This window comes from Bacillus sp. FJAT-26390 (assembly GCF_001682865.1).
Classification (GTDB): Bacteria; Bacillota; Bacilli; order Paenibacillales; family Paenibacillaceae; genus Pristimantibacillus.
In genome coordinates, this window is the sequence record NZ_MAQX01000022.1 from 1 (window position 1) to 57,671 (window position 57,671).

A 57,671-nucleotide genomic window follows, 5' to 3' on the forward strand; every position below is an offset into this window, starting at 1 on the left:
GCTTTATGACAAAGGCAATAAGTAAACCAACGATTTCATAGTGAACTTAAATAACGAATAGCTAGTGCGAGGATGTGTACGCATGAAAAAAAGTAAACCTAGTTATATCCGCAAAGAATACGCATGGGCCTACTTGTTTGTAGCGCCCCCTGCGCTTGGCTTTCTCATTTTTGGAGTGGCACCGCTTCTCTACTCGGTTTGGCTTAGCTTCACGTCATGGGATTTGGTTACCCCGCCTAAATTTGTAGGCTTTGAAAACTATGTAGAGGTATTTCACGATGAGAAGGTATACAAATCTTTGTATAACACCGTATTTATGATGCTCGGGATCCCAATCGGGATGGTCGTGGCACTGCTGCTTGCGATTATGATGAACCGTCCGCTCAAAGGCATATCGTTCCTTCGGACGATTTATTACTTGCCCGTTATATCACCGATCATAGCGGTATCCTTGCTGTGGCAATGGATTTTGAACCAAGACTTTGGCCTTTTCAATCAAACGCTTTGGAGTTGGTTTGGCATTCAGGGGCCAAACTGGCTTGGCGACGCGAATTGGATTAAGCCTTCCATGATTTTGATGGGGGTATGGGGCGGCGTTGGCGGCACGATGGTTCTTTACTTAGCAGGGCTACAATCGATTTCGTCTACTTACTACGAAGCCGCGGAAGTAGATGGCGCGAACGCGTTTCAAAAGATGTGGCTGATTACGATTCCGCTGCTGACGAATATTCATTTTTTCGTTGTTGTTATGGGTGTTATCGGAGCGTTTCAGTCGTTTAGCCAAATTTACGTGCTGGCAGGCGATGGCGGCCCGGAATACAGTGCGGCTACCGTTGTGTTTTATATTTTTGAAAATGCGTTCAAGTATTTCAATATGGGTTATGCCAGCGCAATTGCATGGGTGCTTGGACTGATTATCTTCATCGTTACACTCATTCAATTTCGACTGTCAAAAAAATGGGTGTATAACGATTAATGCTTTACCGTCACAGTTTGCGAGGGGAGTTTGATTTCAAATGCAGCAGAAACGTTTAACAAACCTATGGGTGGCACTCATTCTTTGTATCGGCTCGATTGTTATGCTGGCGCCGTTCGTATGGACCATATCCACTTCCTTAAAAGATCAACGCAATGTGTTTGAAATTCCGCCAAAGTGGATTCCAGACCCGGCTACATTTAAAAACTATGCCACCGCTTGGAACGATTCGCCGCTGCTTAGCGGATTTATGAACAGCATGATTATTGTTGTATTCGTTCTTGTCATTGGTTTATTCGTTTCAACGATGGCTGCCTATGCTTTTGCAAAGATCGATTTCCCATTTAAGGATGCCATCTTTCTATCCTTGCTTGGCACGATGATGATTCCTTTTTCGGTTGTCATGATCCCACAGTTCATCGGGTTCTCGTCGATCAACTGGACCGATACGCTTCTGCCGTTAATTGTGCCTGGATTATTCGGGAATATCGTCGTTATTTTTTTCCTGCGGCAGTTTTTGGCGGGCGGCCTACCAAATGAACTCGTTGAAGCGGCCAAGCTTGACGGCAGCAGCTTCTTCCGAACCTTTTGGACTATTGCGCTGCCGGTTGCCAAACCAGCGATTGCTGCTCAGGCAGCGCTAAGCTTTATGGGCATATGGAATGATTTTATGGGACCGCTTATCTATTTGAGTTCCCCGCAGAAGCAAACGATTCAAGTGCTCATAGCATCTATGCAATCGCAATACATGGGCTCCTCTAATTATCCGGTTATTTTGGCGGCCTCAATGATATCCATGGTACCTGTCATACTCGTCTTTTTCTTCTGTCAACGCTATTTCATCGAGTCGATGGCGATTAGCGGGTTGAAAGGTTAATAGGATGAGGATGAGCAGATTAGAAAATAAGAGGATGATAATGATGGTCGTCCTCCTAGCTGTATCGCTAATGCTAAGCGGATGCCAGTCAGAACCGGAAGAGGCGGAGGTAATCTTGTTGAAGGAGGATGCGAAGATGTATACAAACTCGTTTAAACTCGATCAGGAATGGGAGGATTATGGTATTGGCGATCCTTTCATCATGCGGTACAATGGCAAGTTTTATTTATATTGCAGCACAAAGGATTGGCGTCCGGGGATTAAAGCATGGAGCTCTGAGAACTTGGTGGATTGGAATTATGAAGGCTTAGTTACGGAGGATGTTATAACGACAGGTGCATATGCTCCCGAGGTATTCTACTGGAACGGCAGCTTCTATTTATATACTTCTCCTGCTGGCCAAGGGCATTATGTGCTGCAGAGCGATAGCCCAACGGGTCCTTTCGTTGTCAAAACCGACAATTTAGGCAATACCATTGACGGCTCTGTCTTTATCGATGATGACGGCAAATGGTATTTCACGAATGCGGGAACACAGGGCATAGTTGCCCATGAAATGCCTGATCCGTTTACCATCGATGTTGGCATCACGACGAATGCCTTTCTTGGGCATTGGACGGAAGGCTCCATGATATGGAAGCGCAATGGCTTGTACTACATGACTTATACCGGCAATCATGTATTTAGCAACGGCTATCGAGTCAATTATGCCATTTCAAAGGATGGACCCTTCGGCGATTATACGGTTCCGTCTAACAATCCGATTGTCATTAACGTGAAGGATGAGTTTAAAGGGCTTGGTCATAGTGCGACAGTACTCGGTCCGGATATGGATTCCTATTATTTAACTTACCATAACTTAGTTGGGCGCTCCGCGGAGGGTCCGCCAGTTCGTGAACTGAACATTGATCGCCTTGCTTATAACGGCGACAAGCTGGTTGTAATGGGTCCGACGCATGACCATCAGCAGCCCGCGCCTGCGATGCCTGCATGGTATGGCTGGCTTTCAGAGGGAAGCTCGAACTTAACAGAGTCGCTAAAAGAAGGCACGGTACTCAGCACTGAATCGACAGATGAGACTTTTATCGCCGAATATAATTTCCGATTGAATAGTACTGTCGCATCAGTGGGCAATGGCAGCATTGCAACCGTTTTTTCATATTTGGATGAATCTAATTATGCAGCAGTCAAGCTGCTGCCTGCCAAACATGAGGTTCGATACGTCATCGTAAAAAATGGTGCGGAGGAGCAGATCGCTCATGCAGCGCTTCCAAACGAATTTGATTACACGAAGCTGCATACGATTCGTGTTGAGCGGCGTGAGGGCAGCGTTCTCGTTTTCTTCGATGGGATGAAGAAGATGGAGGAGGGTGCAGCTGAGTCAGCAGGTGGGAAAATGGGATACATTGCCGATCAAACGAAGCCAATCTATGAATATACCGCATTTACGAATGACGCTGACGGCAGCAGTGATTTTGAAGCATACAAGCCGGTGCCTGGAGCAATAGAGGCCGTTCATTATTTGAAGGACGCTGAGCGAGGTTTCCATACGGAGCAGAAGACAATAGAGGCGAGCGATTACCGGAGAGCTGATGGTGTGCCGATTCGCAAGCAGGAGAATGGCAGTTATTCGGTCAGTTTGCTGCAGAGCGGAGACTGGTTGAAATATAAGATCAATGCGAACGAAGCAGCAAATTACGGAGTCGGGCTCACGCTTCGGAAGCCGAAAAAGGATGTTGTGCTGGAATGGTCAATAGACGGTGGAGAAGCAGTGAAAACGACGATCAAAGCAGATCATCCTGCCTTTGCCGAGGATATAGCGAAGCTTCGAATTGGAACAATAGACATCTCGGCAGGTTTTCATGAGCTAAAAGTGAAGCTCAAATCCGGGCAGGCCGAGCTTCTAAACTTTGAATTCTTCGCTGCTGAGAAGCTAGAGACGCAGCAGCTGTTCGATCAATCGCTTAGTCAAACGGGCATGGGATTGTTTGGACCGATTGAAGGCGGCTATACAGGCAGCGGTACAGAGGATGACATGCTCTTTATAGGCAGCGATAACTGGGACGACTACGAATTGTCAGTTGACGTTCAGTTAAATGAAGCAGCAGATGCCGGCGGCGTATTCGTTCGCGAGACGAATGAATCCTACCATCCAAATCAAGTCAGGGATGCGGCGATGGGCTATTACATCGGCATTTCATCTTCGCAATTGACCTTGAATCGTTTGAATTATGACATGATGCTAATGACAAGTGAAACTGTAGAGCTAGAGATAGGACGGAGATATCCGCTAAAAATCGTCGTAAAAGGCGGCAGCATTCGAGTTTTCCTAGACGGTGAATCGAAGCCGTTAATTGACTACACGGATGCTAATCCATTTTTGCATGGCAAAGCAGGGATACGTTCCGAACGTTCTGCGATGGCTTTCTACAATATGATGGCGAAGCCGCTAGAGGATTAATATAAAAACATAAGCAATAGAACTGGAGTGGGAGCATGGCATATCCTTTACGCAATGAATATCCAAGACCGCAATTTGAGCGGGCATCCTGGTTAAATCTGAATGGGGAATGGGAATTTGCTTACGATGATGCAAATATAGGAAACGATAATAAATGGTATGAAGGGAAGCCGTTTGACCGTAAGATTCAAGTCCCTTTTTGTTACCAAAGCGAGCTGAGTGGAATTAATGAGCAAGCATTTCACGATATTGTATGGTATCGCAAAGAAGTCCAGCTTCCTAATGAGTTTGCAGGCAAACGAGTGATCCTGCATTTTGGCGCAGTCGATTATGAGGCAAAGGTGTGGGTGAACGGACATTTAGTAGCGAGCCATGAGGGCGGACATACGCCATTTCAAGCAGATATTACAGCCGTTTTGAATACGCTTAGCGTAAATACGATAGTCGTTCGTGCTCAAGATTATAGCAAGGACGTCACGCTGCCTAGAGGAAAGCAGTATTGGAAGGAAAAGTCGGAGCAGGTCTTCTATACGCGGACGACTGGAATTTGGCAAACCGTCTGGATCGAGGCGGTAAATGCCGCGCATGTGAGCAGCATCAGGCTGACACCGGATATTGATACGAATAGAATTCATATTCGCAGCTTTATAAAAGGAACGGAATTATATAATGGCTTGCGTCTCAGCATTAAAATATCTTTCCAAGGTGATTTGATTGCTGAGGATGTCATACGGGTTATGGCTCAGGAAGAGGAAGTATCGATAAGGCTGCATGACTTCAACGATCATGGACTCGGACGTTGGTGGTCGCCGGAGAAGCCAAACTTGTATGACGTGGAAATGATGCTGCTTGACGGCGAAAGAGCTCTCGATCAAGTGAAAAGTTATTTTGGAATGCGGAAAATTTCGATTGAGGATGGCGTTATTTGTTTAAATAATCGGCCTTATTACATGAAGCTGATTTTGGATCAAGGTTATTTTCCAGGCGGGGTCCTCACAGCTCCAAGCGATAAGATGCTGCGTTCAGACGTGGAGCTGACCAAGCAAATGGGCTTCAATGGGGCAAGGAAGCATCAAAAAGTCGAGGATCCGCGCTATCTATATTGGTGCGATAAGCTAGGCCTACTTGTCTGGGGGGAGATGGCAAATGCTTATCAATTCTCCGAGCAATACGTGTCCCGTATCATGAATGAATGGCAAGAGGCGGTCCATCGTGATTACAATCATCCATGTGTAGTCGTATGGGTTCCGATTAATGAAAGCTGGGGTACGCCCAATATCCTAATAGATAAAAGGCAGCAGCATCATGCTTCCTCGCTCTATTATTTGACCAAATCGCTTGACGATACGAGGCCGGTCATTTCAAATGACGGCTGGGAGCACGTGAAATCAGACATTTACACCATTCATGATTACGAGAGCAGGCAAGAGATATTGGAGAGCAGGTACTCGACCAAGGAGCTATCGGTCAAATGCGATCCGCAAGGGAGAAAAATTATTTTGCCTGGTTATTCGTATCAGGGCGAACCTGTTCAATTGTCGGAGTTCGGCGGCATTTCATACATGCAAGATAACGGCGACGGCTGGGGATACTCGGCTGCAAAAGACGATCAGGATTTCTTAAATCGTTTGATGGCCGTCATGAGTCCGATTATTGCAGCGGGTGGACTTCAGGGCTATTGCTATACGCAGCTGACCGATGTGGAGCAAGAGAAAAATGGGTTGCTCGATTTCAACCGCAGGCCTAAGCTTCCAATTGAGGTGTATCGGCAATTAAACGCAGGCGAGACACCTCGTCTATAAAATGTTCCCCTTGGAGCACGCAGTGAAAAAAGTTCATGTTAGACTGAACTTTGCACTGCCTGCCCCAAGGGGATTTTTATTAGGTGCATTTCCTTCGTATATAGATCGTCTAGTTTCTTATATCTGTTTTCTACATAGAACTAATCTCCCTCTTATAGTAAGCTATTATCGATTCTAGTCGACGATAGGAAAAGGAGGCTCTTCGATTGGATACGATGTTCCGTTACAATTGGCAGGTCAGGGAAGAGTGGTATCGGTGGTGTGAGGACGTGCCGGAGGAGGAGCTGCTTCGCAGTCGGACTGGCGGCGTTGGGGGCATTTTGCATACGCTATTTCACATTGTTGATGTGGAGTGGAGCTGGATTCGAGCCATTCAAGGGAAATCGGATTTCCAAGAAAGCTTTGAAGGCTACCGTACACTTAAGAAGGTTCGCCAGCTCGATGCTGAATTTCATGCAGAGGTTGAAGCGTTTGTGCGTTCTTGGGATGTGAGTATGGAGAATCGGCCTTTTTATGACGAGCGGCCGGACGGGAGCGTGGTGATCGATGCATGGGGGGAAATTATGCGCCATGTGATCGCCCACGAAATTCACCACGTCGGTCAATTGTCTGTCTGGGCGCGCGAGTTGGGCAAAAAGCCGGTTTCAGCTAACCTTATCGGCAAAGGGCTAATGAAAATATCCGAATGCTGAAGCAGCGGATGTCCAAACAAGGGGGATTTAAATGGACAATATATTCGATGTTGCTCATACGCTAGTTCAACATGTGAAGGCGAACTGCCCGGAAGACATTGCCTTAATCGCGTATTACGGCTCTTATGCGCAAGGGACTGCCACCAAACGGTCGGACTTGGATTTCTTTTTCATTCCAGCTGACGAGGGCGGTTACCGTGAAAGCATCCAGTTTGTGTTAAACGACACAAGCTTTGATTTCTGGCCCATCAGCTGGGAGCGGGCGGAGAGAATGGCGGCATTCGACCAGCCACTCACGACCATTATCGCAAACTGCGAGATCTTATACGTTCGTTCGGAAGAAGACCGAGCTCGTCTCTTAGCGCTGCGCGAGAAGATTATTCATACGTCTGAGCAAGGTTTGAAAATGACCGGGAAAGCGGAAGCGCAGCTGCGGGACGTTTATGTGCATTTGTATAAAATGAGCCAGCTTGTGGATTCCGGTGGCATCTCCCTGTTTAGAACGGAAGCATATGGAGCTTTAACGACGCTGCTCGAGAGCCTAGCGCTGTTGAATCGAACGTACTTTACGAGAGGGTGGGGCAAAAACAAGGAACAAATAATGCAGCTTCCTCTTAAACCCGATCGTCTCGAGCAGCTTATGCAGCAAATAATGATCTCCCAAATACCAGCCGAAATTCAAAAAGCTTGCGAGCAGCTAACGCAGGATATACTTGAATTGGTATTGAAGCAAAAAGAAACGTATTCCGAAGGTGAGTCCTATCCAACGAGAATGGCAGGCTTTTATGAGGAAATCAAAGGTGTGCTCGATAAAATCCGTACCGCTTGCGAAAACAAGGATTATGACGCTGCTTTTTTTGCTGCTGTCGGCGTGCAGGATGAAATTGCCCGTTTCCTTTATTATGCGGAGCATGGATATTGGCCGGACCTAAGCTTGAACTACCAAGCCCTTTATGGCCAATTAGGCTTTCCGGATATGGCTTCGCTGCTCGATCCCCATGAGTTCGCGCCATTAGAGGAAGCGGTGGAGCAGCTTGATCAGCTTTTGAAAAACCACCTGATAACAAAGAGCGTAGTCATTCGGAATTTTGAAAGCATAACTCAACTCGAGCAATTTTTGAGGAACAGGCATGTAGAACCGAGCGCATAGAATAGTGCAGAAATACAATAATAGATGGATGGCGAACGCCTTTACCATGGATTGCTAAGCTAAGGAGCGCAACATGAACATACTTATTGCCGATGATGATCCTGACATGCTCAAAATCGTGGGCGCTTATTTTAAAAAAGAAGGCTTTCAAATCTATTCCGCGCAAAATGGGCAGCAGGCTCTTGATATAAGCATCAATCACAAGATAGACTTAGCGATTCTCGATTGGATGATGCCTGAGCTAAGCGGGATCGAGGTATGCAAAATATTAAAAAAACAGCAATTCGCTAAAGTGCTCATACTAACCGCAAAAGGCGAGCAGGAAGATGAACTAAAGGCTTTGCAGACCGGTGCGGACGATTATGTGCGCAAGCCCTTTGAGCCACGTATTTTGATTTTGCGAGCGAAAAAGCTGCTGAATATGGAAGAGGATATTGTACTCGGTCGCTTAAGAGTGAATATGCGAGGCGGGAAAATTTATAAAGACGGCGTAGATTTAGAGGTTACCAATAAAGAGTTTCTGCTGATGAAATGCTTGATTGACCACAAAGGCCATATATTAAGCCGAAAAACGCTGCTCGACAAAGTATGGGGCTTCGATTATTTTGGCGAGGAAAGAACGGTAGACACCCATGTTCGGCGGCTTAGGGAAAAAGTGGGCGAGAAAGTAATCAAGACGCACCGGGGCAGCGGTTATAGCTTGGAACTGAACGATGAGTAAGCTAAGCCGGAAGCTGTTTTGGCGTATGGCTATCATGATATGCTCGGTATTCCTTGTTTCCTTTTTGGTGAACACGTACTTTTTGCCGAAATATATGCTGTACCAGAAAAAGGTGAATTTAGCCGAGCTGACGGCAACCGTTCAGCGTACAAGTACGGATGAGCTAGCCAAAGCGGAGGCCGAGCTGGAGCAGCAATACAACGTAACGATCGTAAGCTCGGAATTTGAAAGCAATCTGAATGATTTGAATGAAACGATACGAAGGAAGCTTTATGCCGAGGGCGTTTCGTTATCCAAGTTTTGGCTGTCCGAAGAGAGTATCAAGGAGCTAAAGCAAAATAAACCGGTCCATAAGCTGTACAACCAGACGAAGCTGAACACGAGCTTTCTTGTCACATTCCTCCGAGTGGATGATAAGCTCGTTCTCATAGGCACTTCTGTTGCCCATTCGGATCAATCGCTGCGTGCCGTCAATACGTTCAATCTATTTATCGCGGTAGGCGCACTGCTGTTTACGCTAGGATTAGCTTGGCTAATAGCAAGGCAGATCATTCGCCATTTGAAGGAATTGGCCAAAAACGCCGAGGATATCTCCAATCTTGATTTCCATAAAACCGAGTTAAAGACAGGGGATGAGATTGAGCTGCTGGCGGCAAGCATCAATCAAATGAGCGATAAGCTGAAGGATGCCCACCTTGCTCTGGAACAAAAAAACGATAATCTGCAAAGCTTCATTTCCGATATTTCGCATGAGTTTAAAACACCGATTGCGTTGATAAAAGCATATTCCTCCGGCATTCGGGATGGGCTTGACGACGGCACCTTTCTACATGTCATTGACAAAAAAACGGATGAAATGGCCCTTTTGGTAGACAAGCTGCTTCACTTAGCCAAGCTTCAAAACGAGCCTTATCAGATGGCGGATTTTAATCTCTTGACGCTGCTTGAGCATGCATTGGAAAACTACGAGGTTGCGATCCAACACGCGGGCAAAATGGTTGAGGTCGATGATCGTCGGCTGCATCAGCCTATCGTTCGAGCAGACCAGCAGAAAATCGGCATCGTATTGGACAATTTTATAAGCAACGCGCTTAAATATTCGAATGAGCCTAGGGTGCGCATTGAACTAGCGAATGAAGGGGAGCGGTTGTTGTTTACGATCCGCAACAGCATTCGTTCTTGGGATGAGAAGGATTTAAAACAAATCTGGCAGCCCTATTATGTGATGGAGAGCTCAAGAAATAAGCAGCTAAGCGGCTCAGGCCTAGGACTGTCCATCGTGCGAGCGATCTTAGAGAAGCATGAGGCGCCTTACGGTACTATAGCTGAGGCGGAAGAAATACAGTTTTATTTCTCCTTGCCTGTTCGCTCGGGTTAAGCAGAGACATAGCAGCGACCCGCGGCGATGTCTTTTTTATTTTGTCATATTGGCGTAACAATGAGGGGCTATGATCATCTTCGAGGTGATTCATAATGAATCAAGCATTGAAGAAAGGCGGATGGTCCATCGTAAGAAATAGTATGCTTACGTTGGCTATTCTAGCAGCAGCCGCCGGCTGCAGCACAGACTCGTCCAAGCCATTAGAAACTAGCGGGCCAATTACCAGCGAAGTGGACAAAATAAACCTTCCTTCGGAGAAGATGGGCTATTGGAATTTTCAGCGAAAAGGAACTAATTTTATGAACTCCGCTTCGCTTCCGGTCAATTATCAAGAAGCGAAGGAGCAAGGCATTGCATTCATTAGGCTCGCTCCCGACAAATGGGGCAAAGAACGAGATTACCTGTTTAACGATAAGCCGGATAACAAGCCGAAGGAAGATTTTCTAATAGGCAGCGCAGATCAATATGAGGGAATTGTGGAAGAGGATTTTGCAAGGCTGGAGGCGGATTTAGACGCGGCTGAAGCAAAAGGCGTAAAGGTCATATTGACGGTCCTTAGCCTGCCGGGAGATCGATGGAGACAGTTCAATGGCAATAAGAATGACGATCGGATTTGGGAGGACCGCGAATATCATAAGCAGTCTGCCCTCTTCTGGAAGGACCTTGCGTCAAGGCTAAAAGACCACCCTGCCATAGCCGGCTACAACCTGATCAATGAGCCGCATCCCGAAACCGCAGCCGGCTTCAACGACTTTTGGACTCAGAATTACACCGAGTGGTATGCCAAGGTAGAGAATACGGCAGCGGATTTGAACGTACTCTACGATGAGATTGTCAAAGCGGTTCGTACGGTTGACAAGGATACGCCAATTATCGTTGATTCTGGACTCTATGCGACGCCGTGGGCGTTTCAATATTTAAAGCCGATTGACGATCCTAACGTCCTGTACGCTTTCCATATGTATGAGCCTTACGAGATGACGAGCCAAAATAATAAAAAAGGGTTCAAGTATGCTTATCCGGGGGCAGTCAAGGTCGGAAATGAACAGAATGAAATCACGTTTAACCGCGATGCCCTTAAACAGTTTTTGGAGCCTGTGACGAAGTGGGCAACCGATCATAAAATCCCTGCAAACCGGATTATAGCGTCGGAATTCGGAATTAATCGTATGGTAAGCGGCGCGGATCAATATATGGCGGATCTCATTTCGATATTTAATGAACAGGGATGGCACTGGTCGTTCTACGCGTTTCGCGAGGATACGTGGGATGGCATGGATTATGAGATGGGCAGCAAAAAGCCGGATTGGAAATACTGGGATGCTAGAGACAAAGGGGAGCTGCCGGTTCGTAAACCGTCGGATTCCGATAATCCGATATGGAACGTGATTAAGAATGGCTTAACGAAGTGATTTTCAGAAAAATCGCTCTAGCCTTTTCTTCGATCCTGCTTTTCCTATGCGGAACGGGGTTCTACGCGATAGAGATTGAGCCTAACACCCTGTCAGTGACCCGGATCAATATCGTAAACAAACAAATAAAGCAGTCTTTTAATGGATTAAAAATCGTTCAGTTTTCGGATACGCACTTAGGCCCGGACTTTACGGTAGATCAGCTTCAAGCGCTTGTTGACCGCATCCAGCTGCTCCAGCCCGATATTGTCGCATTTACTGGTGATTTAATAGATCAATATAACGAGTACGGCTCGAAAAATAGAGAGAAGGCTCAGAAGGTGCTGGCAAGCATAGAGGCTCCCCTTGGCAAATATGCGGTGTACGGCAATCATGATCGAGGCGGGGGCGGCAACCGGGTGTACAAGCGATATATGGAGGAAGCGGGGTTCATTGTCCTTGTGAATGAGGTTCACACCCTTACATCCGCTGCCGGAGAAAAGCTGTCTCTGGCAGGGCTTGATGATTTTTTGCTCGGTAAGCCGCAGAGTAAGCGTACGCTCCAATCGCTTCGCGAGGAGGATTTTAATTTGCTGCTCGTTCATGAGCCGGATACCGCGGACCGATTCACGGATTATCCGGTAGATTTGCAGCTCTCGGGGCATAGCCACGGCGGGCAGTTCCGTATCCCTTTTCTAAAGCCGATGATTACAACCTCATTAGCCGATAAGTACATCGAAGGGCAGTACACGCTTCAAGGAAAAATAAGGCCGCTAACGCTGTATGTCAACCGAGGGATCGGAACGACAAGGCTGCCTCTGCGACTATTCGCCAAACCAGAGCTGACGGTTATTCATTTGTTTGCCAGCTGACAAGCGCAACCATGTATTCATATTAACGTTTAATGAAGATAGTAGTGACGATGGGGGGAATAGCCTTGAAGGAAGAACGGACAGTGCCTCAAATAAAGGGCAGCAACATTGATTTGCGGATGGCGCGGGAATCCGATTTGGAAGCTTATTATGCTTTTTTGCAAGATTCCGAGATGAATCTGCTGACAGGCTCGCAAACGGAGTTCACCCGTGAAACAATCGAAGCATGGATTCGAAAAATCAGCGTTGTGGATGAGGAGCGCGTTGATTTTATTATTATTTTGAAGGAAACGAATGAGCTGCTGGGCGAGGTTGTGTTGAATGAAATCGATACGACCAACCGGAGCGCGAATATACGGATCGGCATTCAAGGAGCGCAGCATCGCGGCAAAGGTTACGGTACGGAGGCGTTGGTCCATATGCTTCGGTACGGATTTGAGACGCTTAAGCTGCACCGGATTCACCTCGGCGTTTACGCTTTTAATCCCCGTGCTATCCATGTCTACGAGAAACTCGGCTTTCAGCGCGAAGGAGTAGAGCGGGACGCCCTTTATTTGGACGGGAAGTTTCATCATATGATTACGATGTCTATGCTGGAGGATGAGTTCCGCGCCTTATATGGAGCGGAGTAAATCGTATAAATAAAAGAGCAGCGGCAGTCTAAAGCATGAATTTCATGGTTTAGCTGCCGCTGCTTTTTATGGTTTTGAAGCGATAAGTGCGAGGAAGGAGTCGACGAGCTCGGGGTCAAAATGCTGCCCGCGCTGCCCGCTAATATACGCCAGCGCCCGCTGCTCAGACCATTTTTCTTTGTACGGGCGGATGCTCGTCAACGCATCGTATACATCGACGACGCTTACGATTCGCGCTTCAATCGGAATGTCCTCGCCCGCCAGCTGATGCGGGTAGCCGGTGCCGTCCCATTTTTCATGATGGTACAAAATAATGTTTTTGCCGAGCTCAAGCTCCTGGTTAAATAAATCATCATTCAGCTCAGCATAGATTTTATCGATGATATCAACGCCGATTTGCGTATGCATCTCGATGATTTGCCGCTCGTAGTAAGCGAGGGGGCCGGGCTTGTATAGAATGCCCTCCGGGATGCCGGATTTGCCGATATCATGCAAGATGCTGGAATGGGATATCCGGTTCACCAGCTCTTCCGACCACCCTAATTGCATCCGTTCGTTATGAAAATGCGTCAGCCTTTCGGTCAGCTCCCGAACGCGAACCAGATGCTGCTCGATGCCGGGGTCTCTTATCTCGCAAGAGATGGCGAGTACCTTCAGCATGGAGCTTTGAATGGAGCCGATCCGCTCCTCCGGCAAATAAAAGCCGCTTTTCAGCTTCTCAAGCTCACGGAAGATGCCGATATAATATAGCTCGTTCCCATCAAGCAGTGGCGTGATCGTAATGGATGAGTGCCAAATGCTGCTGTCTCTTCGCCGGTTCGTCAGTACGCCTGACCATGGCAAGCCTTGCTTAAGCGCGAGCTTCATTTGGTCATGCGTTTCCTTTGGCGTGTAGGATGTCCGCAATATGCTTGCTTTTTTTCCGGTAATTTCCTCCGAGGAGTAACCGGTAATTTTCTCATACGAGCGATTGACCGCCAAGATATGATGATCGATATCCGTTATAATAACGGCGTCCGCCAGCTTTAGATACGGGGCTAGCTGTTCACTAGTGCTGATCATGCTGCTTGTCTTCTCCTCACATGGTCTTATTGCTTCTTCTTCGGCAGTATTTTCGTTCCTTGCTCCATAGGCGACTGGCACAGCGGGCATGGCCGAGACTCCGCTTGCGAATCCTCGTACGTAATAATCCGCTGCCATACCTCACAGGAATCGCTGGTGCAGAGCCATGCGAGTGCAGATTCGGAATCGCTCTCTTCCTCTTTCATGAAAGCGGAGCGGATAAAGCGCGACAGCTCTGCCGGTTTGCCTCGGTATAAGGCAGGTGAGCTGATATAAAGCTCCTCCTGAGCTCTCGTTACGGCGACGTAAGCAAGGCGCCGCTCTTCCTCGAGCGCTTCGGCAAGCGCATCATCGCCGGTCTGGATCGAGGTGCGATCGCTATGCTTATCGGCTGCAAGCGCTGAGCTATGGGGCAATATGCCCTCCGAGGCGCCAATGACGAAAACGACCGGAAATTCGAGTCCCTTTGATTTGTGGATCGACATCAGCGATATGGCGCTGCGGTTATGCGCATGCTTCTGGAGCTGCTGCACGGCAGCGTGCTTGTCCGTGATATCATCGATATAGGCTAGAAAAGCTTCGATCGTCTCAAAGTTGCTAGCCGCAGCCTCGAACTCATCAAGCACTTCCTTAAGCCCTTCCTTATGCTCCGTCATTTCATGGCGCTTGCTCGTTTCAAGAAATTGGTCATAAAAGGCTTGTCGAAGCTGCATAATAGCTGATGCAGGCAACGCATCGGTCAACGACTTGATCAGCTTGATGCGCTCTTTGATTTTGTCCTTCTGAAATTCTTTCAGCTGCGGAAATTCAAGCAGATGAATGAGCGGCCACTTCTTCGCGCGTACCTTGTCTTGGTTCCATATGAAGGCCATCGCCTGCTCGCGATTGACATAAAGCGAAGGAAGCAAAACTTCCATCGCATCAAAGTTTCGGCGATCCTGTACAAGCCGCAAATGCGCAAGCAAAGGCTTTATAGCCCATTGATCATAAAAGAGCTGGCCATCGCCGAAATCGATGAAAGGAAGCTCCTTGGTCAGAAGCAGCTCGGTTAGCGCCCTGCTGCTGCTCGCCGTACGGAACAAAACGGCAAAATCGCCGAAGGAGCGTTTCCCTTGTGCCGTATGCGATATAATGGTTTCTGCGATGAGCTTGGCTTCGTCCTGCGTCGTTTTGAGCCGGGCGTAGGAGGGATTAACTCCCTTTGGCTTTACAGCGAGCAGCGATTTTTCCTTGCGCAGCTTGTTATATTGAATAATTGCATTGCCAAGGCCAACGATCGTGCTGGTCGAGCGGTAGTTGATATCCAAAACATAAGTCGCCGCGCCGGGATATTGATGCTCGAAGTTCAAAATATAATCATTTTTCGCTCCGTTGAAGGAATAGATCGTCTGATCGTCATCGCCTACGACCATCAGATTGCGGTGCTTATCGGCGAGCATTTGGATGAGCACGTATTGGACTTGATTGGTATCTTGGAACTCGTCGATCATCAAATATTGAAAGCGTCTTTGCAGCGTAGCAAGAAGCTCTGGATCATCCTTCAGCAGCTTGTACGCTTCCAGCAGAAGATCATCGTAATCGAACTTATCCAGTTCCTTCTTCCACTGCTCGTAGCGGGTGAAGAGCAGCTTCAGCTCCCTTTCCTCCGTTGTCGCTGACGGAAGGTCGCTAACGTTGATCATTTGCAGCTTAATCGCCGACAGCTGAGCGAGCAGCGTCTCGGGCTCGTAGTCATTTTGCAGCAAAAGCTCGCGCATGAGCCGCTTGAAAAAAATATGCTTTTGCCCGGTTTCGCCAAGAATGCCTTGGCGGTAACCTCGCCCTCTGAGCAGCTGGAGGCAGAAGGAATGAAACGTTCGCGCCTCGACGCCGCTAGCTGCCTGCGGACTAAGGACAGGAAGCGAGCGAATGCGGCTTCGCATTTCATCTGCCGCTTTTTTGGAGAAGGTCATCAGCAAAATCTGCTGCGGCTGGACATGCTGCACGGCGAGCAGATAAGCAGTTCGGCATACGAGCACGGACGTCTTGCCCGAGCCGGCACCCGCAAGCGTAAGCGCAGGCCCCTTGTCGTGGCGAACCGCTGCAATTTGGGGGCGATTGAGCGAAATGCCGTACTGCTCCAAAGCGCGGAAAAACCCGGCATCCTTCGCATCAGCACCAACAAGCTGGCGGCTTGTCTCGGCCTCCGCCTTTGGGGCAGAGGGAACCTCGCTGTTTCGAATGCCTATGGGGAATGTATAATAGTCATTACTCACTACTTCATCACCTTCAGAAACAATATTTATCTATTATAACAGAACATAAAAAGAATGAGGGATGCCATCATGATAGGACCAGCCAGAAGAGAAGACGTACATGAGGTATTGCCGCTTATGCTTGCAGCGATCGGCAACATTGCTTACACGCTAGCAGGAACTGAGGATCAAGCTGAAGCAGAGCGCATTTTAGCCGGCTTTTATACGCGTGAAGACAATCGGATCAGCTATAAGCATGTGCTTGTCGACCGAAGGGAAGAAGGCATTGCAGGCATGCTGATCAGCTATGCAGGCGATGGGGCGGCTGCGCTTGATGTGCCTTTTGTGACGCGGCCTGGCCGGGATAAGGGACCTCGCTCGAACGAGAGCATCGCCGTGGAGGCGGAAGCAGGCGAATATTATTTGGATTCTATCGCTGTCGATGAGCGTTTTCAGGGACAAGGCATTGCCAAAACGCTTATCGGCGCCTTTGAGCAGAGAGGCTTGGAGGAAGGCTACAACAAGCTGTCGCTAATTGTTGAACCATACAATACAAGAGCGCGCGCCCTATACAAAAAGCTGGACTTTACCGAGGACGGCTCGCTTGAAGTAAGCGGAAGCGAGTATATTCGAATGGTGAAGCATATCTAGTTATTTTAAAAAAGTTATATATGGAATAATAAGGGTTTGTACGGTAAGATGAGAGAGTTATAAGCGAGGTTTATAATAGACTTTCATCGTAACCGGGAGCGTGTTGTTTATGGCCACTGCAAGCTTTAAAGCGAAATTAGCTTACAGCTCAGGAAATTTATCCGTTAATTTAATTGCACAAGCTTTTGCATCCTACATCGTTTTTTATTATGTGGATGTGCTAGGCGTAAGACCGGCCTTAATCAGCGTTGCCATGGTTATTCACGGTATCGTGAATGCGGTATTAAATCCGCTGTTTGGACATCTTTCGGATCGGACGAGCTCCCGTTTTGGCAGGCGGATACCGTATATGCTCTTTGGCATGGTGCCGCTTGCGGCATTATTTACGGCGATTTGGTTTCCAATCGGCACAGGCTCTGCTTTGTTCTGGTATTTTTTAACGATCGTATTGCTATATGATATTTTGTTCGTCATGGTCGTCTTGAATTATTCGGCGCTGTTTCCAGAAATGTTTACGACGATCAAGGAGCGCGCGCAGGTATCGTCGTGGCGCCAAATGTTCGGCATACTTGGGATGATCATTGGCGTGGCGCTGCCTCCTCTCGTTTATGGGAAGCTGGGCTGGGGACCGATGGGTGCCATTTTTGCGGGTATCGCGCTCATTTTCTTTATCGTCATGGTATCGGCCAGCAAAGAAAAAATCGTCGTGCAGCGCGAAGAGGTTGGGTTCGTTCAGTCTTTGAAATTTACGTTCTCGAACAAAGCGTTTGTGCTATTCGTCATTGGCAGCTTCTTTGCGCAGTTCACCTTCGCGATGCTGCCCGCTGCCATTCCTTTCTTCACCAAATACGTGCTTGGCGCTGCGGAAGACAGCAATACCATTTTGCTTGGCGCGATCTTCGTTGCAGCTATACCGTTCGTATATATTTGGGGAAGATTGCTGCAAAGATGGGGAGCGCGCAAGACGGTAATGGCTGCCATTATCATCTATGCGCTTGCGATGATTCCGTTCTTATTCGTATCGAGCGTAGCGCTTGCTGCAGCTGCTGCAGCGGTAATCGGCGTTGGCTTAGCGGGGCTGCTCGTTTTGCTGGACGTGCTGTTATCCGAAATTATCGATGAGGATGAGACGCGCACGCGGGTTCGCAGGGAAGGCATGTACTTTGGGATGAACGGCTTTATCGTCAAATGGGGCATCTCGCTGCAAGCGGTGGTGCTTGGGTTTATATTGGAAGCTACCGGCTACGTGAAGGATGCCGTGCAATCGGATGCAGCCGTATGGGGGATCCGTTCGATGCTTAGCGTTATTCCGTTTGCCGCGCTGCTTATCGCGCTTCTATTTTTCTATTTATATCCGATTCGCCAGTCTAATTCTAATGCAAAAAGCGGTGACGCACAGTAATGACTCGTACGATCGATTGGATGAAAAACAATCCCATGCTCTTGCTGCTGTTCCTAATCGGAGCAGCAGTGAGAGTTCTTTACGCCGGCGCCATACCGGGCGGCTTGAATCAGGATGAGGCTTCGATCGGCTACGAGGCCTATTCCATTCTTCATTACGGAATCGATCGGAATGGCGTCTCGCTGCCGGTTCATTTGATCGCTTGGGGAAGCGGCCAAAATGCGCTTTATGCTTATCTGTCTATGCCCTTTATCTATTTATTTGGTTTAACTCCGCTATCGGTTCGAATGCTTAGCATCCTGTTTGGGCTGCTTGGGACGGTGCTTTTCTATTTAATAGCTTTACAGCTATTTAAGAGAAAACACGCGGCTGCCGCAGCGGCTTTTTTTATCGTCATCTGTCCATGGCATATTATGATATCCAGATGGGCGCTAGAGTCGAATATTTTCCCGACTCTGGTGCTGCTCGCCGTCTTTTTTTTGTTTAAAGCGATCCATCAGCCGAGATGGCTGATCGGCTTCACCGTAACGCTTGCCGCCTCGCTGTATGCGTATGGCACGGCCTATTTTTTTGTGCCGGTGTTTGGCGTAAGCGTGTTGGCCCTGCTCGTTGCGAGGAAGGTGTTCAAGCTGCGCGACCTGCTGTGGAATAGCCTCGTCCTCGTCATTTTAGCAGCGCCAATCGGCTTGTTTCTTCTAATAAACAGGTTCAATATGTCGACGGTACAATGGCTGTTCTCCATACCAAAGCTTACCGTTCCAAGGGTGGAGCAGGTATCATCGGCATTCGAAGGCAACGCCTTATCGATGCTTGCGCAGCATTTTAACCAGTTTCTAAAGCTGTTTATTACGCAAAATGACGGCCTGCTGTGGAACGCGATACCTGAATACGGCTATATGTATCCGATCGCTTTGCCGCTTATCGCCATAGGAATCGTATACGGCGTCTATAAATTAGTAAAAGAGTTCCGCGCCGAGACTGCGATAATGGCGATTTGGTTCGGAGCAGCCCTTCTTATGACGCTGATTACGGATGTGAATATCAATCGGATCAATATCATTTTTTTCCCGACCGTGTACTTAGCCGTTGCCGGCTTGATGTGGCTGCATAAGCAAATCAAATATTCGCTGGTCGTGGCGATCGGTGCGTTCACCGTGTTCTTTCTATTGTTTTGCGGACAGTATTTCACTGCTTACGCGAAGCAAATAAGCCCGATGTTCTTCGAGTCCTTTGGCGAAGCGATCACGTACGCCTCGGATGAGACGGAAGGGCAAGTTTATGTGACGGATCAAGTGATGATGCCTTATATTTACGTATTATTTTATGAAAAAATCGAACCGCGGCAGTTTATAGACACGGTGGACTATATAAACCCTGGGCAGCCCTTTCAGTTTGTCCGCTCCTTCGGCAGATACCATTTCGGGAAGCCTGAGCTTAGGCCGGACGAGGAGGCCGTTTATATTTTTAGCAATAACGACGCTATTCCGGACGAGAACTCGGGCTATCGGATCAAACGGTTCAAGCATTATACGGTCGTCAGCGGAAAAGGAAGGATAGCAGCGCCGAAGGTTCATGAGGCTTTTCAAAATGGAGGTTTTGAAGAGGGACAGCGGTATTGGTCGTTTACTGCCGGGGCTGGAATCGGAACCAACCGGCCGTTCAGCGGCACGAATCTCATGTACATCGATCCCGGCACCGAGCATATCGCCACTCAGACATTTATAGGCGCTAATGCCGGAGAATACTCACTGTCCGCAAAAGTAAGTGCTGGCGGGGATGGCGGCACGGTTGGCATATCTATTAATGGAGTAATGGTTCAAGAGCTGGCAGTCCCGTTACAAGAAGAGTACGTCGAGATAAAGCTGCCAGCAGTGCCAGTTGCTGCGAACGATTCGGTTTCTGTTTATTTTGTGGGGGGAGCGGGCTGGTTGAATGTTGATGATGTGGTGTGGAGCAAGGAATGAAGGCGACAATGCGATGCTGAATAAGCAAGTGGGCATGAAAGAAGCCGTATCCGCCTAAAAACCAATCAGGCAAGATCGCGATGGTGTAAATGAGCTCTTTAGCGGACAGAGAATCCTTTATTTTTCTTAATCAACGATTTTTGTAGCGTTCGCGGACTCAGGTACCGCTAATCACTCAGTAAACTCAATTGGAACCTCGTTTAAATGGAGATAACGGATCTCCTGTCCGCATAATTCGCCCTAAATGGTCAAAACGCAAATATAACGGAACGACAGTCCGCTCATTACAAATTCATGTGTTAAGATTCATCAGACGATCTCAACTATGAATGGAAAAAGCCTCCAACCACACCTTGAAAGTGGAGTTGAAGGCTTAGCTCTCTTATGATCCGCACTTCTGCGGTGGACGAAAGAAGCCATGATAAGGCTTTGGGACAGCCTCTTCCGAGGAAGCATTTTCGGGTCATTGCTGGAAAATAACCTCAATCAAGCGAAGCATAGAAGTATGCTATTCTTCCACAGGCTCGGCATTAATATAATAGCTGTCCTCGCGGTACGCATGAAACACGATTTCGATTTCGGATATGCCGAGCTGGCGGACAGCATCTGTGACGGCCACCGCGAAGCGATTTCGGATTTGCTGCCCGCGCTCGAACCAGCCTACCTCGATGAAGGCGAAGCCGGCTTCGCTTTCCGGGCTTCCGAACACGTTTGTTGTATGCTGGCAAGCCATCGTGAAATTGTCGGTACCGCAATCGCAAATGGCTGCAAGCTCATCCGCAAGCGGAGCGGTGACGGATTGCAGCTTCTCGGCAGGCACTCCGCGAAATAATAGATGTGGCATAATGATCATCCTCCTTATGGATAAAAGAAGCATCGGCTGCGTGTTACAGGCAGCCGATGCTTCTTTTTTGGTGCTGCCGCTACTCGGTTACATGGAACGGCTTGAGAAACAGCTTCGGAATTTCGGTTTCGAAGCGCACAAGCTTGCCTGTAATCGGATGCGTGAAGGCAAGTACGCGAGCATGAAGTCCGAGCCTGCCGATGATTCGCGTGCGGGCGCCGTACTTTTTGTCTCCTACGACCGGATGGCCGATGTCCTCCATATGGACGCGAATTTGGTTTTTGCGGCCGGTTTCGAGATTCACTTCGAGCAGTGAGAAGTTTTTGTTGGCGCGCAGCACCTTGTAATGGGTGACGGCGTGCAGACCGTCATTCGCGTGGGCGCTTGAATACATTTTGAGCGTCTTGCTTTCCTTCAGCCATGAAGTGATGGTTCCCTGCTCCTTCTTAACGGCTCCTTCGACTAGCGCAACATAGATCCGCTCTTGAACCGAATCCTGCCAGCTGTTTTGCAGCTGCTGCTGAACCGCTTCGCTCTTTGCGAACATCATAACGCCCGACGTATCGCGATCGAGCCGGTGCACGACAAAAATCCGATTTTTCGTATTTTCCACCCGTACGTGCGCCGTCAGCTGGCGGTAGGCAGTAACTTCATTCTCCGGTGCGGCGTCTGACGATATGGACAGCAGCCCGGCTTCCTTCTTAATGACGATAATATGCTCATCCTCAAACATGATGGTGAGCCCTTCGAGCGGAATCTTTTCCTGCGGCCGATCTCTGCCAACGGTAACCGTCTGGCCGGGCTGCAGCGGATAGTTGTATGCGGTAGTCGATTTTCCGCCAACGGAAACCTGTCCGTGCGCGAGTATCGACTTGACGACGTTGCGTCCCGCGCCTGAAATGTTTTTTATTAGAAAAGGAAGCAGCTCCATCGGCTCGGTAACCGGATAGGACTTGCTCTTATCTGCTTGTGATTGAGGAGCTCCGCGCTTTTTCCCCCTGTGCATGCTGAAAACCTCCTAGATTCAATGCTCCTACTATACCACGAGTCATGGCATCAATTCTAATCTTCTATTTGGCTGCCGGATGCCCACTATGAAAATCGATTTCATAGACAAAGCATCAGCAGGAATGGTAGGATAAATGGTAGAGATATCATATGGTGAAATTGTGAAATATTGGAGGAAGCTACCGCGTGAAAACAAAACTTATTCAGACTATTCTCAGTCCCTTGCTTGTAGCAGGATTGCTGCTTGCACCATTGCCGGTACTCAGCGACAGCACGGCTGCGGCGGCTAGCGCTCCGAGCAAGACGACGGTTGCCACAACTAAGCAATTGCAGGTCTTTGTAGACGGCAAGAAGCTTTCGCTCTCGGCAGCTGCGTATGCAGAGAAAGGCGTGACCTTCGTACCGATGCGCGATATTTTTACGGCTCTGGGCGCTTCGGTAACCTGGGAGAGCAAGACGGAGACGATTATTGGACGTAAAGGCAATGTTTCTATATCTCTTAAAGTAGGCGTCAAGCAAGCCGTTATTAATGGCAAGACAGTGAAGCTAGACGCACCGGCTGTCGTGCGCAAGGGCGTTACGTTCGTGCCGGTACGCTTCATATCCGAATCTCTCAGCGCTGCAGTCAAATGGGATAATGCGGCTAATGCAGTTCGGATTACATCGCCGGAAGCTGCCGAGGAAGCCGAGTATAACGAATGGCTGGAGCAGCAGAAAAATCTGCCTAAGCTTACTAGTAAAGATATAGTAGATAAATTTGACGCGAGCGTTGTGTTGATCTCGACGAATCGTGGACAAGGCAGCGGCGTAGTTATCGACGATAACCTAATTCTGACGAACTATCATGTGATGGTTGACGCTGCCTCTGCAACAGCGCTTACGCTTAATGGCGAAGAGCTGAAAATTGTTGGCGTAGCCAAATATGACGAAAAAGCGGATTTAGCCATTATCAAAACGGAAGAACCGATTGGCCTGCCAGTGGTAGAGCTGGGCTACGGCTTCAACGCTTATAAGGGCAGCAAGGTTACCGCAATTGGAAGTCCGCAAGGCTTGCAAAATACGGTTTCCGACGGTCTAGTCAGCAACATTATTTTCGAAGACGGCATTCGTTACATACAGACAAGCGCGCCTATCGACCACGGAAGCTCCGGCGGAGCGCTGTTTAATGAGTATGGAGATCTTGTTGGCATTACGACAAGCGGTTATGCGGATACGGCAGCTGATTTGAACTTTGCCGTATCGGTTATTCATGCGGCTAACCTGAACAGCGAGACGACCGATAAAGATATAGCGAACGCTAAATTTTTGCCGCCTAGCCTGCCGGAAACGCTTGTGGGCGTTCCTTTGACAGATATCGAGAAGCTGCTTAAGGAGCAATATTCCTCGTTGTCGGCAACGGCAGGAGAAGCAAAGTTTACCAAGTGGGAAGCGAAGCGAGATGCTGGAGGCTGGCTTGTGCTGACAGCTGATATTGATCCGTTGTTCTATATGTATTACGGTGCGAAATCGGCGGAGGAGCTGCGGGTTTGGACGATTAATCTGGGCTACGAGTTCCACAGAATGCTGCCTAACGAAAAAATTCAAGTCGTTATTTCCTTTGAACGCGATTACGGCTTCGAGCCGCGCGGCTTTGCTGCGGGCGAGGTTACGTCACTAGGCAGCGATAAATGGCGGGTCCGTTATCCGGTCATCGACATGCAGCTTAAAGATGAGCTTTTCATTAAAGTAAGAGTTTAAGGAGATGAGGCATCTGCTGCCGCGATATGCGGCAAGCGGGTGCCTCTTCTTTTTTTCTTTTTTTTTCTGTACAATAGAAGGCATCTTGCTATAGGCGCCATTCATCATTTGGAATCGCGCTTCATAAGCAAATGCTTAAGTTAGAGAGGTTATGCTGCTATGAAAGTGGTACTGTCCACATTAAATGCTAAGTTTATACACACATCACTGGCGCTGCGCTGCTTGAAGGCGTTCAGCGGAGACCGATTCGATATTGATATTGCTGAGTATACAATCAAAGATCCGGTAATGAACATCGTGTCGGATATTTTCTCGCGCAAGCCAGATGTAGTAGGCTTCTCCTGCTATATATGGAACATTGAAGAGACGATTACCGTCATCAATATGCTGCGCAAAATCATGCCGGAAATTAAGATCATCCTCGGCGGACCTGAAGTCAGCTATGATATGGACTACTGGATGGAACGCGTGCAAGAGGTTGATTTTATCGTAGTCGGGGAAGGCGAGGAGACGTTCCACCACTTGCTGACCGAGATTGAAGGCGACGGCAAATACCATATGGTATTTGGGGTTACCTACCGGAAGCAGCGCGAGGACCGCGTCGAGGTGCTTATTAATCCGCCCCGTCCGAAGCTGAACCTGAATGAGCTGCCTTCGCCGCATCGCTTTGAGGAGGATATTCCTCATTTGGGAAGCCGCGTCGTTTATTTTGAGACAAGCCGCGGCTGTCCGTTCAGCTGTCAATTTTGTCTATCCAGCATCGAGGTTGGCGTTCGTTACTACGATATGGAGCGGACGAAAGCGGATATTTTGTATTTGATCGAAAAAGGCGCAAAGCTTATTAAGTTTGTCGATCGAACGTTTAATATTAAGCGGGACTACGCGCTCGAAATATTCGAATTTTTGATCAAAAACCACCAAGGCTGCGTCTTCCAATTCGAAATTACGGCTGACATCATGCGGCCGGAAGTGCTTGACTACTTGGCTGAGAATGCGCCTCCCGGCATATTCCGCTTCGAGATCGGCGTGCAGTCTACGAATGATCCGACGAATGAAGCCGTTCAGCGCCGCCAAAATTGGATGAAGCTCGTTCGTACCGTCATGAAGGTGAAAAACTCGCAAAAAATCGATCAGCATCTCGATTTGATTGCCGGGCTTCCGCTTGAAAACTACGATACGTTCCGCGGTACGTTTAACGACGTATTCGAGCTGCGTCCCGAGGAGTTGCAGCTAGGCTTCCTCAAAATGCTCCGAGGCACTGGACTGCGCCGCGAAGCGGACAAATGGGGCTATATTTATATGGACAGATCGCCGTATGAAATGTTAGGCAATGATCTGATGCCATTTGGCGATATCGTCCGCATTAAGCGGGTCGAGGACGTGCTCGAGAAATACTGGAATGCGCATCGGATGGACCATACGCTGCTCTATTTGGTAGATCGGGTATTCCCTTCGCCGTTTGATTTCTTCCAAGCGTTCGGCGATTTCTGGGAACGGAGCGGCTGGCAGAAGATCGGCCATCAGCTTGAGGATTTGTATTCGCGTCTATGGGCGTTTCTTGATACGCTGCCGCTGCCCGGCAAGAAGGCAATCGGCTCCCTGCCATCGCCTGAGGATGACTCGTCGAAGACGGCTTACACCTTTGACGAGGTGCTGGCAATTGCGGGATCGCGTCTTGATTCGGATGTGGTGCTTGGGCTTATGAAATATGATTATTTCCTTAATCATAATTACAAGCCGCGCAAAACCTGGTGGGAGTTCACGATGGACAAGTCCGTATGGAGCGGCTGGATGCGCCGCCTAGCGGACCGTCCCGAAGAGGTATCGCCAGAATTCGCTGCACTTGGTTTCGGGGAGAAGGAGCTTCAAAAGCATGCTGTGATAGAGAGAGTGCCATTTGATCTTGCGGCATTCCTCGCAACGGGAGAGGTAGTAAGGGAGCGTCATACGCTGCTTGTCGTCTTGTACGCGCTTGAGGCTGGCAGCAGCAAGCCGAAGCCGCGTCCGTTCACGTTGTCGATCGAAGTTGAGCAAGGAGCTTTGCAGGGGTAAACCAAAATAGAATAAAAGGGGCATGCCATAGGTCTAAGCAGAGCGCAGACCCATTGGCACGCCCCTTTTTTTTATCCGCAGGCACCTATTTTTGTCAAAGCGGTGATTGGCGATGAAGCTCCACATATGCAATAAATCGTTTGGCCGCTGGCGACAAGTAGCGGTCTTCCCTCCATTTTAGGCCAATTTCCCAAAACCAGCCTTCGTCCGTAATCGGTATCCACACCAGTCCGTCCAGCATCAGCCCAAGCGTTTTCGGAAGCACCGACACGCCAAGCCCCGCCTTAATGAACCCCGCGACCGTCGCCAAATCTTCAGCCTCATAGGTGGAAGCCAGCGTAAAGCCTGAATGATGAAACCGCGACAAAATCGTTGCTTTGAGGCTGCAGTTGTTTTTGAGTCCGACGAACGGCTCGCCCGATAAATCCATGAGGCTTAACGAAGCGCGCTCCGCCAAGTGATGGCTGGCAGAAACGACAATATATAGGGGCATCGTTTGAATGACGAGCCATTTATGATTATCCATGATGGATTCACGCGAGGTAATCATCAGATCCGCATAACCTTTCTCCAGCTGCTCATCAATATCCCCTAGATTTCCTTGGTTCAGTTCAAAACGAACTTTTGAATGAATGAGCTGGTAGTCCCTTACGAGTGTGGGCACCAGATCAACCCCTAAAATATTGAGATAGGCTATCGAAACGACACCGGTTTCCGGATTGGAAAATTCCTCGATTTCTTGCATGCCGTCCTGGATATTTTGCAGCGCCTGCTCCACCCACTTGCCAAACATGAGCCCATACCGGTTAAGCCGGACGTTCCGGCCATTGCGTTCGAAGAGCGGAACGCCCAGCTCGCTTTCCAGCTTGGAAATGGAATGGCTTAAAGCAGGCTGGGTAATGCTGAGCGCTTTGGAGGCCATCGTCATATGCTGAAGGCGAGAAACGGTCAAAAAATATTCAAGCTGCGTAAGCTCCATGCGAGCACCTTCTTTATATGAAAATAATTCATCAATTTTATTATTATTATAAATTGGACGTTATAAGAGGGTCAAGGTAAGATAGCGATGTGCTTAAATAACCAAAGAAAGAAGGGCAGCTATTGTCAGCCTATATCATCTTTATACGTGAAAAAACGATCGATAAGGAAGAGCTTGGTCTTTATTCGCAAAAAGCGCCTGCGGGCTTGGCCGGGCATCCTGTCACGCCGCTTGCTGTATATGGAACCTATCAAGTGATCGAAGGGCCGGATGTGGAAGGAGCTGCCATTCTATCGTTTCCATCTTTGGAGGAAGCGAAGGCTTGGTATTATAGCCCAGCATATCAGGACGCGCTAAAACATCGGCTCCGCGGCGGGATATACCGCGGCATTATTGTAGAAGGCATTTTGAATAACGGGAGTGAGAAGGATGAGCAATAGATCATGGAATGAATTCGAAAACAAAAAAGTGCTGGTCACCGGCGGAACAAAAGGAATGGGACAGGCAGTCGTCAAGAGGCTTTCCGGCGCCGGAGCAACGGTGCTGACAGCAGCTCGCACTATGCCGGCAGATTTCCCGCAGCCAGAGTTGTTCGTTCAAGCGGATCTAGCGACGCAGGAAGGAACGCAGAAAGTCATTCAAGGAGTGAAAGAGAAGCTAGGCGGCATTGATATCGTTGTGCATTGCGTTGGCGGCTCGACGACGCCGCCCGGAGGAGCGCTCGCCTTAAATGACGAAGACTGGATTCATTCCCTGAATTGGAATCTGCTTGCCGCGGTACGCGTGGACCGCGGGCTGCTGCCGCTAATGGCAGAGCAGGGCTCCGGCGTCATTATCCATTTTACCTCGATCCAAAGGCGGCTGCCGCTTTACGAGACAACGCTAGCCTATGCGGCTGCCAAGGCTGCTCTTACCAATTACAGCAAAGGGCTGTCCAACGAATTTTCCCCGCGGGGCATTCGGATCAACACGGTATCGCCGGGCTTTATTCAAACGGAGGCTGCGGATGCCATGATCGACCGGATAGCAACGGCAACTGGAAGCAGGGAAAGCGCGCTGCAGCAATTAATGAGCTCGCTCGGGGGCATTCCGCTTGGACGGCCGGGACTGCCGGCGGAAGTAGCCGAGCTTGTCGCGTTTCTAGCATCCGATCGTGCATCGTCGATTACGGGCAGCGAATACGTGATAGATGGCGGTACGATTCCGACCGTCTGAATAAAAAAAACGACTCCGCTTATTTTCTCAGCGGAGTCGTTTTTATCATTTCAACCCTTGTTGCTATTTATGCAGGAACAACGCTGCGCAGGACGGTCATGCTGCCCGAAAGCGCATAGTCGCCAAGGTTAGCTGGAAGCAGGAAGCACTCGCCTGCTTTGACCGATTGCTCGCCGTCTGCCCATTTCAAAAGGCCTTCGCCTTCTGCGATAACGAGGATAACGAAGCTCTCGAGTGAAGTGGACAGCTCCCAAGGAGCGGCTACGATTCCTTTTTCAACGATAAAGTAAGGGGAAGAAGCGATGCGCAGCCATTCACCCGCAACCGCATCGTCGGTCTTCATGCGCTGAGCGCCGGCACCCTCATAGGCGATAACGTTTAGCGAATCTTCGATGTGAAGCTCGCGCAGCTGACCGTCAAGACCTGGGCGGTCGTAATCGAACAAACGATACGTTGTATCGGAGTTTTGCTGAATCTCAGCTACAACAACACCGGAGCATAGCGCATGAACGGTGCCGGCAGGAATATAAAACGCATCGCCAGCTTCTACGGAAACCTCTTGCAGCGTATCCATGATGCGGCCTTCTGCAATCGCAGCTTCCATCGAGGCGCGGTCAACGCCGTCCTTCAAGCCGTAAATGATTTTGGCGCCCGGCTTAGCATCAAGGATGTACCACATTTCCGTCTTGCCCAGCTCACCCTCGGGAAGACCCTCATATACGTCCGTAGGATGCACTTGAATGGATAGATCATCATTGCAATCCAGCAATTTAATAAGGAGCGGGAAACGTCCGTTTTTCTCGGAGAAGCCCTTCGAACCGAACCAAACGCGGCCGTATTCCTCGCGAATTTGGTCAAGGCCGGTGCCCGCAAGCTCGCCGTTCATCACTTTTGTTGTGCCGTTCGGGTGGTCGCCAATCATCCAGCCTTCGCCGATCGAGCCTTCTGGCAGCTCAAGTCCGAAGCCTTCAAGCGCGCGTCCTCCCCAAATGCGTTCTTTCATTTCAGGCTTAAATTGTAACGGATAAGGTTTTACAGTCATTGGTTATCTCTCCCATGTCAATTGTATGTATTGGTGTAAGCGATCAACTATCTTTAAGCATAGGTTGAACATTTAACGGTGAAAAGGGACGTTGTTACCAAAATCATTGCATGATCTGCCTATTTCTCAAGCATGCCGCACCAAGCTAATCAAGCTTTCTGCGGCCGTTTCTCTAAAGCAACGAGATAGGGTGCCGCAGGCCGCTGCGACTGGCGGTACGTTACCGATTGTGCTAGCGATTGCGGCAGCTTAGCTGCCCAAGCTTCCACGGAAGCGGCTTCCTCAGCGCCTCCCGGATGGCCTGGATAAAGGACGCAGGTTATGATGCCACCTGGCCGCAGGAGCCCAATAGCAGCGTCTAGCGCAGCCAGCGTCGATGCAGGCTCCGTTATAATCGTTAGATCGCTGCTTCCCGGCAAATAACCGAGGTTGAACATGACCGCGGAGACTTGTCCAACGACAGCCGGATCAACCGCATCAACTAGGTTTGCGTGATTCTCAAGCACTAGCTTAACCTCAGGCAGCTTGTTGTCGTTGCTTTCGACAGCATGGAGGCGCTCTCGTGTACGGTCAAGCGCTTCCTGCTGGATATCAAAGGCATACACGGTGCCCTTTGGCCCGACGAGCGCTGCAAGCGCCAGCGTATCGACGCCTCCGCCAGCGGTAGCGTCAATGACGGTATCGCCAGGGGCGGTGCGCTCGGCGATCCATTTGTGAGCCATGCTCAGCACCGACAGAAAACCCATGGCGCACCTCCGATCGCGGCAGCTTGCAGGCACATGTTTTTGCTTGTGCGCAAAGAGCTGTTAAATTTACTATTGTGCATTGTGTTTAGACCTCGGCTGCCATTGTTTTCCCTGCCAAGTGTTGCGGCGCTTCAGCTCATCGTCGAAGGCGTTGAGCACTTGCCATTTTCTAAGGCTCCACATTGGACCGATCAGCAGGTCGCGCGGCGCATCGCCGGTGAGGCGGTGAACGATCATCTCGGGCGGGAGAAACTCCAGCGTGTCGACGATTAGCTTCACGTACTCATCTTGCTCTAGGAATCGGAGCAGCCCAGCCTCGTACTGGCGGACCATAGGCGTCTTGCGCATGAGGTGAAGCAGGTGGATCTTAATGCCCTGAACATCCATCTCAGCGACGGCGCGGCCGGTATCGAGCATCATTTCATGCGTTTCTTGCGGAAGGCCATAGATGATATGCGCGCATACCCGTATGCCGCGCTCGCGAAGGCGTCTCACGGCATCGACGTAGCAAGCTGTGTCATGCGCCCGGTTAATCAGCTCGGAAGTAGATTCATGAACCGTCTGAAGGCCCATCTCGACCCAAAGATAGGTTCGCTCATTCAGCTCCGCCAAATAATCGACCACGTCATCAGGTAAGCAGTCAGGACGGGTAGCAATCGATAACCCAACAACGCCCGGCTGCTGCAAAATCTTTTCGTAATATTCGCGCAGCTCCTCAAGCGGCGCATACGTATTCGTATAAGCTTGGAAGTAGCCGATGTACTGCGCATCCGGCCATTTCTGATGCTGGCGATCCCGTATGGTATTGAACTGCGTAACGAGATCATCACGTCTGCTGCCCGCAAAATCGCCTGAGCCGCGCGCGCTGCAGAACGTACAGCCGCCTTTGGCAATCGAGCCGTCGCGGTTCGGGCAAGTAAAGCCGGCATCAAGCGTAACCTTGAATACTTTGCCGCCGAACTGCTCCCGCATTTCGTAATTCCATGTATGAAATCGTTTATCGCCCCATAGCGTTGGCTGCTGTGGCGATGGTTGTAGTCCAATCATCGTTTTCTCCTTCTTTCAAGACGTACACCCTATATTTTAGCGAAAAATCAGCGGAAAAGCCACGTTTCTTATAGGGAGGGTGGATGAACGTTCGGAAACCGCTTTATTTGGAAATTATCTTTGAAACGGGGCAATTTGGGCTTGCATAACCTTACATGAAGTGTTATATTAAAAGTGCGACAAAACAACAAATAAACCTGACATAGCCCAATTGCACCTGCATTCATGAAACGTCGATTAGATGGAAATACTGTTACAATAAATCGATGAGGTGATTAGAGATGAATAACGTATCCAAAATATTGCGCGGCGACGACACGGTAACGGTTGAGCTGACTGTTAAAGAATTGATGGCGCTTACGGGTGTCCGTTTTCACAATAACCATGGCGTAGAAATTTCTGCACGGAAGAAATTGAACGAAGTGCTGGTTGAGACTTATGAGCGTGACCAGCAGGAGAATGGACCGATTCCTTACCAACTGCTTCTTTAATCACTTAAGCAGCGCGACAAAATACACAACATGCAAGCCGCAGTGCCTGGAAACGGGCCGCGGCTTTTTTCTATATGATGAGGGTTTGTCCGCTTTGCTTCACCATTTCTCTTTACTTTGGACACATTCTTGGGCACAATAAGGACTAGTCTAATTCGTTGCAACGTCTACGATAAATGGAGGAATCACTGTATATGCGTTTAAGAGGAAGAAAAGGCATTCGCGAGAGTCTAGAGGGACAGCCGGAGCTAGTTGTGCTTGATGCTGCGCCCCACAAAGGAAAATGGAATGAGTTTTTCGGCAATGACAACCCCATATATGTTGAGCTGGGCATGGGCAAGGGGCGTTTCATCAGCCAGATGAGCGCGCGTTATCCGCACATCAACTTTATCGGCGTTGACATGTACGACGAGCTGCTTCGCCGGGCAAGCGAGAAAGCACGCATCATTTGGGAGCAAAAAGGGGAGTCGCATCCGCCAAACCTCGCGCTTCTTCGCGCTAATATCGAAGGAATCGAGACAATGTTTGCACCGGGCGAGATCGAGCGCGTTCACCTTAACTTCAGCGATCCATGGCCAAAGAGCAAGCACGCGCGCCGGAGACTCACGCATCCAAGGCTCGTTGCCAAATATATCGAGCTGCTGAATGAGCGCGGCGAGATTCATTTTAAGACGGATTCACAATCGTTGTTCGAGTTTTCGTTGAACAGCTTTGCGGAGATGGAGCTTATCATGCGCAATATTTCGCTTCATTTACACAAAGAAGGCCCCCGAGAGGACCTTGTGTTTACTGAATATGAGATGAAGTTTATGGAAAAAGGGCAAAATATTTACCGGGTTGAAGCCGTGATCGGCTCCGAGGCGCTGCGAAAGCACCGCGAAGCGAAGCAAGAGAAGTCGATTAAAGAAGAGGCGGAAGCGAGCGAAGCTGCTTTGAACGGTTCCGATTCTGATGACGAGGACAACTAGTTTAGTCCCACCGCGGGTACAACCCACGAATAATTGACTGCAAGGGCGGTCACCGTTCCGATGAGTGCGCCTGCCGCAACGTCGGACGGGTAATGCAAGCCAAGATACATTCTCGACCATCCAACCGATACTCCGATTATTAAGGCTGCTGGCACAAGCAGCGTCAGCCAAATGCCGCTTGTGAGCAAAATAGGTACGAGCCAGGCAAAAATAGCTGTTGTATGGCCGGATGGAAAGGAAGAGTCCACTAGCGGTTTGTGGCATGTATTTACGCCCTGCAACGCCTGATAAGGCCGAAGCCGCTTAAATTTTCGTTTGACGATTGCAACTGGCAAATGGCTAATGATGACGGCAGTCAAGCATTGCCAGCCAGTTATGCTCCAAGGAGCAGGTGCTAGTATTGCATATATAAGGGCGGTTGCGAGCGTAAAAGTGGCGCCGCCCATATGTGTGACTGTGCTTAACCATTTGCCAAGGAGTCGATGTCTTTTCCCCCCTGCAGGTCTCCGATTTGCCCAAATCAGCATTTTTTGCTCACTTGTCTTCAGCCAGCCTATCATTCGTTCCATCGCTGTCGTCCTCCTAACGGTGGCTAAGATTGAAACTTCATCCTTCTTCTATTGTAATAAAATCAATTTTAACATGTTTTTGTTCGCTGGGCGTAAACTATTTCTTGTCCCATTATTAAAGTTTAGCATAGCTCGGGTATAAATATTGATTTTCAAATTGCTGTTTAATAATGTGTGGTTGATGGTAAAACTGTAATGGACATATTTCCAGACGTTAAGACAAATAATGTCGAAACAGCGAAAGGTGTCACAACGATTAAGCTTGTTCACCTGTTCGTCACATAGTCACCTAACAATCCCGGAAACATTTTCACACATTTTATCGTAAATAAGGACGTTAGTGCTAAAAAGTCAGCAAATGGTTGAAAATAAGACTGAGTCGTCGTAAAAGGAGGTAATGCGTTCATTCGTGTGCAATGCAAGCGTTTTTCTGACGGGATTAAGCATAATCGAGACTAATTCAACTTTTGACAAAGAAGTTGTTTCTGTGGAGAATCAATAAAGGTCCGCGAGTGTTTGCAGAGAAACACTCATAACAGAGAGAAAATATATAATAAAAGCTTGCAGCAGCCGTGAACGAATGCTGAGAAAAGCAAAAAAAATGGGGTCTCAAGGGGGCAGTACCGCATGGTTCTAAGTGTTATTTTTATTGCGTTTCAGGTAGTGATGGCGTTAATCGCGGTTTATCAATTCAGCATTTCCATTTTCGGTTTGGCCAAAAACAAAAGCCGGAAGCATCACGCACCGCAAAAATCATTTGCCGTGCTAGTCGCAGCTCACAACGAAGAAAAAGTAGTCGGGGCGCTTATTGAAAACTTGAAAAAAATGGACTATCCAGAAGAGCTATACGATATATTTGTTATTTGTGATAATTGTACGGACGGCACGGCTGACATTAGCCGGAGCCATGGCGTAAATGCTTGCGAGAGAACCAATCAGTTGCTGCGCGGTAAAGGCTATGCGATTGAATGGATGCTCAAAGAGCTTTGGGCCTTGCCCCGCCAATACGATGCAATCGTTATGTTTGACGCGGATAACTTAGTAAATCCAGATTTCTTGCAGCTGATGAACAACGATTTGTGCGAGGGCCATCAGGTCATTCAAGGTTACTTGGATACCAAAAATCCGGATGACTCATGGGTTACCGCAGCATATGGCATTACTTACTGGTACTGCAACCGTTTGTGGCAGCTGTCCAGAACGAATTTGAAAATGGCTAACTTTCTCGGCGGAACAGGGATGTGCTTTGATTCGTTGCTGCTAAAGGATATGGGCTGGGGAGCGACAAGCCTAGTTGAGGACTTGGAGTTCTCGATGCGCTGCGTGCAGCGCGGCATCTATCCCGTGCTGAACTACGATGCCAAAGTATATGACGAGAAGCCGGTTTCGTTCAAAGCTTCCGCAAGGCAGCGTCTGCGCTGGATGCAGGGACACTTTAACGTGGCGCGCAATTATTTCTTTCCGCTGCTTTGGGCGAGTATCAAGGAACGCAACTTCGTAAAGTTTGACTCGGCGATCTACTCGATCTCCGTTTATAACACATTGCTCGGCTTTATTTTGACGATGATCATTTGGATCGATATCGCGCTGCCGTCTTCGAATTACTTGGATTCGCTTTACAACTACGTGCCTTGGTGGGTAGTCGGTATCGCTGCTGTCGCGTCGATCATCCAATTCCCGCTTGCGCTTATGCTAGAAGGCGTGAAATCGTGGAAGATGTACGCGCATCTGCTTACATTGCCGCTGTTTCTTATTTCTTGGTGGCCGATCACGTTTTATGCTTTCTTTACCCAGAACAACAAAACGTGGAGCCACACGCAGCATACGCGTGTCGTTCGCATTGAGGAAGTACAGAGCAAGTAGGAGAGAGCGGGATTTTCTCTTGCAAAATCATTTCCCGCAGCTGTTGACACAGCTTCGCAAGCCATGGTATAGTAACACGGTAACATTTTCAACTAACTAAATGACGCACAAGCAGAAGCACCCGCTTCTCACCTTTCGGCTTAAGCTGGCTGGTTCGCGATAATCGATTGGTCACTCCATTGTTTCGAATAGAAATGATGCACTGACATACATGTACGGTTATGAGATGCGGGTTCGAGCGAACCCGCATTTTTTTATTGCGTAAAAACATGAAACAAACCATTTTTGGAGGTGGCACGTTATTAGCAGAGAACATCAAATCAATGATGAAATCCGGGCCAGAGAAGTACGGTTAGTCGGCGCTGAGGGCGAGCAAATCGGTATCAAATCGATTCGAGACGCATTGCAGATGGCAATTGAACTGAATTTGGACTTGGTGAACGTCGCTCCGACGGCTAAGCCGCCGGTATGCCGCATCATGGACTACGGTAAGTTCCGTTATGAGCAGCAAAAGAAAGAAAAAGAAGCTCGTAAAAACCAAAAGATCGTTGATCTTAAAGAAGTTTGGTTCCGTGCTAACATTGATGAAAATGACTACCAAACGAAATATCGCAACGTAGTTAAGTTCCTAGGTGAAGGCGATAAAGTGAAAGCTTCCGTTAGATTCCGCGGCCGTGAGATTGCGCATGCATCTCTTGGACAAAAAATCTTGGACCGCCTTTCCAAAGAGGTTGCCGAATTATGCAGCGTTGAGCGCGCTCCTAAGCTGGAAGGCCGGAGCATGATTATGATTTTGGCACCCAAAACCAACAGCTAACAACTGATGAAGAACTTTAAGGAGGATAACTGATATGCCTAAGATGAAAACTCACAGCAGTCTGAAAGACCGCTTTAAAATTACTGGAACTGGTAAAGTAAAACGTTACAAAGCTTACCGTAACCACTTGCTTTCACACAAATCCGGTCGTCAAAAACGTGTACTTGCTGGCCAACCGCTTATGGCTGCTGGCGATGTTCGTCGTTTGAAGCAAGGCCTTTCCAACTTGTAATATTAAGCAACAACAAATAAGCTAATTCAACCTACAGGAGGTTTCCACTCATGGCAAGAGTCAAAGGCGGATTTGTCCGCACTCGTCGTCGCAAAAGAATTCTAAAGCTAGCTAAAGGTTATTTCGGTTCGAAACATCGTCTGTTTAAAACAGCGAAGGAGCAAGTTGGTAAGTCCCTTATGTACGCTTACCGTGACCGTCGCAACAAAAAACGTGACATCCGCAGACTGTGGATCGTTCGTATCAACGCGGCAGCTCGCATTAACGGACTTTCGTACAACAAATTCATGCACGGCTTGAAACTTGCGGGCGTAGAAGTTAACCGCAAAATCCTTGCTGACCTGGCAGTTAACGATATCACTTCGTTCAACTCGCTTGCAGGCATTGCAAAAGAGAAAATTAACGCGTAGACGTTAACGTATAAAGGCTGTCCAGGTTGTCTCTCTGACGACTCTTGGACAGCCTTTTTTTATTATAAGAGATTGTTATCGATGAAGAAGCCGGATGCTGCAATCGGCTCTAACGTTTCTACCATTTCTAGCAGGCTGTGCGTACATTTATTTCCATAGAGGACAAACAAACAGTCGGAACCTGCTTTCCCCGAATAAGCTAAAGGACAACGGGAAAGGAGGGATTTCGCATGCGTAACGTTTCCAAACAAGAAGTACGGAAACTGGTCGGCAAATCCATTTATGCAGTACGTCCTGACGGCTCAGTCGTCACGGGCAAGCTCGTTCGTGTTAGCCAAAACAAACTGGTCGTAGCTCCCCTAAAAAGAGAAAAGGGCAAGGTTGTGCAAACCAAAGCTATTATACCTCTGGTCTTGTTCGATCTTCTTGCAATCGGCACGCTTCCTTTCTTAGGAGGCTTCGGTGGTGGCTTCGGCGGCGGTTTTGGTGGTGGCGGCAACTGCTGCAACAACAACTTTAACCAATGCGGAGGTTACGGCAACCAAGGTTTCAACAGTTATGGCAACCAAGGCTACAACGGTTATGGGAACCAGGATTTTAATGGTTATGGCAACCAAGGCTTTAACGGGTATTAATGGCGGTTAGGTGATCATAGCGGGGCAAGCGGCTTAAGCAGCTCGTAGCAGCGAAGCTCAGGATAGTAGTTTACGGTACTGTAACCAAGCTTATTGTATAGATGATGGGCTTTATCATTTACTTGATCGACAAAAAGCCTGGCAACTTTGCAGTTCTGCTTCCTGCCGTAAGCCTCGCTTTGCGCCATTAATTTACGGGCCCATTGTCTATTGCGATGCTCGGGATGCGTGACAAGCATATCTAAATAAAGCACCTCGCCCATCACTTCAAAATGAATGAAGGAGATCGGCGGGCTTTTTTTGGACAAGGAAGCTACATAAGTAACACCGCGCCGGAATCGCTTCGGAAGCTCGCGAATCGTCTGGGCGTCATGCTGGTGAACCGTATGCGACATCGGAATCAGCTCATTGCGAATGAGGCGGACAACCTCCGCTTGATCCAGTCGAGGGTCATAAAGTCTTATCATCGACATCATTCCATTTCTGCGGCGCTGAATAGACTGGAACGCTGCATGAGTTTGCCGTTTGAAGGCTAAAATAGTATATGTGCCAAGGCAGCAAAATGCGCCGACTACAAATTATGCGAAGAGTTGCTCAGGGTTCTTGACGAACGGAGATTCGCGGCATATAATAAGGAAAGTCTTATCTACCACGTACTGGTGTACGCACCATGTGGTACATACACAATCAGCAATGATGAGGACGAAGTGCTAAGGGCTCTTTTGAACAGAGAGCGGATGGATCAGCTGCAACCATCGCCAAAACCCCTTTTCTACGAGCTCACCTCGGAGCTGTTTCCTTGAAAAGCAACAACGCAAGCTGTTGCCTAATAGGGGAAATCGCAGGGCAAGCGTTACAGTGCCAATAGTATGAACGTATGTGCACGACGTTCTTACTTGTGGAGGTTATGCATCGGGAGATGTATAACGAATTTGGGTGGTACCACGGAAGATATACCTTTCGTCCCTCGTTGCTTCGTTATGAAGCATGAGGAGCGAAAGGTTTTTTTGTTTTTTCTGAGAGGAGGATGACTGATGGTAACGCAAGGTGCAACACTGAAGTCAAAAGAGGAATTGAAGGAAAGGCTCTCGAAGCCTGAGGTCATTACTGGGTCAGAAATATTGCTTCGCAGTCTGTTGCTTGAGGATGTAGATTGTGTGTTCGGCTATCCTGGTGGAGCAGTGTTGTACATTTACGACGCGATGCATGGGAACCCCGACTTCAATCATTTACTCACTCGTCACGAGCAAGGCGCGATTCACGCAGCTGACGGCTATGCCCGCGCAAGCGGCAAAGTAGGCGTGTGTATCGCAACCTCCGGTCCAGGCGCAACAAACCTGGTTACGGGTATCGCAACGGCATATATGGATTCCGTGCCTTTGGTCGTTATTACGGGTAACGTTATTTCCAGCCTAATCGGAAGCGATGCATTCCAAGAAGCGGACATTACTGGCATTACAATGCCAATCACAAAGCACAGCTACTTGGTGCGTGACGTAGAAGATTTGCCGCGTATTATCCATGAAGCATTCCACATTGCCAACACTGGCCGTAAAGGTCCAGTATTGATTGATATACCAAAGGACATTTCAGCGGCTAAAACGTTGTTCAAGCCTGTAACCGATGTAAGCATCCGAGGCTATAACCCAACGGTTTCGCCGAATAGGAATCAAGTCGACAAGCTTATTAAAGCAATCGAGCAAGCGGAGCGTCCGATCATTCTTGCTGGCGGCGGCGTAGTCTACTCCGGCGGCCATGAAGAATTGTTCGAGTTCGTAACGAAAACGCAAATTCCGATTACGACGACATTGCTTGGACTTGGCGCTTTCCCAAGCGGCAACGAGCTGTTTCTAGGCATGCCAGGCATGCACGGCACCTACACGGCTAACAAGTCGATTCAAAGCGCGGATCTGCTTATCAACATCGGCGCACGCTTCGATGACCGTGTAACCGGCAAGCTGTCCGGCTTCGCACCGCTTGCGAAAATCGTTCATATCGATATCGATCCAGCGGAAATCGGCAAAAACGTACCGACGGACATTCCGATCGTAGGTGACGTGAAGACGGTTCTCCAGCTTGTTAACAAGCAAGCTAAACGCGCGGATAAAGCGGATGACTGGCGTGCGAAGCTTAAAGCCTCATGCGCAGAATATCCATTCAGCTATAATGATTCATACGTTGAGCTGAAGCCGCAATGGGTAGTGGAGCTAATCCACGAAACTACAAATGGCGATGCCATCGTTACAACTGACGTTGGCCAGCATCAAATGTGGGCAGCGCAGTATTATAAATTCAATAAGCCGCGCTCGTGGGTAACCTCCGGCGGTCTAGGCACGATGGGCTTTGGTTTCCCGTCCGCTATCGGCGCTCAAATGGCGAATCCGGATCGCGTAGTCGTTTCTATCAACGGTGACGGCGGCTTCCAAATGTGTGCGCAAGAGCTTGCGATCTGCGCAATCAATAATATTCCAGTAAAAGTGGTTATCATTAATAACCAGGTGCTCGGAATGGTTCGCCAGTGGCAGGAGCTGATTTACGATAACCGATTCAGCCATATTGATCTAGCCGGCAGCCCTGACTTTGTTAAGCTTTCCGAAGCTTACGGCGTGAAAGGTTTCCGCGCTACGAACAAAGAGGAAGCTCGCACCGCATGGGAAGAAGCGCTTCGCCATCCTGGTCCAGCAGTCGTTGAGTTCGTCGTTCGCAAAGATGAGAACGTGTATCCAATGGTTGCGCAAGGAAGCACCATCGACGAAATGATCATGGGGGATGCGGAATGAAAAAACACACGATCGCAGTAATCGTAAACGACCAGCCCGGCGTTCTGCAGCGTGTATCCGGCTTGTTCGGACGCCGCGGGTTCAATATTGAGAGCATTACGGTTGGTTCCAGCGAAGAGGCAGGTTTGTCGCGTATGGTCATCGTCACTTCGGGTGATGACCATACCCTCGAGCAGGTAACAAAGCAATTGTACAAGCTAATTGATGTAATCAAGGTCATTGATCTCAGCTCGAACCCAATGGTTGCGCGCGAGCTGGCGCTTATTAAGGTAAACGCAGAGCCGTCTTCACGCCCTGAAATTCTAGGCGTAGTCGAAACTTTCCGCGCAGCGGTTGTTGACATCGGCACTCATTCGCTTATGGTACAAGTAGTAGGTGACACGGAAAAAATCGACGCAATGGTCGAGCTGCTTAAGCCTTATGGCATTCGCGAACTGTCACGTACAGGGGTAACAGCACTAAATAGAGGCAACGCCAAGTAATTATTACCACTCATTCAACATCCCGCTTTGAGCGGGAGTTTAAGGGGAGAACCGCTGCTTATGGGTCATTCTCTGCTTAAACACCCGCTCAAAAGGGTTAAATTAAAGGAGGCAATTATTAAAATGGCAGTTACAATGTACTATGAAAAAGACGCGGATCAAGGCGTACTACAAGGTAAAACAATCGCAGTTATCGGTTACGGCAGCCAAGGCCATGCGCAAGCGCAAAACCTTCGCGACAGCGGCTTGAAAGTAGTTATCGGACTTCGTCCAGGTAAATCCGCAGACGTTGCTAAGAAAGACGGCTTCGAAGTACTTACAGTTGCTGAAGCAACTAAAGTGGCTGACGTTGTTCAAATCTTGCTTCCTGACGAAACACAAGCAAAAGTTTACACAGATGAAATCGCTCCTAACCTCAAAAAAGGCGCGGCTCTTATGTTCTCACACGGTTTCAACATTCACTACGGCCAAATCGTTCCTAACGCAGATACAGACGTATTCCTAGTTGCTCCAAAATCTCCTGGTCACATGGTTCGCCGTACGTACCAAGAAGGCTTTGGCGTTCCTGGTCTTATCGCAATCGAGCAAGATGCTACTGGCAATGCTAAAGCTATCGGTCTTGCATATGCTAAAGGTATCGGCTGTACACGTGCAGGCGTTATCGAAACTTCTTTCAAAGAAGAAACAGAAACAGATTTGTTCGGTGAGCAAGCTGTTCTTTGCGGCGGCGCTTCCGCACTAGTTAAAGCAGGCTTCGAAACGCTTGTTGAAGCTGGTTATGCTCCAGAAATGGCTTACTTCGAGTGCTTGCACGAGCTTAAGCTGATCGTTGACATGATGTACGAGGGCGGAATTTCGTCGATGCGCGATTCTATCTCCAACACTGCAGAATACGGCGACTATGTAACGGGTCCTCGCATCGTTACTGAAGAGACGAAGAAAGAAATGAAACGCGTATTGGAAGATATCCAATCCGGCCGTTTCGCTCGCGACTTCATCTTGGAGAACCAATCGAACCGTGCTATGCTTACAGCTACACGCCGTAACGAAGCCGCTCACCCAATCGAGCAAACAGGCGCACAGCTTCGTGAATTGATGCACTGGATCAAGAAGTAATAACAGATAGAATGAACGACCATATCCCGGTTCGCCGGAGTGCAAGGCGAAGCGGCTTACGTTTCGCCTTGCAACTTCATAAGCGAGCCGGGATCATTCTGTTCACGGAGGTGCATGGCACAAATGCGGAAAATTTATGTTTTCGATACAACGCTTCGTGACGGAGAGCAATCTCCAGGTGTAAACCTGAACACGAAGGAAAAGGTAGAAATTGCCCTTCAGCTTGAAAAGCTTGGAGTGGACCGTATGGAAGCTGGTTTCCCAGCGGCATCCCCCGGCGATCTTGCGGCGGTTAACGCGGTTGCGCGCGCAGTGAAAAACGCTACGGTTATTGGTCTATCACGCTCCCGCGAGCAAGATATCGATGCGGTTCGTGAAGCGCTAATCGGCGCACAGGACCCGTGCATTCACGTATTTCTTGCTACAAGCCCTATTCACCGCAAGCATAAGCTTCGGATGGAGAAGGACCAGGTTCTCGAAACGGCAGAGCGCGCCATTCGTTATGCCAGAAAATATTTTGACAAAGTTGAGTTCTCAGCAGAGGATGCCGGACGTACGGAGCTGGATTTCCTATGCCAGGTTACGGAGATGGCCATCAAAGCGGGAGCATCTGTCGTTAATATTCCGGATACGGTTGGTTATTTGAATCCGCAGGAATTCGGCAACATCTTCAAGACGCTCAAAGAAAACGTTCCGAATATCGAAACGATTCAGCTTAGCGCGCATTGCCATGACGATCTTGGCATGGCGACAGCCAACTCGCTTGCAGCGATTCTAAACGGCGCTGATCAGGTTGAAGGTACGATCAACGGAATTGGAGAGCGTGCAGGCAATACAGCGATCGAAGAGATTGCTATGGCGCTTGCTACGCGTCCTGATTACTTTGGCGCTCAAACAACGCTTAACCTGAAGGAAATCGCCAAAACGAGCCGCCTTGTCAGCAAGCTGACAGGCATGGTCGTGCCAGGCAACAAAGCGATTGTCGGAGCGAATGCGTTTGCGCATGAGTCAGGCATCCATCAGGACGGCATGTTGAAGGAAAAAACAACGTACGAGATCATTTCTCCTGATACGATCGGCCTTAAAGAATCGAAGCTTGTGCTTGGCAAGCACTCCGGACGCCATGCGTTCCGCGAGAAGCTGGTTGATCTTGGCTACGAGCTTGAGGACGAAGCGCTTAACGGCGCGTTCGCTAGATTTAAGGATTTGGCTGACCGCAAAAAAACAGTGAGCGATGAAGACATTCTCGCTTTGCTTGAGGAGAAGCTTATCGATACGCCGGAAGTGTTCAGCTTGGAGACGATTCAAGTGAGCTATGGCAATCAATCTACGCCAAGCGCTTCTGTTCGGATTCGCAAAGCCGAGGGCGAGGTCGTAGAAGAAGTGGCAATCGGCAACGGTTCAGTGGATGCGATCTATAACGCTATCGATAAAGTTACGCAGGAAAATGTAGAGCTTGAAGATTATTCCATCAAATCGGTCTCGCAAGGCAAGGATGCACAGGGCGAGGTACATGTTGTATTGAAGCAGGATGAAGTTTCTGCTCAAGGACGTGGGCTAAGCACCGATATTCTTGAGGCGAGCGCGCGCGCGTATATCGACGCGCTTAACCGCCTGATCGAGAAGCGGAAGTCTCCAGGCCGTCGCGATAAAATGAGCTTGATTTAAGCTGATCATTAAAATAGACAGTTCGCCGAGGCTTAACCTCGTGCGTACTGTCTATTTTTTTTGCCGCTGCGCTCACTATAGTCACAGCCTATAAAGTCAATAGATTTTATATCTTTGTAATCACTCCGGATTTATGGTACAAATGATAATAGAATGAGAATGAGTGTATAACTTGTCGAATTCACGGAGCAAACCAAGCTGCGATGGAACGGATAAGTTTAATCGAAAACGAGGAGTGTTACTTTTATTATGTCAGAAGTTAAAAAAATTGCAGTTATTGCCGGCGACGGTATCGGACCTGAAGTTGTTGGCGAAGCGCTTAAAGTACTTAAGAAAACCGAAGAGCTTTATGGCTACAAATTCGAAACGGAACACGGCTTGTTCGGCGGTATTGCCATTGACGAGAAAGGAACTCCGCTTCCACAAGAGACGCTTGACCTTTGCAAAGGTGCAGATGCGGTATTGCTAGGCGCTGTAGGCGGTCCAAAATGGGACAACAACTCGAAGGAGCTTCGTCCAGAGACTGGCCTTCTCGGCATTCGTAAAGCGCTTGGCTTGTTCTCCAACATTCGTCCAGCTACAGTATTTGATTGCTTGAAAGAAGCTTCCACATTGAAGCCGGAAGTTCTTGAAGGCACCGACCTTATCGTTGTTCGCGAATTGACTGGCGGCATTTACTTCGGTGAGAAGTTCCGCCGTGAAGGCGCTGGCGGCGAAGAAGCGGTTGATACTTGCGTATACAATGTGCAGGAAATCGAGCGTATCGTACGCCAAGCATTCGATATCGCAATGACTCGCGGCAAACGCCTTGCATCGGTAGACAAAGCGAACGTACTTGAAACATCACGTCTATGGCGTGAGGTTGTAAACCGGATCGCTCCTGAATATCCAGAGGTTGAGCTTGAGCATGTACTAGTTGATAACTGCGCTATGCAATTGCTTCGCCGTCCATCGAGCTTTGATGTTATCGTAACGGAAAACATGTTCGGCGACATCCTTAGCGATGAAGCTGCGATGTTGACTGGCTCGATCGGTATGTTGTCTTCTGCTTCGCTAGGCGAAGGAAGCTTTGGCTTGTACGAGCCGGTACACGGCTCCGCTCCTGACATCGCAGGACAAGGCATTTCTAACCCAATTGCAACGATCCTCTCCGTAGCGCTTATGTTCCGTCTTACGTTCGGCTATCACGAAGCAGCAGCTGCAATTGAAGCTGCCGTGAAAGAAGTGCTGGATGCAGGCCACCGTACGGGCGATATTGCTGTTGATAAAAGCCAAGCAATCGGAACGACTGAAATGGGCGATCTGATCGTAGCCGCACTTAAAAAGTAATTGGTAGATTATAATAATTATAAATAAATAACGATTATAATATTGACTTCATTCTAGACTAGTGATACTATTTACTAGGTAAGTCACACAGACGAAGTGACATAAACACTAAAATTTATGGATAGGTCAAGGAGGTTTTCTATAATGGCAGAGCGTTTGGTAGGCCGCCAGGCCCCAGATTTTACGATGGAAACAGCAACTGGTGACGGTAAAGATTTTGGTACGGCTTCACTAGCAGATTACAAAGGCAAATGGTTGGTATTGTTCTTCTACCCACTAGATTTCACATTTGTTTGCCCAACAGAAATCACTGCACTTAGCATGGCTGCAGCTGAATTCAAAAAATTGGACACTGAAATTCTTGGTGTCAGCATTGATAGCAAACATAGCCACCGTGCATGGATCAACACGCCGGTTAACGATAATGGCCTTGGCCAACTAGAATTCCCGCTTGCTGCTGACATCACGAAGAGCGTTGCTCGTGACTACGGCGTATTGATCGAAGAAGAAGGTATCGCGCTTCGCGGCCTATTCATCATCAACCCAGAAGGCGAAGTACAATACCAAGTTGTTAACCACAACAACGTTGGCCGCAGCGTCGACGAAACGCTTCGCGTATTGCAAGCTTTGCAATCCGGCGGACTTTGCCCTATTAACTGGAAACCAGGTCAACAAACATTGGTATCGAAATAGTAGACATCATTTCGATCTACTCAAAACCCGCGCCATGGGATGGCGCGGGTTTTGTTTTTTGTTTAGGCCTAGAGACGGATATTATGATGCAAAAGCAGGAATTTCATCCATGGTGATCGAATAATGTATACTTAGTCACAGAGCTCAAAAAAATACTTGGTTTGCATTCGCAAACCTAAGTTGATGCTTACGAAGTAGGTTTGCACCGCAAACCTTGGAGGAGGAGTCGTCAATGAGTTTTTGCTGTGGAGCTAGTATGATTGGAACAAAAGGAACGCTGAAGCATTTTCGAACGCATATTCATAATGTGCCTATTATGTTTTGTCCGGTATGCCACCGTGTAGACATTCATTATTTAATCGAAAATGAATATGAAATATTAGCCGAATATGCACATGGCGACGGCGCCGCTGAAGTTGATTTTCAGGAGTATGTGGAGCAAGAAGGCAAGGCGCTGCTTGAGAACTGCGTAAATAATGAAAATGAAGATCCTATGGATGTTGTTCATAGTCAAATCGATATGGCGCTTGATTTGCTAAGCTTCGCGAAGCAGATTGAAGATACGGAATGGCAGCTTGTACTTAAGAAGCGTCTTGGGATGCTGAATAACAGAAGGAATAAACTCCGTCAACGCCGTACATCCGTTTAATTTTGAACACGAATGGTGAGCCTCCTTTTCGGGGGGCTTTTCTTTTTTAAAATAAATGAAGATCTTCTCATAATGTACCCCCTGAAACCGGCCAGACAGAAACGAATCATACTAGTAGTGAGGTGGAGCGGTTGTTACTTGTATTGTTCAAACGCTTTCTGCGGAAATCTGTTTCCACAGATGCTGCGGAGGATGAGCAGAAGCTTACTCCCGAACAATGGGTTGCTCAAATTCGTCAAGGTGACGAGCTGCTGCGTGAGCAGTTTATAGCAGATTACAAGCCTTATATAATGAAAGTTACAAGTCGATTTTGCAAACGGTACATCGATCCGAATCAAGATGATGAGTACAGCGTGGCGCTGCTTGCTTTTAATGAAGCGATCAATCAGTTTTCCAGCCATGCGGGCAAATCGTTTATCGGATTTTCTGAAACCGTCATTCGCCGTCGGCTTATTGACCATGTCCGAAAAGAACAAAGGCATTCCCAAGTAGTCCCCTATAGCATGTTCGATTCGGAGGACGAGGAGCAGCCGCAATACAATTCCGTTGAGACAAGACAAGCTATGAACGCTTTTGAGGTGAAACGGACCGAAGACGAGAGAAGGCAGGAAATCGGCGAGCTGAATCAAGAGCTTCTAGGGTTCGGGATTTCATTTGCAGAGCTGGTCGAGCTCTCGCCCAAGCATGCAGATTCCAGAAGGCTGTTGATCGGAATTGCGCAAACGCTTGTGAGCGAAGCGAGTTTGTTCGACTCGTTAAGATTAACCAATAAGCTAGCGGTAAAAGAGCTTACCGAAATGTGCGGCGTTTCCCGCAAAACGGTCGAGCGAAACCGAAAATATATTATCGCAATCGCACTTATTATTTCTGGTACATATCCGTATATGCATGACTATTTACATTTAACCGACGACGGAATGAATTTGAGCAAGGAGGCTAGCAAATGAAACGTGGAGTCGTTATGAGCATTCATAAGCAGCATGCTGTTGTAATGACGGCAGACGGTCAATTTTTGCAAGCACCTATTCAAGGAAAACCGGAAATCGGCGAGGAAATCGTATTCGAAGAGGAATATAAGAAGCCTCGCACCGTTAAAGCCGCGTATTGGTATGCGGGTGCCGCAGCCGTTATGCTGCTCGTTTTCCTGCCGCTCTTATTTTTTATGCAGTCGGATAATCATCCCGTTGTCGCTTACGTAAGCATGGATATTAATCCGAGCGTGGAGCTTGGCGTGGATAAAAACGATAAGGTGCGCGAGCTGCGTGCGATAAACGCGGACGGCGAGCTTATCATTGAAGGGCTCAATTACAAAGGCATTGATGTAGAGACAGTAGCCTCTTCTATACTGGAGAGGGCTAAAGGCTCACATTATCTGGATACGCCAAACAAAAATATTTTTATCACGAGCATGTTATTAGACGACAGCTCTGCACTTAAACTCGATTTTGAGAATATTTTGACGGGAAAAGTCGACCGGACACTACGCACTCTTCTGACGCAGCTGGCAGCAGAGGCGGCTAGCGCAAATATTACAACGCTGTCGGTACCGAATGAAGTGCGTGAGGAAGCGGCTTTGAACGGTATCTCCTCAGGCAAAATGGCTGTGTATTTGATGGCGAAGGACGAGGGCTATAACGTTGATATCGAACAGCTTAAGCAGCACTCGATCGATAAAGTGACGGAGCCGCTTGGCGGTCTTAAGAAGATCGTCGATAATTCGGAGAACTTAAGCAAGGAGAAGCTGAAGGAGCTTGTTGCGCGCGAGAAAGAGGATAAAGCGAAGCAGCAAAAGGGCGATCAGAAGACGGACACGGTTAAGCCGTCAGCTACTCCTAAAACAAATAAACCGGTGAACGCGGTTAAGCCGGAGAAGCCTGTCAGCGGCAATGGGAATAAAACGCCCGTGACCGCGAAACCAGGTAAAAATGAGCCATGGGGCAGCAAGCCGTCTGTAACGCCAGGGAAACCGAATAAGCCAAGCTCGCCTAACAAACCCAAGGATGATAAGAAGGAAGATAAAGACAAGGACATAGATAAAGAAAAAGAAAAAGAAAAAGAAAAAGAAAAAGAAAAAGATGATGATAATGACCGAGAGCGGGACCATAATTGGGACCGCTCTAATGGCGGTCATAATGATCGAAACAGCAAATGGAATGAAAATAATAAATGGAATGACAATCGCGGCAGCGACAACAACGATAACGACGATAACGACGACAAGAGCCGCTGGAGTGACCATTGGTATGATCGGAACAGCAAGGAAAAGAATAAGCGTAACAACTGAATTAACTAAACTAGAATAGTAACGACCTTAGTCGTTAGCTTGCATGCTTTTAGGGGGAAAAAGGTTAAAAAGCAGTGGGGGGACTCGAGCCCTAATCGGCGTAGGGGATGACTTTACGCCTATTTGCTTCTTAAAATTCGACAGGATTTCCGATTGACAGCGATTGTAAACTCGTCCTATGATTAGTAGTAACTGTAACCGCTATCTATAGATGTTGCCGGGGAGGAGTACATGATGCAGGCCATTCGAAAGCGCTATTTCCCGGCGCTTGCCGAGTATATACGAAGTGGTAAGGAAGTATCATTATTTCATGCCAACGAGCTGGGCAAGGAGCTTTACGGAATTAACCCTGAGGAAATTATTGCTGTACATGAGGAGTGCATTCAGTCTTTAGCTGCCAATGTTGATTCGGATGAAGCAGTAAGATTATACAATCGCTCTTTCGTATTTTTAATGGAAATTATGGTAGCATGCCGTTTTCGACTGCAGCCTGAGCGGACGAATGAGCAGAAATTCAGTGAGATGCGAGAGATGCTGTATCGTTCCAACCGATCCTTCGAAATGGTTAAAAATAAGTACGAGAACGTATTGCAGCACATGGACAGCGGGATCGCGTTATTTGACAGCGATGGCATCTTATCTTTTATAAACGTGCAAATGGCCAAGCTGCTTGATATTCCTCGGAAGACTTTAATAGGCTGCACGATTAAAGAAATATTAAGGCATAGGCAGCTTACCGGCACAACGAAAAGAACGATTTTAAGACTCTACAAAGAAATGTTTCTTATGCATAGTCGCTACTATGAATTCCAACACAAAGACGGCAAACATCTGCTGGTGACAGTTACATACGGCGATCAATTAGACGGTGATTTCCTCATTAGTGTCAAGGATGTTTCGGAGTATAAGCAAATTGAACAAACGGCATTACAAAATGACAAGCTTGCCATGCTCGGTAAAATTGCCGCCGCAATCGCCCATGAAATACGCAACCCCTTAACAAGTATTAGGGGTTTTATTCAACTGCTTCGGCCTTACTTGCTGGAAGTAGGCAAAGAAGAATATGCGCGTATTATTTTAACGGAAATTGACCGAGCAAACGATATTATTTATGAATTTCTAAATTCGTCTAAGCCGTCCGCGCCAATGAAACAGATCGTCTCCATTGATCATTTGATCAGGGAAGTGGTGCTTCTTACGGAAAGCGAAGCGCTCATGAGAAACTGCGAAATCAAAGCGGAGTGTTATTGCTCGGAGCATCTCGTATCGATAGATGTGAAGCAGGTAAAGCAGGTCATCTTGAATATCGTCAAAAATTCGCTTGATGCCATAGAAGAGGTACAAAGCGAACGAAGAGGCTTGATCGATATCATTACGCGCAGCAGCGGCCAATTTGCCGAAATTGTTATTAAAGATAACGGCAAAGGAATGGACAAGGCGACGATGAATCGGCTATTCGATCCTTTCTTTACGACGAAGCAGTCCGGTACGGGTCTTGGTTTATCGGTGAGCTATCGAATCGTTCGCAATCATAACGGAACCATTCGGGTTGACAGCCAAGCCGGGGTTGGGACTGAATTTATTATTACGCTGCCGCTTGCAGAGTGAAGGCATGAGATGAATGAAAAGATAGAAGCTCTTCTCCCTATTAGCGGAGGGGGCTTTTTGCTTTATCGCTTTATTATAAACATGGAAAAGTCGCAGGACGTTCGGTATAATGAGTTTGAAAAACGTGTTGATTGTATCAATTAAGCAGGATACATACATGGATATATCGACTAAGAAAGCGAGGGAATACAAATGAGTGTTCAATTCACATATGGGGTTCGCGGTACAGAACAAGCGGTTAATGATGCAGTCATTCGTTTTGTCAGCAAGAAAGAGCTTATTCAAGGAGGAACGGCTGTACCGATCGTACAGCCGCAAATCGATGAAGCGCTAAGAGGGCTGAATGCGAAAGGATTGTTTAAGGCTGAGCCGGAGCAAACCGAGATCATCGCAACGCTAGGCCTTTATCCGGCAGCCTACATCGTATTTGTTGGGCTTGAGCAGGATGGCGGGGCTACAAGTCTGCGACTTGCGGCAGCGGCAGCAGCCAAAGCGCTCAAAAAACTGCGTGCTGAAACGGTTCAGGTGCTGCTTTCAGAATCGCTGCTCGCGTGTACTGCTAATGCTAAGCTTGGAGCCGATCGTACGGCGCAAGCGCTGACCGAGGGTCTGCTGCTCGCGCTTCATGCGCGCGAGCCGCTGAAGCGCGAGCAGAACGAGCGCTTTTCGCTGAAGGAGGTCGCTTTTGTGCCTCAGGGAGCAGCTATAACCGAAGGAGACGCCGAATTATGGAAGCAAGGTATCGCCAAAGGCAAGCTGTTTGCCGAAGGCGTTCACTTAGCCCGCGATTTGACCAACTTGCCAGGTAATGACCTAACGCCTGAGCGCCTTGCTTATCATGCGGAAGAGATGGCCAGAGAGCTTGATTTAGAGATTGAAGTCATCGACGAGTGGAGTGCGGCTGAGCAGCGAATGGGCGGCTTGTTAGGCGTAGGCCAAGGCAGCATAAATCCGCCTCGCATGATCGTTATTCATTATAAGGGAGATCCAAGCACGGAAGAGGCTTGGGGGCTGATCGGCAAGGGCATTACGTTTGATACAGGCGGCATCTCCCTGAAGAGAGCCGAAGGCATGCAGGAAATGATCTCCGATATGGGCGGAGCGGCTGCTGTGCTTGGAGCGATGCGCGTTATTGGCGAGCTGAAGCCTGCCATCAACGTAATCGCGGTCATTCCAACTGCTGAAAATATGCCTTCTGACCGCGCGATTAAGCCAGGCGACGTGCTTCGCATGATGAGCGGCCATACGGTTGAGGTCGTAAATACCGATGCCGAGGGCAGATTGGTGCTGGCCGATGGTCTAACGACCGCCATTACAAGGGGCGCGACCCGTTTGGTAGACGTGGCTACGCTCACTGGCGCAGTTTCGGTAGCGCTTGGTAGTCAAGCAACGGGCGCTGTGACCAATAATGATCAGCTATTCAAGCAGGTACAGTCGGCATCGGAACGTTCGGGCGAGAGAATATGGCAGCTGCCGTCTTATCCGGAATATAAGAAGCAAATCAGAAGCGATGCGGCTGATCTGAAAAACAGCGGAGGCAGAGAAGCGGGTACGATTACCGGCGGGCTGTTTATCGGACATTTTGCAGAGGGACTGCCTTGGGTGCATCTTGATATTGGCGGAACGGCTTGGCTCGAATCAAGCAGAGGCTGGGAGCCTAAAGGCGCTACCGGCGTCATGGTTAGAACCTTAATTGAATTGATCATCGATCAAGAGTAAGCAGAGTGGAAAGGGTTAGTATGCTTAAGGATATCCTGCTGCCTAGGCGGAGATTGCCCGAACAGCGGCATGACTTGCATACGGCTGTTATCCTGCAACTATGATCGGAAATTTACTGGGGGTCCGCTGCTTGCAGCGTACCTCTTGGGCGCTAAATCGGATGCATTCGGCATAGCGCTTGCTTGCGATACCGGCTTTTGCTAACCTTGTCCAGCTCACAATTGCTTTTTATATGCATCGCTTTGAGATTTCCGTTCCTTATTCTCATACGTCATGCTCGATATTGTTAAACGGAACTACACATGAGTAACGGTTATACAACGATACAGATGATCGTAATGATGATCAGTGATTATTACTGGGGTAATTGAAACAGCAAATATGCGACGCGGACGCTGCTTAGAGGGCGCTTCCGATCATTGCGGCCGCGAGCAGGAGGACAAGCCTATGACTTATGAAGAGGTAATGCAGGAGCTTGAGCGTCTTGGAACTGAACAAACAAAGATGACCTTTATCCGGCACGGTGCGATGGAGCCGATCTTCGGCGTGAAAATCGGCGATTTGAAAAAGCTTGTTAAATATGTGAAGAAGGATCAAGAGCTGGCGCACAAGCTGTATGACTCCGGAAACAGCGACGCCATGTATTTGGCCGGACTTACGGTCAATCCAAAAACGGTAGCGAAGGAAACGCTCCAGCAGTGGGTGAAACAAGCCCAATGGTACGCGACTGCCGAATTTTCGGTAGCAGGGGTAGCTGCTGAGAGCGCTTATTCTCATGAGCTTGCGATGGAGTGGCTACATTCATCCGAGGAAATGATCGCGACCTGCGGCTGGAGCACCTATGCGAATTATATTTCGCTGACACCCGATGAACAGCTGGATTTGGATGAAATCCGGGAGCTGTTGAAGCGGGTTCAGCATACGATCCATACGGAGCAGAACCGCGTTCGATATACGATGAACAGCTTCGTCATGGCAGTTGGCATTTACATCGAGGAGCTTCGCGAGGATGCATTGGCAGCCGCTGCAAGCATCGGCAAGGTGCATGTGGATATGGGCAAGACGGCATGCAAAGTTCCTATGGCAGATGCATATATCAACAAGGCTGTATCCATGGGCAAGGCGGGCATTAGGAAAAAAACCTGTATTTGCTAATGGGCATGCAATGCTGCTCGAAGCGGAATTAGATATGGATGAAAAAAGCTCTTTCTTTTGCATATCGATTGCGAAGAAAGGTTTTTTTTTGAGCGAAAATGAGGAGCAGGAACGAAAATACGCAACGGAATAGGGGTATACTGAGATGAATGCAATTAATCGTCGCAAAAAGGATTGGTTAGCGTATAATCCACCAGCAACCATTGGCTCGGACGAGCTGGACAAGTACTGGCTGAATACGTTGTCCCGTTATGAACAGAAGCCGCTCGAAATCGCTAGAGAAACGCTGGATACTCCTATTACGTCGGTAAGGACTGAGCGATTAACGTACAAAGGCAGCGACGATACGCTGATTCATGGCTTGTATATCGTTCCGAGGCAGGAACAAGGCTTGGGAGGGAAGAAGCTTCCTTGCGTCGTTATCTATCAGGGCTACACAAATGACAAAGGACTGCCGGAGCGTTATGCAGCTTGGCTTCTGCTTGGGTATGCTGTCTTCGCAGTCGATGCGCGCGGACAAGGTGGAGAAACCGGCAATTTGCTAACCGCAAGCGAAGGTGCGGTAAAAGGCTGGGTTTCGCAGGGAATCGCAAGTATCGAGCAAAGCTATTACCTTGCTATATCGATGGACGCAGTAAGAGCGGTCGATGTGGCTGCCCTTCAGCCAGAGGTGGATGATACCCGAATAGCTGTTGTAGGCGCAAGCCAAGGCGGCGGCTTGGCGCTGCTTGCTGCCGCGCTTAATCCGAAAGTAAGCGCGGTTGTGTCTGATATTCCGAACATGTGCCATATGGATTACGGCATCATGCATTCAACAGGCTCGCTTGCCGAAATTGCACATTATATTAAGCGGTATCCGGAACGATTGGATACCGTGCTGACGACGCTTGCCCATTTCGATTTATTAAATTTGGCTGAGCGCATCAAAGCGCCTGTCTTTCTGTCAGTCGGCTGGAAGGACACCGTTTGTCTGCCGGAGACGGTTTACGCCGTATATAATCGGATTCGTTCTCATAAACAGCTGAATGACTACCCATTTTCTGGCCATGAAGTGAGCGAATATCAGACTCGGTCGGCTATTCTATTTTTGCAGGAAGCGTTCACAAGGCTGTAGCCTTCGGATTCCATGGCTTCTGGATGCTCTATCCAATTGATGCTCGCTTGATTGTCCGAGAACGACAATCAATGCTTTAAATGGATGATATCAATGCCAATAAGGTCATGGAAGGTGAGCGTACTATGTACTAAAATATAAGGGAGCTATTAATAGGTATCCAAAAGACAGCTACGAATGATGGTATCTTATAATTACCATGCACATAAGAGCAATTTGGAGACGGTTTGAGCAAGTGCAAGTTGGCGGGCATGTATGGCGAGCTTCGCCTTAGAAAATAATAGGATGGCAATGAATAGAGAGGGTGGAATTTTCTGCAATGAGCAACCATGATGAGCGTAATTATTCGCCTTGGCAAAGCTACTATGGCCCCAATCTTGGGTATGTGCAGGAGCAGTACGAACGTTTCTTAACCGATCCTGATTCCGTTGAGTCAACGGTTCGTGAGCTGTTTGAACGTTTTGGAGCACCGCCGGCTGTATCAATTGGAGCAACACCGAGCACATCGGCTAAGCCAAGCGAGCAAAAGGCTGCAACAACTGCAGCGGCGCCTGGTCCGATTGATTCAAATATGTTGAAGAAGGTTGTGGCTGCACATCAGCTTATGCTGAACATACGCAGATACGGCCATTTAGCTGCGGATATAGACCCGCTCGGCCTTAGCCCTGCAGCAGACACGAAGCTGCTTGAGCCAGAGACCTTTGGGCTTACGAAAGAAGATTTGGCCGCTATTCCAGCTTCGCTTATTTGGGATAATGCGCCGGCATCGATCTCAAATGGCTGGGAAGCTATTAGCCGCTTGAGAGAAATTTATACCCGTTCGGCGGCGTATGAATTTACACATATTCATGATGAGAACGAACGGAACTGGCTTAACAAGCAAGCGGAATCGGGAAGCTTCCCAGCGCCGCTGTCAGCTAGAGAGCGTTCGGCTCTGCTTGAACGTCTTATGGAAGTTGAATATTTCGAGAACTTCCTTCACCGTACATTCGTTGGACAAAAACGCTTCTCGATCGAAGGCGTTGATATGCTCGTGCCTGTTCTGGACGAAATCGTCCGTGCAGTCGCGCATGACGGAGCAAATAACATTCTAATGGGCATGGCGCATCGCGGTCGTCTTAACGTTCTGACGCATGTGCTTGGCAAGCCTTATGAGAAGATTTTCTCTGAGTTCCACCATGCGCCAAACAAAGAGCTTATCCCGTCTGAAGGGTCCATGGGCCTTAACTACGGCTGGACTGGCGACGTGAAATACCACTTGGGGGCAGACCGGGCCGTGAAGGAAGGCGAAACGATTCGTGCGAATCTTACCCTTGCCAACAACCCGAGTCACCTTGAATTCGTAAATCCGGTTGTCGAAGGCTTCACGCGCGCCGCGCAAGAGGATCGCAGCAAGCCGGGTATGCCGGAGCAGGATCCGTCAAAAGCGGTTACGATCTGCGTTCACGGCGACGCAGCATTCATCGGCGAAGGAATCGTTGCCGAGACGCTTAACTTCAATAAGCTGGAAGGCTACCACAATGGCGGTACTTTGCACATCATTGCGAATAACCGACTTGGTTTTACAACGAACAGCATCGATTCGCGTTCGACTCATTACGCAAGTGATTTGGCGAAAGGCTTCGATATTCCAATCGTGCACGTAAATGCGGATGAGCCGGAAGCATGTTTGGCGGCAGTACGCCTCGCATGTGAATACCGTCTCCGCTACAATAAAGGATTTGTTATCGATTTGATTGGCTACCGCCGTTTCGGTCATAATGAAATGGATGATCCGGATGTAACGCAGCCGCTCATGTACTCGAAGGTTCGCAGCCACCCAACCGTAAGCGTGCTTTACAGCGAGCAGTTGAAAGGCGAGAAAGCGATCACGGATGCGCAAATTGAGGAGCTTCGCGGACGTACGAACGGCAAGCTGCAAGCAGCCTACGATGCGATGAAAGCAAACGAAGGCAAACCGCAAATCCGCGGCGAGCAGCAGAAGTCGGTGCTTCCAGCTGGCGAAGAGGCTCGTACGGCAGTGCCGCTTGAGACGCTTCGCGACATTAACCTGGAGCTGCTTAACCGTCCGGAAGGCTTCACGGAATATACGAAGCTTCAACGGATTTTGCAGCGCAGAGCTTCTGCCTTGAACGATGGCGAGAAAGTGGATTGGGCGCATGCAGAGACGCTTGCATTCGCAACGATTCTCGCAGACGGTACGCCAATTCGTCTAAGCGGCCAGGATTCAGAGCGCGGAACGTTCGCGCATCGCCATATCATGCTTAATGATAACGCGAATGCAGCTAAGTTCTCACCACTGCATATGCTGCCGCAAGCGAAAGCATCCTTTGCTGTTCATAACAGCCCGTTGTCGGAAACGGCAGTGCTAGGCTTTGAATATGGCTATAACGTATTTGCTCCTGAAACGTTTGTGATTTGGGAAGCGCAGTACGGTGACTTCGCTAACGTTGCACAAGTTATCTTTGACCAATTCATCTCGGCTGGCCGTGCAAAATGGTCGCAAAAATCAGGCATCACGATTTTGCTTCCGCATGGCTATGAAGGCCAAGGTCCGGAGCATTCCAGCGCAAGGCTGGAGCGTTTCCTTCAACTATCGGCTGACAACAACTGGACGGTTGCGAACTTAACATCGTCCGCTCAATACTTCCACTTGCTGCGTAAGCAAGCATCGCTGCTAGGCACAGAGCAGGTGCGTCCGCTCGTACTTATGGCGCCTAAGAGCTTGATCCGTAATCCGCGCGTCGCATCCCACGGCGTTGAATTCAGCGAAGGCTCCTTCAAGCCGGTGCTGCCGCAATTCAGCCTAACGGAGCCGAAGGAACAGAAGGATAAAGTGAAACGGCTTCTGCTTTGCACAGGTAAGGTTGCTATTGATATCGAAGAGGCGCTTTCATCTACAAACGCTGAGGATTACGAGTGGCTGCGCGTTGCGAGAGTGGAGCAGCTGTATCCGTTCCCTCACGCAGAGATCGAGCGCATCGTGAAGCAATTCGACAAGCTGGAAGAAATTATATGGGTACAAGAAGAGCCGCAAAACATGGGCTCGTGGAGCTTCATGGAGCCGCGTTTGCGTGCGCTGGCACCTAAGAAGGCAGCCGTTCGTTATGTGGGCAGACCTGATCGCTCGAGTACAGCAAGCGGACACCAAGAGGTACATGCCGCTGAACAAAAATGGATTATTTCGACAGCTTTGAACGGCAAACCAGTTGAAACAAGTTTGATTAGGGGGTAATGACTAATGGCTGAAATTATAGTACCAGAATTAGGCGAGTCCATATCTGAAGGAACAATTACGAAATGGTTCGTGAAGGAAGGCGACTCCGTTAGTCAGGGAGATGTCCTGCTAGAGCTTGAAACGGATAAAGTTAACATTGAAATTAGCGCTGACAACAGCGGCGTTGTATCCCGCATTGCGAAGCAAGACGGAGACGTTGTACTTGTAGGCGAAGCAATCGGTTCGATCGGAGAAGCAGCAGGCGGCGCGTCCGCACCTGCGGCACCGGCAGCAGTGCCGGCAGCGGTTGCTGCCCCTGCGGCACCGGCAGCTCAAGTGGCAGCGCCTGCGGCTCAGCCGTCGGCTCCTGCAAGCGATAGCGCAGCAATCAATGCTTCACCAGCAGCTCGCAAGCGTGCTCGTGAGCAAGGCATTGATCTATCCGCGCCAGGACAAGCTCCTGCACCAGCGGTAGCAACACCGGTTAAATCCGCTCCGCTTACACAAGCTGAACCAGCTAGTGCAAGCAAAGATGCGAAGCCGACAGAGCGCAAACGGATGTCCCGTCGCCGGGTTACGATTGCAAACCGCCTAGTTGAAGCACAACGTACGGCAGCGATGCTGACAACTTTCAACGAAGTGGATATGACTGCGATTCTTGACTTGCGCAAACGCCGCAAACAAGCGTTTTTTGAGAAAAATGATGTGAATCTAGGATTTATGTCGTTCTTCACGAAAGCGGTAGTTGGCGCGCTGAAAGCTTTCCCACTTCTTAATGCGGAAATCGACGGCGAAGACATTATTACGAAAAAATTCTTTGATATCGGCATTGCCGTATCTGCTAAAGAAGGCCTTGTTGTACCGGTCGTTCGTGATGCAGATCGTCTAAGCTTTGCTGAGATCGAGAAAAATATCGTTGAGCTTGCCGGCAAAG

The 57,671-nt window shown here is 48.7% G+C and carries 50 protein-coding genes and 1 other annotated feature (1 of these 51 running past the window's edge); of the genes, 40 read left to right on the forward strand and 10 right to left on the reverse strand.

Features of this window, described 5'->3' with window-relative positions; all coding sequences use genetic code 11:
• The first annotated feature begins 82 nt into the window (after positions 1 to 82).
• The 11 genes from A7975_RS17235 (at position 83) to A7975_RS17285 (ending at position 12,955) form a co-directional block, all read left to right on the forward strand.
• On the forward strand, positions 83 to 976 hold the full coding sequence (locus A7975_RS17235) for a carbohydrate ABC transporter permease (RefSeq protein ID WP_053374503.1): 894 nt from the start codon (positions 83 to 85) through the stop codon (positions 974 to 976).
• Positions 977 to 1,016: 40 nt separating this feature from the next.
• Positions 1,017 to 1,853 (forward strand): carbohydrate ABC transporter permease, encoded by an 837-nt coding sequence (locus A7975_RS17240; protein ID WP_053374504.1) that lies wholly within the window; start codon positions 1,017 to 1,019, stop codon positions 1,851 to 1,853.
• A 40-nt stretch (positions 1,854 to 1,893) separates the two neighbouring features.
• Positions 1,894 to 4,314 (forward strand): family 43 glycosylhydrolase, encoded by a 2,421-nt coding sequence (locus A7975_RS17245; protein WP_176707754.1) that lies wholly within the window; start codon positions 1,894 to 1,896, stop codon positions 4,312 to 4,314.
• A 35-nt stretch (positions 4,315 to 4,349) separates the two neighbouring features.
• The gene (locus A7975_RS17250; RefSeq protein WP_065385943.1) at positions 4,350 to 6,116 is read left to right on the forward strand and encodes a glycoside hydrolase family 2 protein; all 1,767 of its coding nucleotides are present in this window, start codon (positions 4,350 to 4,352) and stop codon (positions 6,114 to 6,116) included.
• Between the two features lie 206 nt (positions 6,117 to 6,322).
• Positions 6,323 to 6,808: a DinB family protein gene (locus A7975_RS17255; RefSeq protein WP_065385944.1), complete on the forward strand. Its 486-nt coding sequence runs from the start codon at positions 6,323 to 6,325 to the stop codon at positions 6,806 to 6,808.
• Positions 6,809 to 6,839: 31 nt separating this feature from the next.
• Positions 6,840 to 7,958, forward strand: coding sequence for a nucleotidyltransferase domain-containing protein (locus A7975_RS17260; protein WP_065385945.1), 1,119 nt, complete (start codon positions 6,840 to 6,842; stop codon positions 7,956 to 7,958).
• A gap of 73 nt (positions 7,959 to 8,031) precedes the next feature.
• On the forward strand, positions 8,032 to 8,679 hold the full coding sequence (locus A7975_RS17265; RefSeq protein ID WP_053374509.1) for a response regulator transcription factor: 648 nt from the start codon (positions 8,032 to 8,034) through the stop codon (positions 8,677 to 8,679).
• Positions 8,672 to 10,057 (forward strand): sensor histidine kinase, encoded by a 1,386-nt coding sequence (locus A7975_RS17270; protein WP_065385946.1) that lies wholly within the window; start codon positions 8,672 to 8,674, stop codon positions 10,055 to 10,057. The genes A7975_RS17265 and A7975_RS17270 overlap by 8 nt, the downstream gene beginning before the upstream one ends.
• A gap of 263 nt (positions 10,058 to 10,320) precedes the next feature.
• Positions 10,321 to 11,472, forward strand: coding sequence for a glycoside hydrolase family 5 protein (locus tag A7975_RS17275; protein WP_065386382.1), 1,152 nt, complete (start codon positions 10,321 to 10,323; stop codon positions 11,470 to 11,472).
• Positions 11,469 to 12,323, forward strand: coding sequence for a metallophosphoesterase (locus A7975_RS17280; RefSeq protein ID WP_065385947.1), 855 nt, complete (start codon positions 11,469 to 11,471; stop codon positions 12,321 to 12,323). The genes A7975_RS17275 and A7975_RS17280 overlap by 4 nt, the downstream gene beginning before the upstream one ends.
• 65 nt (positions 12,324 to 12,388) lie before the next feature.
• Positions 12,389 to 12,955 (forward strand): GNAT family N-acetyltransferase, encoded by a 567-nt coding sequence (locus A7975_RS17285; RefSeq protein WP_231637404.1) that lies wholly within the window; start codon positions 12,389 to 12,391, stop codon positions 12,953 to 12,955.
• Between the two features lie 66 nt (positions 12,956 to 13,021).
• Here the strand turns inward: A7975_RS17285 and A7975_RS17290 are convergent, their stop codons facing one another.
• Entirely contained in the window at positions 13,022 to 14,017 is a 996-nt protein-coding gene (locus A7975_RS17290) for an HD domain-containing phosphohydrolase (protein WP_065385948.1), read from the reverse strand.
• A 26-nt stretch (positions 14,018 to 14,043) separates the two neighbouring features.
• Positions 14,044 to 16,272: a UvrD-helicase domain-containing protein gene (locus tag A7975_RS17295; RefSeq protein ID WP_065385949.1), complete on the reverse strand. Its 2,229-nt coding sequence runs from the start codon at positions 16,270 to 16,272 to the stop codon at positions 14,044 to 14,046.
• 69 nt (positions 16,273 to 16,341) lie between these two features.
• Between A7975_RS17295 and A7975_RS17300 the strand changes: the two genes are divergently transcribed.
• The 3 genes from A7975_RS17300 (at position 16,342) to A7975_RS17310 (ending at position 20,268) form a co-directional block, all read left to right on the forward strand.
• The gene (locus tag A7975_RS17300) at positions 16,342 to 16,902 is read left to right on the forward strand and encodes a GNAT family N-acetyltransferase (RefSeq protein ID WP_065385950.1); all 561 of its coding nucleotides are present in this window, start codon (positions 16,342 to 16,344) and stop codon (positions 16,900 to 16,902) included.
• Positions 16,903 to 17,011: 109 nt separating this feature from the next.
• On the forward strand, positions 17,012 to 18,304 hold the full coding sequence (locus A7975_RS17305; RefSeq protein WP_053374515.1) for an MFS transporter: 1,293 nt from the start codon (positions 17,012 to 17,014) through the stop codon (positions 18,302 to 18,304).
• Entirely contained in the window at positions 18,304 to 20,268 is a 1,965-nt protein-coding gene (locus A7975_RS17310; RefSeq protein WP_065385951.1) for a glycosyltransferase family 39 protein, read from the forward strand. Before A7975_RS17305 ends, A7975_RS17310 begins: the two co-directional genes overlap by 1 nt.
• A 508-nt stretch (positions 20,269 to 20,776) precedes the next feature.
• On the opposite strand, the gene A7975_RS17315 is transcribed toward A7975_RS17310, so the two are convergent.
• Both A7975_RS17315 and A7975_RS17320 read right to left on the reverse strand, forming a co-directional pair.
• The gene (locus A7975_RS17315; RefSeq protein ID WP_065385952.1) at positions 20,777 to 21,112 is read right to left on the reverse strand and encodes a DUF1904 family protein; all 336 of its coding nucleotides are present in this window, start codon (positions 21,110 to 21,112) and stop codon (positions 20,777 to 20,779) included.
• Positions 21,113 to 21,191: 79 nt separating this feature from the next.
• On the reverse strand, positions 21,192 to 22,118 hold the full coding sequence (locus A7975_RS17320) for an RluA family pseudouridine synthase (RefSeq protein WP_141680344.1): 927 nt from the start codon (positions 22,116 to 22,118) through the stop codon (positions 21,192 to 21,194).
• A 188-nt stretch (positions 22,119 to 22,306) separates the two neighbouring features.
• On the opposite strand from A7975_RS17320, the gene A7975_RS17325 reads away from it, so the two are divergent.
• Positions 22,307 to 23,857, forward strand: coding sequence for a stalk domain-containing protein (locus A7975_RS17325; RefSeq protein ID WP_065385953.1), 1,551 nt, complete (start codon positions 22,307 to 22,309; stop codon positions 23,855 to 23,857).
• Positions 23,858 to 24,016: 159 nt separating this feature from the next.
• A complete protein-coding gene (locus tag A7975_RS17330) occupies positions 24,017 to 25,909 on the forward strand; it encodes a B12-binding domain-containing radical SAM protein (RefSeq protein ID WP_065385954.1) in 1,893 nt (630 codons plus the stop codon).
• Positions 25,910 to 26,003: 94 nt separating this feature from the next.
• Here the strand turns inward: A7975_RS17330 and A7975_RS17335 are convergent, their stop codons facing one another.
• Complete coding sequence (locus A7975_RS17335; protein WP_065385955.1) at positions 26,004 to 26,888, reverse strand: LysR family transcriptional regulator; 885 nt, start codon at positions 26,886 to 26,888, stop codon at positions 26,004 to 26,006.
• Positions 26,889 to 27,010: 122 nt separating this feature from the next.
• Here A7975_RS17335 and A7975_RS17340 point away from each other — a divergent pair, with 122 nt between their 5' ends.
• Both A7975_RS17340 and A7975_RS17345 read left to right on the forward strand, forming a co-directional pair.
• Positions 27,011 to 27,328 (forward strand): DUF1330 domain-containing protein, encoded by a 318-nt coding sequence (locus A7975_RS17340; RefSeq protein WP_065385956.1) that lies wholly within the window; start codon positions 27,011 to 27,013, stop codon positions 27,326 to 27,328.
• Entirely contained in the window at positions 27,318 to 28,103 is a 786-nt protein-coding gene (locus A7975_RS17345; RefSeq protein ID WP_065385957.1) for an SDR family oxidoreductase, read from the forward strand. Before A7975_RS17340 ends, A7975_RS17345 begins: the two co-directional genes overlap by 11 nt.
• A gap of 67 nt (positions 28,104 to 28,170) precedes the next feature.
• Here the strand turns inward: A7975_RS17345 and A7975_RS17350 are convergent, their stop codons facing one another.
• From A7975_RS17350 to mnmL, 3 genes are all read right to left on the reverse strand, one after another.
• Entirely contained in the window at positions 28,171 to 29,145 is a 975-nt protein-coding gene (locus A7975_RS17350; RefSeq protein ID WP_065385958.1) for a type I phosphomannose isomerase catalytic subunit, read from the reverse strand.
• 149 nt (positions 29,146 to 29,294) lie between these two features.
• The gene (gene mnmM, locus A7975_RS17355; protein ID WP_065385959.1) at positions 29,295 to 29,891 is read right to left on the reverse strand and encodes a tRNA 5-(aminomethyl)-2-thiouridylate-methyltransferase MnmM; all 597 of its coding nucleotides are present in this window, start codon (positions 29,889 to 29,891) and stop codon (positions 29,295 to 29,297) included.
• A 69-nt stretch (positions 29,892 to 29,960) separates the two neighbouring features.
• Positions 29,961 to 30,938, reverse strand: coding sequence for a tRNA modification radical SAM protein MnmL/YtqA (gene mnmL, locus A7975_RS17360; RefSeq protein WP_053374525.1), 978 nt, complete (start codon positions 30,936 to 30,938; stop codon positions 29,961 to 29,963).
• Between the two features lie 281 nt (positions 30,939 to 31,219).
• Here mnmL and A7975_RS17365 point away from each other — a divergent pair, with 281 nt between their 5' ends.
• Both A7975_RS17365 and trmB read left to right on the forward strand, forming a co-directional pair.
• Positions 31,220 to 31,429, forward strand: a complete 210-nt coding sequence (locus tag A7975_RS17365) for a hypothetical protein (protein WP_053374526.1) — start codon at positions 31,220 to 31,222, stop codon at positions 31,427 to 31,429.
• 194 nt (positions 31,430 to 31,623) lie between these two features.
• Positions 31,624 to 32,397: a tRNA (guanosine(46)-N7)-methyltransferase TrmB gene (gene trmB, locus A7975_RS17370; RefSeq protein WP_065385960.1), complete on the forward strand. Its 774-nt coding sequence runs from the start codon at positions 31,624 to 31,626 to the stop codon at positions 32,395 to 32,397.
• Here the strand turns inward: trmB and A7975_RS17375 are convergent.
• Complete coding sequence (locus A7975_RS17375; protein ID WP_065385961.1) at positions 32,394 to 32,966, reverse strand: phosphatase PAP2 family protein; 573 nt, start codon at positions 32,964 to 32,966, stop codon at positions 32,394 to 32,396. The two genes, trmB and A7975_RS17375, sit on opposite strands and share 4 nt — an antisense overlap.
• A gap of 627 nt (positions 32,967 to 33,593) precedes the next feature.
• On the opposite strand from A7975_RS17375, the gene A7975_RS17380 reads away from it, so the two are divergent.
• The 5 genes from A7975_RS17380 to A7975_RS33155 all read left to right on the forward strand — a co-directional run bounded on the left by A7975_RS17380 (position 33,594) and on the right by A7975_RS33155 (position 36,923).
• Positions 33,594 to 34,829: a glycosyltransferase family 2 protein gene (locus tag A7975_RS17380; RefSeq protein WP_065385962.1), complete on the forward strand. Its 1,236-nt coding sequence runs from the start codon at positions 33,594 to 33,596 to the stop codon at positions 34,827 to 34,829.
• Between the two features lie 103 nt (positions 34,830 to 34,932).
• Positions 34,933 to 35,091: a sequence feature (ribosomal protein L20 leader region), on the forward strand.
• Positions 35,092 to 35,148: 57 nt separating this feature from the next.
• Positions 35,149 to 35,646, forward strand: coding sequence for a translation initiation factor IF-3 (infC, locus tag A7975_RS17385; protein WP_053374530.1), 498 nt, complete (start codon positions 35,149 to 35,151; stop codon positions 35,644 to 35,646).
• Positions 35,647 to 35,680: 34 nt separating this feature from the next.
• Complete coding sequence (rpmI, locus tag A7975_RS17390) at positions 35,681 to 35,878, forward strand: 50S ribosomal protein L35 (protein WP_053374531.1); 198 nt, start codon at positions 35,681 to 35,683, stop codon at positions 35,876 to 35,878.
• 50 nt (positions 35,879 to 35,928) lie between these two features.
• Positions 35,929 to 36,288: a 50S ribosomal protein L20 gene (gene rplT, locus A7975_RS17395; RefSeq protein WP_053374532.1), complete on the forward strand. Its 360-nt coding sequence runs from the start codon at positions 35,929 to 35,931 to the stop codon at positions 36,286 to 36,288.
• A gap of 230 nt (positions 36,289 to 36,518) precedes the next feature.
• A complete protein-coding gene (locus tag A7975_RS33155; RefSeq protein ID WP_082198280.1) occupies positions 36,519 to 36,923 on the forward strand; it encodes a hypothetical protein in 405 nt (134 codons plus the stop codon).
• 14 nt (positions 36,924 to 36,937) lie between these two features.
• On the opposite strand, the gene A7975_RS17405 is transcribed toward A7975_RS33155, so the two are convergent.
• Complete coding sequence (locus tag A7975_RS17405) at positions 36,938 to 37,390, reverse strand: GNAT family N-acetyltransferase (RefSeq protein WP_176707755.1); 453 nt, start codon at positions 37,388 to 37,390, stop codon at positions 36,938 to 36,940.
• A 567-nt stretch (positions 37,391 to 37,957) separates the two neighbouring features.
• On the opposite strand from A7975_RS17405, the gene ilvB reads away from it, so the two are divergent.
• The 15 genes from ilvB to odhB all read left to right on the forward strand — a co-directional run.
• Entirely contained in the window at positions 37,958 to 39,703 is a 1,746-nt protein-coding gene (gene ilvB / locus A7975_RS17410) for a biosynthetic-type acetolactate synthase large subunit (protein ID WP_065385963.1), read from the forward strand.
• A complete protein-coding gene (gene ilvN, locus A7975_RS17415) occupies positions 39,700 to 40,185 on the forward strand; it encodes an acetolactate synthase small subunit (protein ID WP_053374535.1) in 486 nt (161 codons plus the stop codon). The genes ilvB and ilvN overlap by 4 nt, the downstream gene beginning before the upstream one ends.
• 123 nt (positions 40,186 to 40,308) lie before the next feature.
• Positions 40,309 to 41,301, forward strand: a complete 993-nt coding sequence (gene ilvC, locus A7975_RS17420) for a ketol-acid reductoisomerase (RefSeq protein ID WP_053374536.1) — start codon at positions 40,309 to 40,311, stop codon at positions 41,299 to 41,301.
• 123 nt (positions 41,302 to 41,424) lie between these two features.
• Complete coding sequence (locus A7975_RS17425) at positions 41,425 to 42,969, forward strand: 2-isopropylmalate synthase (RefSeq protein WP_053374537.1); 1,545 nt, start codon at positions 41,425 to 41,427, stop codon at positions 42,967 to 42,969.
• 249 nt (positions 42,970 to 43,218) lie between these two features.
• Positions 43,219 to 44,298, forward strand: a complete 1,080-nt coding sequence (gene leuB / locus A7975_RS17430) for a 3-isopropylmalate dehydrogenase (protein ID WP_053374538.1) — start codon at positions 43,219 to 43,221, stop codon at positions 44,296 to 44,298.
• Positions 44,299 to 44,442: 144 nt separating this feature from the next.
• On the forward strand, positions 44,443 to 44,991 hold the full coding sequence (locus A7975_RS17435; RefSeq protein WP_053374539.1) for a peroxiredoxin: 549 nt from the start codon (positions 44,443 to 44,445) through the stop codon (positions 44,989 to 44,991).
• 232 nt (positions 44,992 to 45,223) lie between these two features.
• Positions 45,224 to 45,640 carry a hypothetical protein gene (locus tag A7975_RS17440; protein WP_053374540.1) on the forward strand — a complete coding sequence of 139 codons (417 nt, stop codon included), beginning with the start codon at positions 45,224 to 45,226 and terminating at the stop codon, positions 45,638 to 45,640.
• Positions 45,641 to 45,771: 131 nt separating this feature from the next.
• Entirely contained in the window at positions 45,772 to 46,587 is an 816-nt protein-coding gene (gene sigI, locus A7975_RS17445; RefSeq protein WP_053374541.1) for an RNA polymerase sigma factor SigI, read from the forward strand.
• Entirely contained in the window at positions 46,584 to 47,924 is a 1,341-nt protein-coding gene (locus A7975_RS17450; protein WP_065385964.1) for an anti-sigma factor domain-containing protein, read from the forward strand. The genes sigI and A7975_RS17450 overlap by 4 nt, the downstream gene beginning before the upstream one ends.
• A 234-nt stretch (positions 47,925 to 48,158) precedes the next feature.
• On the forward strand, positions 48,159 to 49,532 hold the full coding sequence (locus A7975_RS17455) for an ATP-binding protein (protein ID WP_065385965.1): 1,374 nt from the start codon (positions 48,159 to 48,161) through the stop codon (positions 49,530 to 49,532).
• A 192-nt stretch (positions 49,533 to 49,724) separates the two neighbouring features.
• Positions 49,725 to 51,251, forward strand: a complete 1,527-nt coding sequence (locus A7975_RS17460; RefSeq protein WP_065385966.1) for a leucyl aminopeptidase — start codon at positions 49,725 to 49,727, stop codon at positions 51,249 to 51,251.
• Between the two features lie 447 nt (positions 51,252 to 51,698).
• Positions 51,699 to 52,406, forward strand: a complete 708-nt coding sequence (locus A7975_RS17465; RefSeq protein WP_065385967.1) for a DNA alkylation repair protein — start codon at positions 51,699 to 51,701, stop codon at positions 52,404 to 52,406.
• 145 nt (positions 52,407 to 52,551) lie between these two features.
• Complete coding sequence (locus A7975_RS17470; protein ID WP_065385968.1) at positions 52,552 to 53,520, forward strand: acetylxylan esterase; 969 nt, start codon at positions 52,552 to 52,554, stop codon at positions 53,518 to 53,520.
• A gap of 319 nt (positions 53,521 to 53,839) precedes the next feature.
• Positions 53,840 to 56,755 carry a 2-oxoglutarate dehydrogenase E1 component gene (locus tag A7975_RS17475; protein ID WP_065385969.1) on the forward strand — a complete coding sequence of 972 codons (2,916 nt, stop codon included), beginning with the start codon at positions 53,840 to 53,842 and terminating at the stop codon, positions 56,753 to 56,755.
• 6 nt (positions 56,756 to 56,761) lie between these two features.
• Positions 56,762 to 57,671, forward strand: the 5' portion of a protein-coding gene (gene odhB, locus A7975_RS17480; protein ID WP_065385970.1) for a 2-oxoglutarate dehydrogenase complex dihydrolipoyllysine-residue succinyltransferase. 305 nt of this gene lie beyond the right edge of the window; the window shows 910 of its 1,215 coding nt (coding positions 1–910); its start codon is at positions 56,762 to 56,764; the stop codon falls past the right edge of the window.

Excerpts from the sequence above, each read along its gene's own strand:
- A7975_RS17470 (WP_065385968.1), top strand. The coding sequence starts at position 52,552 with ATGAATGCAATTAATCGTCGCAAAAAGGATTGGTTAGCGTATAATCCA.
- A7975_RS17425 (WP_053374537.1), top strand. The coding sequence starts at position 41,425 with ATGCGGAAAATTTATGTTTTCGATACAACGCTTCGTGACGGAGAGCAA.
- A7975_RS17380 (WP_065385962.1), top strand. The coding sequence starts at position 33,594 with ATGGTTCTAAGTGTTATTTTTATTGCGTTTCAGGTAGTGATGGCGTTA.
- A7975_RS17440 (WP_053374540.1), top strand. The coding sequence starts at position 45,224 with ATGAGTTTTTGCTGTGGAGCTAGTATGATTGGAACAAAAGGAACGCTG.
- A7975_RS17335 (WP_065385955.1), bottom strand. The coding sequence starts at position 26,888 with ATGGAGCTTACGCAGCTTGAATATTTTTTGACCGTTTCTCGCCTTCAG.
- A7975_RS17300 (WP_065385950.1), top strand. The coding sequence starts at position 16,342 with ATGATAGGACCAGCCAGAAGAGAAGACGTACATGAGGTATTGCCGCTT.
- mnmL (WP_053374525.1), bottom strand. The coding sequence starts at position 30,938 with ATGATTGGACTACAACCATCGCCACAGCAGCCAACGCTATGGGGCGAT.
- A7975_RS17260 (WP_065385945.1), top strand. The coding sequence starts at position 6,840 with ATGGACAATATATTCGATGTTGCTCATACGCTAGTTCAACATGTGAAG.
- A7975_RS17265 (WP_053374509.1), top strand. The coding sequence starts at position 8,032 with ATGAACATACTTATTGCCGATGATGATCCTGACATGCTCAAAATCGTG.
- A7975_RS17350 (WP_065385958.1), bottom strand. The coding sequence starts at position 29,145 with ATGACTGTAAAACCTTATCCGTTACAATTTAAGCCTGAAATGAAAGAA.
- A7975_RS17320 (WP_141680344.1), bottom strand. The coding sequence starts at position 22,118 with ATGCACAGGGGGAAAAAGCGCGGAGCTCCTCAATCACAAGCAGATAAG.
- A7975_RS17240 (WP_053374504.1), top strand. The coding sequence starts at position 1,017 with ATGCAGCAGAAACGTTTAACAAACCTATGGGTGGCACTCATTCTTTGT.
- A7975_RS17330 (WP_065385954.1), top strand. The coding sequence starts at position 24,017 with ATGAAAGTGGTACTGTCCACATTAAATGCTAAGTTTATACACACATCA.
- A7975_RS17455 (WP_065385965.1), top strand. The coding sequence starts at position 48,159 with ATGCAGGCCATTCGAAAGCGCTATTTCCCGGCGCTTGCCGAGTATATA.
- A7975_RS17365 (WP_053374526.1), top strand. The coding sequence starts at position 31,220 with ATGAATAACGTATCCAAAATATTGCGCGGCGACGACACGGTAACGGTT.
- mnmM (WP_065385959.1), bottom strand. The coding sequence starts at position 29,891 with ATGGGTTTTCTGTCGGTGCTGAGCATGGCTCACAAATGGATCGCCGAG.
- A7975_RS17475 (WP_065385969.1), top strand. The coding sequence starts at position 53,840 with ATGAGCAACCATGATGAGCGTAATTATTCGCCTTGGCAAAGCTACTAT.
- trmB (WP_065385960.1), top strand. The coding sequence starts at position 31,624 with ATGCGTTTAAGAGGAAGAAAAGGCATTCGCGAGAGTCTAGAGGGACAG.
- A7975_RS17450 (WP_065385964.1), top strand. The coding sequence starts at position 46,584 with ATGAAACGTGGAGTCGTTATGAGCATTCATAAGCAGCATGCTGTTGTA.
- A7975_RS33155 (WP_082198280.1), top strand. The coding sequence starts at position 36,519 with ATGCGTAACGTTTCCAAACAAGAAGTACGGAAACTGGTCGGCAAATCC.
- A7975_RS17345 (WP_065385957.1), top strand. The coding sequence starts at position 27,318 with ATGAGCAATAGATCATGGAATGAATTCGAAAACAAAAAAGTGCTGGTC.
- A7975_RS17275 (WP_065386382.1), top strand. The coding sequence starts at position 10,321 with ATGGGCTATTGGAATTTTCAGCGAAAAGGAACTAATTTTATGAACTCC.
- A7975_RS17290 (WP_065385948.1), bottom strand. The coding sequence starts at position 14,017 with ATGATCAGCACTAGTGAACAGCTAGCCCCGTATCTAAAGCTGGCGGAC.
- A7975_RS17310 (WP_065385951.1), top strand. The coding sequence starts at position 18,304 with ATGACTCGTACGATCGATTGGATGAAAAACAATCCCATGCTCTTGCTG.
- ilvN (WP_053374535.1), top strand. The coding sequence starts at position 39,700 with ATGAAAAAACACACGATCGCAGTAATCGTAAACGACCAGCCCGGCGTT.
- A7975_RS17375 (WP_065385961.1), bottom strand. The coding sequence starts at position 32,966 with ATGGAACGAATGATAGGCTGGCTGAAGACAAGTGAGCAAAAAATGCTG.
- A7975_RS17405 (WP_176707755.1), bottom strand. The coding sequence starts at position 37,390 with ATGATAAGACTTTATGACCCTCGACTGGATCAAGCGGAGGTTGTCCGC.
- A7975_RS17250 (WP_065385943.1), top strand. The coding sequence starts at position 4,350 with ATGGCATATCCTTTACGCAATGAATATCCAAGACCGCAATTTGAGCGG.
- ilvB (WP_065385963.1), top strand. The coding sequence starts at position 37,958 with ATGGTAACGCAAGGTGCAACACTGAAGTCAAAAGAGGAATTGAAGGAA.
- rpmI (WP_053374531.1), top strand. The coding sequence starts at position 35,681 with ATGCCTAAGATGAAAACTCACAGCAGTCTGAAAGACCGCTTTAAAATT.
- A7975_RS17315 (WP_065385952.1), bottom strand. The coding sequence starts at position 21,112 with ATGCCACATCTATTATTTCGCGGAGTGCCTGCCGAGAAGCTGCAATCC.
- leuB (WP_053374538.1), top strand. The coding sequence starts at position 43,219 with ATGTCAGAAGTTAAAAAAATTGCAGTTATTGCCGGCGACGGTATCGGA.
- A7975_RS17435 (WP_053374539.1), top strand. The coding sequence starts at position 44,443 with ATGGCAGAGCGTTTGGTAGGCCGCCAGGCCCCAGATTTTACGATGGAA.
- A7975_RS17460 (WP_065385966.1), top strand. The coding sequence starts at position 49,725 with ATGAGTGTTCAATTCACATATGGGGTTCGCGGTACAGAACAAGCGGTT.
- A7975_RS17465 (WP_065385967.1), top strand. The coding sequence starts at position 51,699 with ATGACTTATGAAGAGGTAATGCAGGAGCTTGAGCGTCTTGGAACTGAA.
- A7975_RS17235 (WP_053374503.1), top strand. The coding sequence starts at position 83 with ATGAAAAAAAGTAAACCTAGTTATATCCGCAAAGAATACGCATGGGCC.
- rplT (WP_053374532.1), top strand. The coding sequence starts at position 35,929 with ATGGCAAGAGTCAAAGGCGGATTTGTCCGCACTCGTCGTCGCAAAAGA.
- A7975_RS17305 (WP_053374515.1), top strand. The coding sequence starts at position 17,012 with ATGGCCACTGCAAGCTTTAAAGCGAAATTAGCTTACAGCTCAGGAAAT.
- A7975_RS17245 (WP_176707754.1), top strand. The coding sequence starts at position 1,894 with ATGATGGTCGTCCTCCTAGCTGTATCGCTAATGCTAAGCGGATGCCAG.
- ilvC (WP_053374536.1), top strand. The coding sequence starts at position 40,309 with ATGGCAGTTACAATGTACTATGAAAAAGACGCGGATCAAGGCGTACTA.
- A7975_RS17270 (WP_065385946.1), top strand. The coding sequence starts at position 8,672 with ATGAGTAAGCTAAGCCGGAAGCTGTTTTGGCGTATGGCTATCATGATA.